Below are 56014 nucleotides of genomic sequence, written 5' to 3'. Positions count from 1 at the left end.
CACCCCGCCCGGCAGGTCGGAGGTGGCCAGCACCTCGGCCAGGGTCACCGCCGCCAGCGGCGCCGCCGGCGAGGCCGCCACCACCACGGTGTTGCCGGTGACGATCGCCGGGGCGATCACGCTGACCAGGCCGAGCAGCGCCGGGGCCTCCGGGGCCACCACGGCCACCACCCCGGTCGGCTCCGGCGCGGAGAGGTTGAAGTACGGCCCGGCGACCGGGTTGGCGCCGCCGTACACCTGGGTCAGCTTGTCGGACCAGCCGGCGTACCAGACCCAGCGGTCGATCGCGGCGTCGACCTCGTCCGCCGGCACGCCGAGGGCGACGAACTGCTCGCGGCGGCCCTCCAGCATCTCGGCGACCCGGTAGAGGATCTGACCCCGGTTGTACGCCGTCGCCCCGGCCCAGCCCTTCACCGCGGCGCGGGCGGCGACCACCGCGTCCCGCGCGTCCTTGCGGGAGGCCAGGGAGACATTCGCGTCCTGCACGAGATACGACCGTCCCGACTCGCTGCGCGGGAACTTCCCGCCGATGAAGAGCTTGTACGTCTTGCGTACCGCGACCCGCTCAGACATTGAGGTAGCCCTCCAGCCCGTGCCGGCCGCCCTCGCGACCGTAGCCCGACTCCTTGTAGCCGCCGAACGGCGAGGTGGGGTCGAACTTGTTGAACGTGTTGGCCCAGACGACGCCGGCGCGCAGCCGGTCGGCCATCCAGAGGATCCGGGATCCCTTGTCGGTCCAGATCCCGGCCGACAACCCGTACGGCGTGTTGTTGGCCTTCTCCACGGCCTCAGCCGGGGTACGGAAGGTGAGCACCGAGAGCACCGGGCCGAAGATCTCCTCGCGGGCGATCCGGTGCGCCTGGGTGACCCCGGTGAAGATGGTCGGCGCGAACCAGAAACCCCGCTCGGGCAGCTCGCACGGCGGCGACCAGCGCTCGGCGCCCTCGGCGGAGCCGGCGTCGGAGAGCTCGCGGATCCGCTCCAGCTGGGCGGCCGAGTTGATCGCGCCGATGTCGGTGTTCTTGTCCAGCGGGTCGCCGACCCGCAGCTGTGCCATCCGGCGCTTGAGCGACTCCAGCACCCGGTCGGCGACGTTCTCCTGGATCAGCAGCCGGGAGCCGGCGCAGCAGACGTGCCCCTGGTTGAAGAAGATGCCGTTGACGATTCCCTCGACGGCCTGGTCGATCGGGGCGTCGTCGAAGACGATGTTGGCGGCCTTGCCGCCCAGCTCCAGGGTGAGCTTCTTGCGGGTGCCGGCGACCGACCGGGCGATGGCCCGGCCCACCTCGGTGGAGCCGGTGAAGGCGACCTTGTCGACGTCCGCGTGCTCGACCAGGGCGCGGCCGGTGTCGCCGGCCCCGGTGACGATGTTGACCACACCGGCGGGCAGGTCGGCCTGCTGGCAGATCTCCGCGAAGAGCAGCGCGGTCAGCGGGGTGGTCTCGGCCGGCTTGAGCACCACCGTGTTGCCCGCGGCGAGCGCCGGGGCGATCTTCCAGGCCAGCATCAGCAGCGGGAAGTTCCACGGGATGACCTGCGCGGCCACCCCGAGCGGGCGGGGGTTGGCACCGAACCCGGCGTGCTCCAGCTTGTCGGCCCAACCCGCGTAGTAGAAGAAGTGCGCGGCGACCAGGGGCAGGTCGACGTCGCGGGACTCCTTGATCGGCTTGCCGTTGTCCAGGGACTCCAGCACGGCCAGCTCGCGGGAGCGCTCCTGGATGATCCGGGCGATCCGGAACAGGTACTTGGCCCGGTCCCGGCCCGGCATCGGACCCCAGACCCGCTCGTACGCCTGGCGGGCGGCGCGGACCGCGCGGTCCACGTCCTGCGCGCCGGCCTCGGCGACCTCCGCGAGGACCTCCTCGGAGGCCGGGTTGATCGACTTGAAGCTGCCACCGTCGGTCGGGTCGACGAACTTTCCGTCGACGAAGAGCCCGTACGAGGGCTTGATGTCCACCACCGAGCGGGACTCGGGGGCGGGTGCGTATTCGAACATCGGCTCTCAGTCCAGGGTGAAGTAGTCGGGACCGGAGTAGGTGCCGGTCGTCAGCTTGGTGCGCTGCATCAGCAGGTCGTTCAGCAGGCTGGACGCGCCGAACCGGAACCAGTCCGGGTCGAGCCAGTCCGCGCCGACGGTCTCGTTGACCATCACCAGGTACTTGATCGCGTCCTTGGTGGTCTTGATGCCGCCGGCCGGCTTCACGCCGACCTGTCGTCCGGTGGCGGCGCGGAAGTCGCGGACCGCCTCCAGCATCACCAGGGTCACCGGGAGCGTGGCCGCCACCGGAACCTTGCCGGTGGAGGTCTTGATGAAGTCACCGCCGGCCAGCATGGCCAGCCAGGAGGCCCGCCGCACGTTGTCGTAGGTGGCCAGCTCGCCGGTCTCCAGGATCACCTTCAGGTGGGCGTCCCCGCAGGCTTCCTTGGTGGCCACGATCTCGTCGTAGACCTCCTTGTATCGCCCGGCCAGGAACGCGCCCCGGTTGATCACCATGTCGATCTCGTCCGCCCCGGCCTCGACGGCGGCCCGGGTGTCGGCGAGCTTGATCTCCAGGGGCGCCTGGCCCGAGGGGAACGCGGTCGCCACGCTGGCCAGGTGCACGCCACTTCCGCGCAGCACCTCGGCCACGTACGGGACCATCGCCGGGTAGACGCAGACCGCGCCGACGTGCGGGCAGGACGGGTCGGCCGGGTCGGGGCGCAGCGCCTTGGCCGCCAGCGCCCGCACCTTGCCGGGGGTGTCCGCCCCTTCGAGGGTGGTCAGGTCGACCATCCGGATGGCCAGGTCGATCGCCTGGGCCTTGGCGGTGGTCTTGATGGAGCGGGTGCCGAGCTGTGCCGCCCGCTGCTCCGCGCCGACCTGGTCCACGCCGGGCAGGCCGTGCAGGAAGGTCCGCAGAGCGGTCTCGGATCGTCCCAGCTCGGAGAGGTCCGACCGGGCCGACGTCGCTGTCGCCGTCATGCCCCGAATACTACGCATCCGGCCCTCCAGTGATCTTGGTCACGGTGACTCCGTCGGGCGGCGTACGTGAGCGGCGTCGCTGGTCGCCCCGCAGCCGCAGTGCGGACTCCGGGCGACCGGTAGGTTGAGCGATCGTGGACGTACACGTCATTGACCACCCGCTCGCCCAGTCGCGGCTGACCGCCATGCGGGACGCCCGGACCGACTCCTCGTCGTTCCGGGCCGCGCTGCACGAACTCACCACCATGCTGGTGTACGAGGCCGCGCGCACCTTCCCGGTCGAGAAGTACCCGGTGGCCACCCCGGTCACCGGTACCGAGGGCACCCGGCTGGCCAACCCGCCGCTGCTGGTGCCGGTGCTGCGGGCCGGTCTGGGCATGGCCGACGCCGCGCTCGGCCTGCTGCCGGAGTCGTCGATGGGCTTCGTCGGCCTGGCCCGCGACGAGCAGACGTACGAGCCGCGCGCGTACATGGAGTCGCTGCCCCGCGACCTGGCCGGGCTGCCGGTGCTGGTGCTCGACCCGATGCTGGCCACCGGCGGCTCGCTGGAGCACTGCTGCCGGCTGCTCGCCGACCGGGGCTGCACCGACATCACCGTGCTCTGCGTCCTGGCCGCGCCGGTCGGCATCGAGCGGCTGGAGCGCTCCGGCCTGCCGCTGCGTCTGGTCACCGCCTCGATCGACGAGGGCCTCAACGACAACAAGTTCATCGTCCCGGGCCTCGGCGACGCCGGCGACCGCCAGTTCGGCGGCATGCCCCGCTTCTAGTCCGTCCCGGTGCGGGCGACCACTCGTGGTGGTCGCCCGTAGTGACGCGTCCGCCGACGGCGGCGACCCGCGCTCGTGCGATCTTGTCCCCCGGTTGCACCACTCATTTCGATCATGCTGGGAGGCGTCGTGTCCGGCGCGCTGTACGAGATTTCCGCACTGGCCGTGGTACCGCCGTTGGCCGTCGTGCTCACCCTCGGAGCGTGGCTGGTGCTCCGGCGTCGCGGCACGCTGTCCGCCCGGCGGCTGCTGGCCTGGTGGGCGATGTGCTGGTACCTGCTGACCGTGGTGGCCGTGACGCTGTTCCCGCTGCAGGTCGCCCTGGGCGTCCACGGCAACAGGAGCCCCTGGTACGAAAAGGCCAACTTCATCCCGGTGCTCACCATCGACCCGACGACGTTCGTGCTCAACATCGTCATGTTCGTCCCGTTGGGCGTGCTGTTTCCCCTGGTCACGCGGATCCGCGACGTCCGGCAGGCCGCCCTCGTGTCGCTCACCGTCAGCGGCGTCGTCGAGCTGGTGCAGTTCCTCAGCAACGTCCTGGTCAGCAGCGGTCGCCTGGCGGATGTCAACGATCTGCTCGCCAACACGCTCGGCGGGGTGCTCGGTTTCCTGGCCTGGCGGGTGCTCGGGGGGCCGAGCGCCGCCGAGCGGTTCATGAACCGTGACCGGGCCCCACAGGCGCCGCAGACCGTGTCCTGAATCGTCGCCGCAGGGGTGGCCGCCGACACCCCGGTCTGCGGATCCGCGCGCCACGGTGCGGGCACCCGCTAGCGTCTGCGGCTATGACTGGTGTTGCGCTCGCCGAAGAGCTGCTGCTGCTGGCGTACGACGACGAGACGGGCCGGGCGACCATGCCCCGGATCAGCCTCGACCTGGGCATGGCCGCGGCCGTCCTGGTGGAGCTGGCGCTCGCCGGCCGGGTCGCGTACGCCGAAGGGTCCCTGGTGGCGACCGACCCCACGCCGGTCGGCGAGCCGATCATCGACGAGGTGCTGGCCCGGATGGCCGCGGACACCCCGCACACCCCGTCGTCCTGGGTGCAGCGGCTGCGGCACGGTCTGCGTGACCGGATCCTCGGCGACCTGGTGGCCCGGGGCGTGGTCCGGGACGTCGAGGAGACCGAGCTGGGCTTCATCGTCGTGCACCGGTACCCGACGGCGGACGCCTCGGTGGAGGCGGAGACCCGGGGCCGGCTCGCCGCGGCGCTGGCCAGCGGTCAGCTGCCCGACGAGCGGACCGCCGCGCTGGCGACCCTGGTGGCGGTGTTGCGGATGGAGCCGGCGCTCGGCCTGACCGGCGACGCGGCGGCCGCCGCCCACCGCCGGCTGGAGGAGATCGCCGGTGGCGCCGGCTTCTCCGGCAACGTCAGCCTGGACGACTCGGTCGTCCGCCCCTCGGTGGGCCTGGTCGTCGCCGCCCTCGGCCAGGCCGTCGACCAGGCCCTCGGCAAGCGCCCCTAGCGGGGCCCGGCGTACCGGACCCGCCGCTGTCCCGCCCGACCCGCTCGCCGCACGGTCTGCTCGGCGCGGGGCCACCCGTGATGCCGCGGGTCGGGCCGGGGTGGTCGCGCGCCGTCCGCCCGTCCAGCGGCGGACACCTCACTCACTCGCACGCTTTGCTCTGCTGCCGCGTACGCGACACTGGAAGCGCTCCCGTGTTGCGTTGGAGGCAGCAGAGCAAAGCGTGCGTGAGCGGGCAGCGGGCAGCGGGCAGAGGCGGCCGAGCTGATCACCCCGCTGGCCGAGGTGCGGTGGTGGCCCGGTCCCGGGACGCCGCTCCCGGCCGGCCGGCGCGACGGGTTCCGGCACCCACCCGTCGACCGGCTGGGTGCCGGCGGTCCCCGGCCGCTGCCGTCAGATGCCGAGCGCGGCGGCGATCTCGGTGCGGAGCGCGGCCACCGCGGCGGTCGCCCGCCCTCGGGCCGCGGCCACGTCGCCGTCCGCGACCGGCTCCACCACCTCCAGGTACGCCTTGAGCTTCGGCTCGGTGCCCGACGGGCGGATCACCACCCGGGCGGCGTCGGTCCGCAGGATCACCACGTCCGCGCCGGGGAGCAGGTCCTGCGCCTCGGTGACCGGGTGGCCGAGCAGCGACGTCGGGGTGGTCGCGCGGATCCGGGCCATCGCGTCGGCGATCACCCGCAGATCGTCCACCCGGACGGAGAGCTGGTCGGTGTGGTGCACGCCGAACTCGGCGGCCAGCTCGTCCAGCCGGTCGGTCAGGGTGCGGCCCTGCGCCTTCAGCCCGGCGGCCAGCTCGGCGACGGTCAGCGCGGCGGTGATGCCGTCCTTGTCCCGGACGTGCTCCGGCGCCACGCAGTAGCCCAGCGCCTCCTCGTAGCCGAAGACCAGCGGTGTCGCACCGCCCCCGGCCCGCACGATCCACTTGAACCCGGTCAGCGTCTCGTCGTACGCCAGGCCCCGCGCGGCGCTCATCGCCCGCAGCAGCGACGACGACACGATGGTGGTGGCGTACAGGCCGGTCACTCCGCGCCGCATCAGGTGGTCGGCGAGCAGCACGCCCACCTCGTCGCCGCGCAGCATCCGCCAGCCGGTCCCGCCGTCCCGGACGACCACCGCGCACCGGTCGGCGTCCGGGTCGTTGGCGATCGCGATGTCCGCTCCGGTGGAGTTGGCGAGCGCGACGAGCCGGTCCACCGCGCCCGGCTCCTCCGGGTTGGGGAAGTTCACCGTCGGGAAGGCGGGGTCCGGCTCGGCCTGGTCGGGCACCACGCCGGGCACCGGGAAACCGGCCCGGGCGAAGGCGGCGGTCAGCACCGCCGCGCCCACCCCGTGCAGCGGCGTGTACGCCACGGACAGGTCCCGCGGGCCGCCCGGCTCGACCACCGCCGCGGCCCGGTCGACGTACGAGACGACCAGGTCGTCGCCGAGCACCTGACCGGGCGGGCCGAGCGGCACCTGCGCCAGCGGGCCGACCGCCCGGATGGCGGCCTCGATGCCGGCGTCGGCCGGCGGCACGATCTGGGCGCCCGCGCCCAGCCCCCCACCCAGCTGCGCGCCGAGGTAGACCTTGTAGCCGTTGTCCTGCGGAGGGTTGTGGCTGGCGGTGACCATCACTCCGGCGACCGCGTCGAGGTGCCGCACCGCGTACGCCAGCACGGGCGTGGGCAGCGGCCGGGGCAGCAGCAGCGCGGGCCGGCCGGCCCCGGTGGCGACCTGGGCGGTGCGCTCGGCGAACTCGCGGGAGCCGTGCCGGGCGTCGTACCCGACCACCAGCGGCCCCTCGCCGCCCTGCGCGGCGAGCCAGCCGACCAGCCCGGCCGCGGCCTGGGTGACCACGGCGAGGTTCATGCCGTTCGGACCGGCGCGCAGCGGGCCGCGCAGCCCGGCGGTGCCGAAGGTCAGCGGCCCGGCGAACCGGTCGGCCAGCTCCGGGGCGCTGTCCGGGAGGCGGTCGAGCACCGCGCGCAGCTCGGCGCGGCTGACCGGGTCGGGGTCGTCGTCGAGCCAGCGCCGAGCCTGGTCGCGAATCTGGTCAAGGTCAGTGGGTTCCGCCGCCATTGCCTATGGATAGCACGGCGGCGGATCACCACGTCCGCTCGGCCCTCGGCTCAGCCCGCCGCGGTGAGCTGGAAGGACTTGACCATCTCCTCGAAGATCGGCTTGCTCTCGGCGAACTTGGCGTCGGTCGAGGAGAGGTAGAACGAGTACATCTTCCCGTCGTTGAGCACGCCGCGCCACACGCCGTGACGCATGCCGTCGCCCTCGCCGCAGGTGTACTCGAACTGCACGCCCGGCTTGCCGGCGACCTCCTGCTCGTCCATGGCCACCTGCTGGTACGGCTTGGTGCAGGTGGTGCTCCGGGTGCGCAGGAAGTTCTGGGCGGTCTCCGCCCACCGGGTGGGCGTGCCACCCCACCTCTCGGCGAGGATGCGGACCTTGCGCCCCTCGTCGTCCGGGTCGACGTAGTCGACGTACGAGCCGCCGGTCGCCTTCTTCCAGCCCTTGGGCACGTTCACCCGCACGCCCCGGGCGTTGTGCTCCTGCATCTCCGGCAGCGCGCCGCCCGCCGCGGGTGCGGTCGGCTGGGTCTGCGGCGACGTGGTCCCCGCCGGGTCGTCGCCGCCGGTCAGCGAGAAGACGCCGACCAGCAGGAGCACCGCCAGGCCGCCGGCCGCCGCGAGCTGGAGCTTGCGCGGCCAGCCCCGGACCGTGGTGACCAGCCGGCCGCCGGCGCCCTTGACGGCGCCGAGCCGGCCACCGTCGGCCCCGGCCGGGGTGGCGCCCGGCGAGGTCCACGACTGGCCGGTGCCGGGCACCGACCACTGCCCACCGCCGTACACCGGCTGGGTGGCGTCGGGGTGGCCGCCGTAGACCGGCTGGGTGGCGTCCGGGTGGCCGCCGTAGACCCGCTGGGTGGCGTCCGGATGGCCGGTGCTGATCCGCTGGGTCGCCTCGGGCGCCCCGGCTCGCCGGTTGGCGTCCGGGTCGATCCGCTGGGTGGCCTCCGGGGCGCCACCGTACGTCGTGCCCGCGCCCCGTCCCGGCGCCGGCATCGCCCCGGTGGGGGTGTGCAGGGGGCCGGCGAGCGCGTCGGCGCTGGTGTCGTCGAGGCCGGCGGCGGGGGCGGCGCCGGCTTTCGTCGGCCGTTCGCCCCGGCGCAGCGCGGCCAGCCGGTCGGTCAGCGACTCGCCGGGGGCCAGCATGGCCCGGCCGCCGATCTGCCCGCTGGGCTTCGGTTCCGGCTCGGCCGCTGCGGGCGGCGGCGTCGAGGGACGCTGCACCGGCACCACCGCGTACGGGTCGGTGACCGAGTTGACCGCGGTCGCGGTGCTGGTCAGCGGGCCGGCGAGCAGCTCGCGGAGCATCGCCCGGGCGGTGTGCACGTCCAGCCGGCGGCCCGGATCCTTTTCCAGCAGCCCCATCAGCACCCGGGTCAGCGGGCCGCTGCGCTGGGGAGTGGCCGGCGGGTCCTCGACCACGGCGTGCATGGTCTCGATCGGGTCGCCCTTGTCGAACGGGGGGCGCCCCTCGACGGCGGTGTAGAGCGTCACGCCGAGCGAGAACAGGTCGCTCGGCGGGCCGAAGTCCTGGCCCATGGCCCGCTCCGGGGAGATGAAGTGCGGCGAGCCGAGCACCATCCCCGGGGTGGTGAGCTGGACGTCGGTGGGCATCCGGGCCACCCCGAAGTCGGTCAGCACGCAGCGGCCGTCGGTGCAGATCAGCACGTTGGCCGGCTTGACGTCGCGGTGCAGCACCCCGTTGGCGTGCGCTACCTCCAGCGCGCCGAGCAGCGCGATGCCGATCTTGGCGACCGCCCGGGGCGCGACCGGCCCGTCCTCGATCACCATGTCGGCCAGGCTGCGCGCGTCGAGCAGCTCCATCACGATCCACGGCCGGCCGCCCTCGGTGACCACGTCGTACACCTGGACCACGGCGGGATGCTGGATCGCGGCGGCGGCGCGGGCCTCGCGGAGGGTGCGTTCGTACATCGCGTCCCGGTCGCTGGGGGCCAGTCCCGGGGGCAGGACGACCTCCTTGACCGCCACGTCGCGTCGGAGCAACGTGTCGTTGGCACGCCAGACCGTGCCCATGCCGCCGTTGCCCACCGCGGAGCGCAGCGAGTAGCGGCCACCGATGGTGGTGCCGGGTGCTGCACGCCCGTTGGGGGGACTGACGGGTCCGCCGCTCCAGGTCGGGATCTGAGTCACAGAAGAGCCACCGGGGGGAGATCGAGGGGGCTGGGACACAACCCCCCTATCTTGCTGGTTCCGACGCCCGATGCGAAACCCGACGCGGCGCCCCATTCTGCTACTCGACGGTACGTGTGCGGACGTTCACCTGCCGTCCGCCCCGCCCGGCACCCGGGTGTGCGGTATCCCTCACCCATCGACGGCGGCTCGCGTCCTACCATCCGGGGATGAGCGAACGGGTTAGCGAGTCGGGTTTCCCGATCAAGGACGTCTACACGGCGGCGGACCTTCCGGAGGACCTGGACTCCCGGCTGGGCGCCCCCGGCGACTACCCGTACACCCGCGGGGTCTACCCCACGATGTACACCTCCCGGCCGTGGACCATGCGGCAGTACGCCGGCTTCGGCACGGCCACCGAGTCCAACGCGCGCTACCACCAGCTGCTGCGGGCCGGCACGATGGGCCTCTCCGTCGCCTTCGACCTGCCCACCCAGATGGGCTACGACTCCGACGACCCGATCGCCCACGGCGAGGTGGGCAAGGTCGGGGTGGCCATCGACTCCATCGAGGACATGCGGCTGCTCTTCGACGGCATCCCGCTGGACAAGGTCTCCACCTCGATGACCATCAACGCGCCCGGCTCGGTGCTGCTGCTGCTCTACCAGCTGGTCGCCGAGGAGAACGGGGTGGCCGGCGGGGCGCTCAACGGCACCATCCAGAACGACATCCTCAAGGAGTACATCGCCCGGGGGACGTACATCTTCCCGCCGAAGCCCTCGCTGCGGCTGGTGGCCGACACCTTCGCCTACTGCCGGGCGGAGGTGCCGAAGTGGAACACCATCTCCATCTCCGGCTACCACATGGCCGAGGCCGGCGCGACGCCCGCGCAGGAGATCGCGTTCACTCTGGCCAACGGCGTGGAGTACGTCCGCGCCGCGCTGGAGGCCGGGCTGGCCGTGGACGACTTCGCGCCCCGGCTGTCGTTCTTCTTCGTCGCCCGGACCACCCTGCTGGAGGAGGTCGCGAAGTTCCGCGCCGCCCGGCGGATCTGGGCCCGGCTGATGCGCGACGACTTCGGCGCGAAGAACCCGAAGTCGATGATGCTGCGCTTCCACACCCAGACCGCGGGCGTGCAGCTGACCGCGCAGCAGCCCGAGGTCAACCTGGTCCGGGTGGCGGTGCAGGGGCTCGGCGCGGTGCTCGGCGGCACCCAGTCGCTGCACACCAACAGCTTCGACGAGGCGATCGCGCTGCCGACGGAGAAGGCGGCCCGGCTGGCGCTGCGCACCCAGCAGGTGCTGGCGTACGAGACGGACCTGACCGCCACCATCGACCCGTTCGCCGGGTCGTACGTGGTGGAGGCGATGACCGCCGAGATCGAGACGGCCGCCAACGAGCTGATGGACCGGGTCTTCGACCACGGCTCGGCGGTGGACGCGATCGAGGCCGGGTTCCAGAAGCGGGAGATCGAGCAGTCCGCGTACCGGATCGCTCAGGAGATCGACTCGGGGGAGCGGGTGGTGGTCGGGCTCAACCGGTTCGCCATCGACTCCGAGGAGCCGTACGAGCCGCTGCGGGTGGACCCGACGATCGAGGCGGCCCAGGCCGAGCGGCTGGCCAAGCTGCGCGCGGACCGGGACGCCGGCGCGGTGGAGCGGGCCCTGGCCGAGCTGCGGGCCGCGGCGGAGGGGACCGGGAACGTGCTCTTCCCGATGAAGGACGCGTTGCGGGCCCGGGCCACGGTGGGCGAGGTCTGCGGGACGCTGCGCCAGGTGTGGGGGACGTACCGACCCAGCGACCGCTTCTGACCGACCCCGCCCCCGCCATGGGCGGCGGGACGAGGGCATCACGGCGGCTCCCGCCGGCGCTGCGGCGCGGCGGGGGCCGCCGTCGTCGTGTCCGGGGGCTCCGCCGCTGGTCATGGGCGACCCGGCGGAGCTACCGTCGGGGGAAGACCCCGGTGCGACGTGTCGGCCGGGCAGCGTGGCCCCTCCGGGCGGGCGGTGTGTGCCCCCGGGGTTCGTGGGTAAATCCGAACCGGTGGACGGAACGGACAGCATGTCCGGCCACGCGCGGGGCAACCGTGTCACCGTCGGGAGTCGCTCGGCTGCCGAGGGTCGTCGGCTATTTGTCGGAGCGGCAGTTAATTGTGGCGACTTTTGCGACAATTCGGAACGACGGCCCCGGATCGACGCCGATTTCGCGACCGCCCAATCGGTTACGCGGTGTAGGAGGTGTGGGGCAGATGACGTCTTTCGACCGCGATCTACCTGCTGTCCCGCAGATATTCGAGCCCTCTCACCAGGGTTTACGTGACGCTACGCGGTCCGATCACTACCGTAACGAGGTTGCGCAGCGTCACCGGCGGAGGTCTAGGCTGTCTGCTGTCCTCCCCGATGATCCATCCATTCCTAGTGATCGAGACTTCGACGTGACGAGTGCGTTGACGCTGCCGAACGGCAGCCATCCGGGGTTGTCCAGGCCAGAGGCGTCGTCCGGATCCCACCCCCTGCCCTTCGAGCTGGACCATCTGCTCGCCCTGCGGGTACCCGGCCTCATCGCCACCCGTCGCCACATCCACTCCCATCCGGAGCTGTCGGGCGAGGAGTTCGAGACGGCGGCGCTGGTCGCGCGGGAGCTCGCCCTCGCCGGCCTGCACCCGCGGCTGCTGCCCAAGGGCAACGGGGTCATCTGCGACATCGACGGGCGCCCCGACGGGCCGGTGATCGCGCTCCGCGCCGACATCGACGCGCTGCCGCTGACCGACCCGAAGGACGTCCCGTACCGGTCCACCGTCGACGGGGTCTGCCACGCCTGCGGGCACGACGTGCACACCACGGTGATGCTCGGCGTCGGCATGCTGCTGGCCCAGCTCCGCGACGCCGGCCAGCTCGACGGGCGGGTCCGGCTGATCTTCCAGCCGGCGGAGGAGATCCTGCCCTGCGGCTCGCTGGAGGTCATCGAGGCCGGCGGCCTGGAGGACGTGGTCCAGATCTTCGCGGTGCACTGCGACCCGAACCTCCCGGTGGGTCAGGTGGGCCTGCGGGTCGGGCCGATCACCGCCGCCGCCGACAACGTCACCGTCCGGCTCACCGGCCCCGGCGGGCACACCGCCCGGCCGCACCTGACCGTCGACCTGGTCGACGCGCTCGGCCGGCTGGTCACCGAGGTGCCGGCCCTGGTCAGCCGCCGGGTGCCGGCCAACAGCGGGTTGCTGCTGGTGTTCGGCCACGCCTCGGCCGGCACCCGGTACAACGTCATCCCGTCCGAGGCGTGCGCCTCCGGCACCCTGCGGGTGATGGACCGCGACACCTGGGAGGAAGCTCCCAAGATCGTCGCTCAGGTCGTCCGGGACGTCATCGCGCCCACCGGCGCCACGGTCGACCTCGAATACCTGCGCGGCCGTCCGCCGGTGAGCAACGACGCCCGGGCCATCCAGGTGTTGACCGCCGCCACCGCGGCGGCGCTCGGACCGGAGGGCATCGCCGAGACCCCGCAGAGCATGGGCGGGGAGGACTTCTCCTGGTACCTGGAGTACGTCCCCGGCGCGCTGGCCCGCCTCGGCGTCGGCCGGTCCGGGCCCAACGTGGACCTGCACCGCGGCTCGTTCGACGTGGACGAGCGGGCCATCCCCGCCGGGATCCGACTCATGGTGCAGACCGCGTTGCGGGCACTGGCGGCGGCGCGGTAGGAGCCGGCGGGTGACCCCCGCCGAACGGCGTCGTGGGCGGCGCCGGTGGCGCGGGACGCCGCCGGCGCCGCCGCAGCACCACCATCAGCACCACCAGGGGTACGCCGAAGGTCAGCAGCCACGGCAGCACCGCCCCCAGCACGGTGAGCAGGACGCTCATCGAAACCAGGAAGACCTTCCAGCCGCCGCGCAGCCCGACCATGAAGCCGGTCTCGGTCTCCTCCTCGGCGGTCGAGGCGTCCCGGCCGACGAACGTCACGGTGATGGTGGAGAGCGCGGTCAGGTCGGACAACTTCCGCTTCTTCGCCTCCAGCGACGCCAGGTCGGCCTCCCGCTTCGCCACCTCGCCCTCCAGCGAGACCAGTTCGGAGACCGAGGTGGCCCGGGCGAGCAGCTTGCGGGCACTGTCCACCCGCGCCCGCTGGGTGGCGATCCGGGCGTCCAGGTCGACCGTCTGCTCGGTGACGTCCTCGGTCCTCACCTCCCGGCGCTGCTGCCTGCCGTAGGTGGCCAGCTCGTCGACGAACGCGGTGAACTTCGCCGCCGGCACCCGCAGCACCAGCTCCGCCTCCGCGTCGGCGGCCACGCTGCGCCGGTTGTCCCCGCCGACGAACCCACCGACCGTGGTCACCGCGGCCACCGCCCGGCGGGCGGCGCCCTCCACGTCGTCCACCTGCACCCGCATCGTCCCGGTGTAGATGATCGACCGCTGCTCGACGCGCAGGTCCGGCGCGCCCGCGCCGGCCTGGTCCTGCTCGCCGGCCGCACCGGCCGGGGCGCCACCGGCGGGCGCCTCCGCCCGGGAACCCGCCGTGTCCGTGGACTCCCCGCCCGCTCCGCAACCGGCCAGCAGCAGCGCCGCCAACCCGACCGCCACCGCGGCCACCCCGCGGTGTCGCGCCATCCGTACGCCCATCCCCGCTCCGTCCTCTGACTGCCCCGGCACCCGGGGCGATAGCTCGGACGCGACGCGGCATCGCGTCGGTTCCGGCAGACTGCGCTGAGGACGTCACGATTCGATAAGCGAGGAGTCACGATGCAGCTCACCAAGTACGCCCACTCGTGTCTCCGGGTGGAGCACGCCGGGGCGGTGCCGGTCATCGCCCCGGGCGTGGGCGAACCGGGCAGCCGGATCGACTGACCCGTGCCCACCGTCCCGTCCGACCTGGTCCAGCGGCTCTACCGCACGCCGCCGGACCGGTTCGTCGCGGCCCGCGACGCCGCCGTCGCCGAGGCCCGCCGGACCGGTGACGCCACCGCGGCCCGTCAGATCGCCCGGCTGAAGCGCCCCACCGTGGCCGCCTGGCTGGTCAACCTGCTCGCCCTGGAACGCCCCGAACTCGTCGCCGACCTGGCCTCGCTCGCGGAGGCGCTGCGCGCCGCGCAACGCGACCTCAAGGGGGCGAAGCTCCGCGAACTCTCCGCCCAGCGGCGGGCGGTGGTCTCCGCCCTCGTCGCCGAGGTGCGCCGGATCGCCGCCGCCACCCCCGACGCCCCGTCGGCCGGGAAGCTGCCGCTGGCCGAGGTGGAGGCCACCCTCAACGCGGCCCTGGCCGACGCCGAGGTGGCCGAGCAGGTCCGTTCCGGACGGTTGCTGAAGGCCGTCCACTACGCCGGGTTCGGTGAGGTGCCCCGGCCGCAGCTGCGGCTGGTCACCGGGGGCGCGGAGGAACCGGCCCGGGCGCCCGACCGGGAGCGGGAGCGGACGCAGGCGCGTCGGGCCCGCGACGAGCGGGCGGCGGAACGGGCCGCCCGGGCCGAGCGCGAGTCCCGCCGCCGGGCGCTGCGCAGGGAGTTGGCGTCGGCGCGTACCGATCAGGAGCGGGCGGAGTCCGAGCTGGACGGCGCGGTGGCGGCCGAGCGGGACGGCACGGCCGCCCTGGACCGGATCGAGACCGAACTGGCCGAGCTGGAGCGCCGCCGGGCCGTCGCCGAGCAGGAGCTGAGCCGGGCCAGGCTGGCCCGACGCGGCGCCGAACGGACCCTGACCGCCGCGCGCCGGCGGGCCGGCGAGGTGGAGGCGGCGGTCGAGGCGCTGGACGCCGAGGAGGAGGATGCCGCGGCGGGCGACGACGAGGCACACTGAGCGCGATGAATGCGTGCAGCGGGCGTCCGGGATGACGCCGGAACAGGTGGCGGCCGCCAGCAAGCCGGCCGTGCTGGAGCTGGGTGAGGTCTTCAGCCGCTGCCCGGGCACGCTGCGCCGGGCCCGGTTGCTCGGCATCTCCGGCTGGGCCTTCTACATCACCGGACGGGCGGGCGCGCTCGGCGATGTCCGCGCCGAGACGGTGGCGGCGGCGCTCGGCTTCATCGCCCCCGAGGCGGTCGCCGACGGCTGGGACGCGGCCGGCCGGGTGGTCCGTCCGGTGGAGGTCGCCTCCGCCAACCTCGCCGAGTGCTGCCGGTGGGGCGCCCAGCACCTCGACGACCTGCCCGGCATGCCCCGGCTCGCCGCGCTGCTGGAGCGGGTGGTGGCCGCCGCCGACGCGACCGGGATGCCGCTCTTCGCCGCCTGGCGGGCCATGCCGGTCCCGGACCACGCCGCTGGTGCCCGGGCCGCCGTGGCGCTGCTCCTGCTCCGCGAACACTTCACCGGGGCGTACCTGCTCGCGGTGCGGGCCGGTGGGATGACCCCGCTGGAGGCGGTGCTCGCCGGACCGGAGGGGGAGGCCGGGGCGGCGGCCTGCGGCTGGCCGCCGCCGTACCCGCCGGTCGGGCCGCTGGTGCGCCGGCGGCTCTGGGCCGAGGCGGTGACCGACCGGCTGGCGTCCACCGCGTTCCGGGCGTTGCGACCCGCCGAGGGCGCCGAGCTGGTGGAGCTGCTCACCGCCGTCCGGGCCCGGCTGCGGGCCCCGGCCGGGTGAAGCCCGGTCGGTGGGCGGGCGCCGGCGCGCCGGATCGGCTTCCCGATCGGTCGGAAAATGGGCAGCGCGGATCGGGGCCCGCTGTCAGGATCTCCGGCGTGACGCTCCCCGCCGGCTGGACCGCCCGCCGACCCACCCTGGACGACGTGCCCGCCATCCTCGCCGTGGTGCACGCCGCCGACACCTTCGCCATCGGCCACCCCGACTTCGACGCCGAGGACGTGCGGGCCTGCCTGACCGCGCCCTTCTTCGACCCGGCCCGGGACTCCTGGCTGGCCGTCGACCCGGACGGCACGGTGGTGGCCTGGGCGACGGTGGACAACCCGAGCGGGGTGGGCCGCGAGTTCGTCGAGGTCTACGTCGACCCGGAGCGCGGGGCGCAGCTGCGCGCCCCGCTGCTCGCCCGGCAGCTCGACCGGGTGGCCGAGCGGGCCGCCGAGCGTGGGGTGCCGGCGCTCACCGTGCGTACCGCCGTCTTCGCGCCGGAGACCCGCTGGGCGGCCGAGCTCGCCGAGGCCGGCTTCACCCGGGTCAAGCGGTACGTCCGGATGCGCCGTGACCTGGCCGACCTGCCCGCCGAGCCGCCGCCACCGCCCGGCGTGACGGTCCGGCCGGTGCGCGCGGACGACGAGTCCGACCTGCGGGAGTTCCACCGGATCTACGACACCGCGTTCCGGGACACCCCGGACTACGAGCCGCTCGACTTCGACCGGTGGCGGGAGCAGATCACCCAGCACGACGTCACCTGGGACGAGTGGTACCTCGCCGAGGTCGACGGGTCGCCGGCGGGCGCGCTCCAGTCCTCCGACCAGGCGGTGGCGCAGGGCGAGGGCTTCGTCCGGAATCTGTCGGTGCTGCCGGCGTCCCGGCGGCGCGGGGTGGGGGCGGCGCTGCTGCGGCGGGCCTTCGCGGTCTACGCGGCGAAGGGCCGCACCGCCGCCGGCCTCGGCGTCGACCTGACCAACCCGACCGCCCCGGTCACCCTCTACCGCTCGGTGGGGCTGGGCGAGGTGCGCTGGACCGACATGTACGAGCGGATCGTCCCGGCCGCCGGTGTGTGATGCACGACCCTCGCCGGGGCCGGCGGCCGTCGCCGCGACTGCCGGGAGCACACTGGAGGGGTGCGATACGCGCTACGCCGACGCGGTGCCGGTGGGGCGGGACCGCAGCTCGGTGACGTAGTCGTCCGGCGCGCCCGCCTTCTCGGCCGCGTTCGCGATCTCCGACAGGTACCACGAGGTCGGCAGGCCGCCCTCGTAGCCGTCGAAGACGTAGATCCAGGCGGTCACGTCCCCGTCCAGGGTCGAGACCCGGACGTGCAGCTTGCGGTACGTGCCGGCGGTGACGCCCTCGATCTCGTCGAGCTGCGCGGCGTCGTACGGGTGGATGTCGTACAGCGCCACGAAGACCCGGTCGCCCGGGGATTCGACCACGGTGCTGACCGAGCCCTCCCAGCCGATCACGTCCTCGCCCGCGAAGGTCAGCCGCCAGCCCTCCAGCCAGCCGATGCCCACCATCGGAGAATGCGGACAGTAGGCGCGCATTCGGGCGGGGTCCAGGTTTGAGCCGTAAGCGGCGTAGTGACGCACGGCGATGACGATAGCCCGGCGGGCGGGTGGGGGAGAATACGACGGTGCGTGTCGAACACGTTCGGGAGAAGAAAGTCACTGTGAGCACTGACGAAGGGCGAGCGTTGTGAGCCGGATCGTGATCATCGGCGGGGGGCCGGCCGGTTACGAGGCGGCGCTGGTCGCCGCTCAGCTGGACGCCGATGTCACCGTCGTGGAGGCGGAGGGGGCCGGCGGTGCCTGCGTGCTCTCCGACTGCGTCCCGTCGAAGACCTTCATCGCCAGCTCGCAGGTGGTGACCGGCTACCGGGACACCGAGGAGTTCGGGGTGCACTCCGACGGGCTGGAGGCGGTGACGGTCGACGCCCGGGCGGTCCACGCGCGGGTGAAGCGACTCGCCCTGGCCCAGTCCGACGACATCCACGCCAAGCTGGTCAAGGCCGGGGTGACCGTCGTCGCCGGGACCGCCCGGCTGGGCGAGGACACGCTCGGTCACACCCACCGGGTGATCGTCACCCCCGCCGACGGCGGCGAGGAGCAGTCGATCGCCGCCTCCACCGTGCTGGTCGCCACCGGCGCCACCCCGCGTCAGCTGCCCACCGCGCTGCCCGACGGCGAGCGCATCCTCACCTGGCGGCAGGTGTACGACCTGCCCGAGCTGCCCGAGCACCTGATCGTGGTGGGCTCCGGCGTGACCGGCGCCGAGTTCGCCAGCGCCTACCTGGCGATGGGGGTCAAGGTGACCCTGGTCTCCAGCCGGGACCGGGTGATGCCGCACGAGGACGCCGACGCGGCGATGGCCATCGAGCGGGTCTTCCGCAACCGGGGCATGAGCATCCTCAACAACTCCCGCGCGGACGCGGTCCGCCGCACCGGCGACGGCGTCGAGGTCGAGCTCTCCGACGGGCGGCTGGTGTCCGGCTCGCACGCGCTGATCGCCGTCGGTTCGATCCCCAACACCGCCGGCCTGGGCCTCGCCGAGTACGGCGTCGAGCTGGCCAGGGGCGGCTACGTCACCGTCGACCGGGTGTCCCGCACCAACGTTCCCGGCATCTACGCGGCCGGCGACTGCACCGGCGTGCTGCCGCTGGCCAGCGTGGCGGCGATGCAGGGCCGGATCGCCATGTGGCACGCGCTCGGCGAGGCGGTCCGCCCGCTGCGGCTGCGGACCGTGGCGGCGAACGTCTTCACCGACCCGGAGCTGGCCACCGTCGGCGTCTCCCAGGACGAGGTGGACGCCGGCAAGGTCCCCGCGCGCCAGGTGATGCTCCCGCTGTCGGGCAACGCCCGGGCGAAGATGGACGACCTGGCCGACGGCTTCGTCAAGCTCTTCTGCCGCCCGGCCAGCGGTCAGGTGGTCGGGGGCGTGGTGGTGGCGCCGAAGGCCAGCGAGCTGATCCTCCCGATCACCATGGCGGTGGAGAACAACCTCACCGTCAACGAGCTGGCCCAGACCATCACCATCTACCCCTCGCTGTCGGGGTCGATCACCGAGGCCGCCCGCCAGCTCATGCTCCACGAACTGGAGTGACCCCGCGCCGCCGCCCGGCCGGCAGGCCGGGCGGCCGGTCAGCGGAGGGCGGCGTCGCCGGGACCATCCGAAGCGGATCCGGGACGCCCACCCACATCGATCCCCGGGACGGCCCCTACGAGCCGTCAGTCGACCGGGACCTCGGCGCGGGTGGTGCGGCCGGCGACCGCGGTCATCGCCCATCCCGCCGCCGCGAATCCGGCCGCCGCGGCCGCCGCGATGATCGCCAGCCGCCAGGCCGAGCCGGTCAGCGCCGTGCCGCCCAGGTGACCCACCAGCCCGCCGTAGGTCGCCCAGCCGACGGCCGCGGCGGCCTCGTAGGAGAGGAACAGCCGGTACGGGTAGCGGCTGCGGCCGGCCGAGAAGCAGGCCGCCATCCGACCCCCCGGCACGAACCGGCAGAGCAGGATGACCAGCGGTCCCGGGGTGCGCAGTCCCCGGGTCACCCGGCCGGCCATCCGGCGGGCGCGGCTCGCCTCGGCGTGCCGGGGCTCGCGCCGGTCGGGGGCGCCCCGCCCCAGCAGGTAGCAGGCGAGGTCACCGGCGAAGACGCCGAGCGCGCCGACGGCGATGGTGACCGGCAGGCTCAGCCCGCCGTACACGGTGAGCGCACCCCCGGTGATCATCACGACCTGGGTGGGGATGACCGGCACGAACGCGTCCGCGATCAGCAGCCCCAGCAGCAGGAGGTAGGCCCACGTCGGCGACGCGACGTCAGTGAGAAGTTCGGGCACGGCTGCCACCTCGCCGGTCAAGGCCGATCGGATGCACCGAGCCTGACGGCATGGCCGCCGTCACCACGGACAGGGCCGGCCGGTGGTGATCACGGACACCACAGGGACACCGGGGTGTAACGAGGCAGATCGCCGCTGGTTACGCCCCCGCCGCCGGCAAACCCGTGCCCGGACGGGTCGGCGGATCGGCGGCCGTCGGCGTACCGTTGTCGGCGCGCGGCCCGGTACCCGTCGGGTCCCCCGTTCCTGACGAGTGGGCCGCCGCGGGCCGCCGGCAGGTCCCGTGCCGGCGGCCCGCACCCCTGATCCGGGCGGGAAATCCGGTCGCGCCACTCACCGCCGCGGCCGTACCGTCGCCACATGCGCAGCGCGGCACCCACCACGACGCCGGGAGATCCCGGCGCGCCGCACTGACGTCAGACGTCGACGAGGCCCCGGGGCGATCCGCTCCCGAGGGCCTCGCGGCGTTCCGGGCCAGGTCGCCTCCGGGTCGTACCCCGATCAAGGAGAGCGACATGATCGACCACCGCAGGCTCGGCCGGGAGCTGGACCTGTTCGTCTCCGACCCCCTGGCGGGCGCGGGCCTGCCGATCTGGCTGCCGGCCGGCGCCGCCGCCCGGCACGCGGTCGAGGAGTACGTCCGGGAGCTGGAACGCCGGGCCGGCTACCGGCACGTCTACTCGCCGCCGCTGGGCAAACGGGAGCTCTTCGAGCTCTCCGGGCACCTGGGCTACTTCGCCGACGACATGTTCCCGCCGCTGCGGCTCAGTCCCGACGACGAGTTCGTGCTCCGTCCGGCGCTCTGCCCGCACCACGCGCTGGTGTACCGGGCCCGTGGCCGCTCCTACCGGGACCTGCCGCTGCGCATCGCCGAGCTGGGTGGGATGTACCGGCCGGAGCGCTCCGGCGTGCTGGGCGGGCTGTCCCGGGTGCGCGCCATCTCGCTGAACGACGCGCACAACTTCTGCGCCCTCGACCAGGTCGACGCCGAGGTCCGGGAGATCCTGCGGCTGATCCGCGAGGCGCACGCGGCGCTCGGCGTCCGCCCGGCCGGGTTCCGGCTGTCGCTGCGCGGACCGGGGGAGAAGTACGCCGGCGACGATGCGCGATGGGCGCGGGCCGAGGAGCTGCTCCGCGCCGCCCTCGACGGGGCGGAGTTCACCGAGGCGCCCGGGGAGGCCGCCTTCTACGGCCCGAAGATCGACGTCCAGATCGTCGACGCCGCCGGTCGGGAGTCGACCATCTCCACCGTCCAGCTGGACTTCGACAAGCCGGAGCGGTTCGACCTGTCGTACGCCGACGCCGACGGGCGGCGACGTCGGCCGGTGATGGTGCACCGCAGCCTGGTGGGCAGCATGGAGCGGCTCTTCGCGTACCTGATCGAGGTGCACCAGGGCGCCTTCCCGGCCTGGTACGCCCCGGTGCAGCTGGTGCTGCTCCCGGTGGACGAGGGGCAGGCCGGTGCGGCGGAGGAGTTGGCCCGCCGGGCGACCGGGGCCGGCCTGCGGGTCGAGGTCGACCGGGCCGGCTCGTTGGGCGCCCGGATCCGGGACGCCGCCCGGCGGCGGGTGCCGTACGTCGGGGTGCTGGGCGCCCGCGAGGTGGCCGACGGGTCGGTGTCGCTGCGCCTGCGCGGCGGCCGGGGGTTGCCCCCGATGCCGGTCGCGGACGCGCTCGGGCTGGTCGGCGCGGTGGTGGCCGCCCGCTCGACCGACCTGCTGCCGGCCGCCGCCTGAGCCGGTCACGAGGAGAGCGCCCCCTGGACCGACGGGGTCCGGGGGCCTCTGGCTCAGGCCCCGAACGTGACTCCGGCCGCCGCCGCGACGAAGACGACCTGGAGCACGGTCCGCGTCGGCAGCGGGGTCACCGGTCGCCCGGCCAGGGTCAGGCCGCGCCGGGCCGCGGAGACGTTGGCCGGGAACATGGCCAGCATCAGCAGGGCCAGTCCGGCCGCGGCCCAGCGGGCGGCCGCCGGGACGAGCAGCGCCGCGGCGCCGAGCAGTTCCAGCACCCCGGTGAGGGTCACCAGCAGGTCCGGCCGGGGCAGCGCCGGAGGCACCATCGCGACGAGGTCGGCGCGGCGCCCGGTGAAGTGCGCGACGCCCGTCAGCGTGAACATCAGGGCCAGCCCCACCCGCAGCGCGGGGTGCCAGCCGTCGAGCGGGGCCACGCCGGCCAGGCCGGCCAGTCGGGCGAGCGCGGTGCCGACCACGAGCGCGATCAGGGGGGCCACGGGTACCTCCTCGAACAGGAACTTGTCACCGACAAGATGCCTCGGAGCGGACCAACTTGTCAATGACAAGATAGGATGACGGCATGACCGGAACGCGCGGCTACCACCACGGCGACCTGCGTCGCGCCCTGCTCGCGGCGGCGGTGGAGGTGATCGAGGAGTCGGGCCCGGGGGCGCTCAGCCTGCGTGACCTGGCCCGACGGGCCGGCGTCTCGCACGCCGCCCCGGCGCACCACTTCGGTGACAAGCCCGGCCTGCTCACCGCGCTCGCCGCCGAGGGCTTCGACCTGCTCGCCGAGGCGCTGTGCGGCGCGGGTGGGGATCTGCACGAAGCCGGCGTCGCGTACGTCAACTTCGCGGTCCGACACCGCGCGCACTTCGACGTGATGTTCCGCCCCGACCTCTACCGGGCCGAAGCGCCGGAGGTGCGGGCCGCCCGGGAGCGCGCGGGCGCGGCCCTGCGGTCGGGGGTGGCGGCGCTGCCGGCCGAGCGGGCGAGCGCCGGCGATCCGCAGGGGGACGCCCTCGCCGCCTGGTCCATCGTGCACGGCTTCGCCACGCTCTGGCTGGCCGGCGCGCTGCCGGAGCGGGTCGGCGACGATCCCCGGGAGGCGGCGAGGGCGGTCATCCGCCGCCTCTTCGCCGCCCGCTGACGGCGGGTCAGCCGGCCGAGCGGGAGGCGGGCGGATCGTCGGGGGCCGTGGCGACGTAGTCGCGCAACACCTCGGCGATCTCACGCAGGAACCCGGCGGTCGCCGCGGCCTGCTCCGGGGTCAGCCGGTCGACCGCGCGGTCGATCCCGACCAGCATCGGACGCAGCGCCGCCAGCACCTCCTCGTGCGCGTGGTCGGTGACCCGCAGCGTCAACCGGCGCCGGTCGTGCGGGTGCGGGGTCCGCTCCACATGGCCGGCGCGCACCAGCCGGTCCACCAGCGTGGTGGCCGAGGCCGAGCGGATGCCGAGGCGGTTGCCCAGCTCCACCGGGCCGAGCGCCTCCGGGCTGGAGACGAGCTGGTCGAGGGCGGCGGCGTCGGTGATCCCGATCCCCAGCCGGCGGGCGAGCGCGCCGCGGGTGTCCCGGGCGACCCGGAGCACGTCGCGCAGTGCGCGGGCGGCCTCGCTGGTCCCGGCCGGTCCGTTGGTCGACGCGAGGCCGGCGTGTCCATCGGCGTTTCCCGGCCTTGCGGTTGACGTGACCCCGTTCACCGGCTGAAGTTAGCACGTCAGGTAGCTAGACAATCTAGCGAATGCGAGGCAGGCATGCGTGAGCAGGGCCGTGGGCGCTGGTGGGGTCTGTTCGCCATCAGCCTCGGCGTCGCGGCGATCATCGTCGACGCGACGATCGTCAACGTCGCGGTGCCCGAGATCATCCGCGACCTCCGGATCACCTCGACCGACGCGCAGTGGGTGCAGGAGGCGTACATCCTCGCCTTCGCGGCGTTGCTGCTGGTCGCGGGCCGCTTCGCCGACCGCTCCGGGCGACGGCGGATGTTCGTCGTCGGGGTCGTGGTGTTCGTGGCGGCCAGCGTGCTGGCCGCGGTGGCCGGCTCCGGCGCGGCGCTGATCGGCGCGCGGGTGCTCCAGGGCGTCGGCGCCGCGATGATCCTGCCCACCTCGCTCTCCCTGCTCAACGCCAACTTCCGTGGTCGGGAGCGGGCCGCCGCGTTCGCGATCTGGGGCTCCACCATCGGCGGCGCCGCCGCCCTCGGCCCGCTGCTCGGCGGCTGGCTGACCACCGAGCACTCGTGGCGGTGGGCGTTCGGCATCAACGTCCCGGTGGGCGCGGTCGTCCTCGCCGGCACCCTCGCCCTGGTCGGCGAGTCGCGCGACGAGCGGACGGAGCGCGGCGTCGACTGGCGCGGCGCGCTGCTCTCGGTGATCGGCCTGGCGGGCGTGGTCTTCGCCCTGATCGAGGGACGCACCTACGGCTGGTGGGAACGGGAGGAGCCGTTCCGCCTCCTCGGCGTCGACTGGACCGGCGGGATCTCCCCGGTGCCGGTCGCCGGGGGCCTGGGACTGCTCGCCCTCGCCGCCTTCGTCGGCCAGCAGGTCCACCGCAACCGGACGGGGCGGCCGGCCCTGCTCGACCTGTCGCTGTTCGGCATCGGCTCGTTCCGCAACGGCGTCGTCGCCGCCGCGATCGTCAGCCTCGGCGAGTTCGGACTGCTCTTCGCGCTGCCGCTGTGGTACCAGAACGTGCTCGGTTACAGCGCCTTCGGCACCGGCCTGGCCCTGCTCCCGCTCGCGCTGGGCAGCTTCCTGGCCAGCGGCGTGGGCGCGGTGCTGACCCGGCGCCGGGGCGCTGTCCGGGTGGTGCAGCTCGGCGTCGCCGCCGAACTGGTCGGCGTGGCCGGGCTCGGCGTCGTCGTGGCGCCCGACACGTCCTGGTGGGCGCCGCTCGGTTTCCTCTTCGTCTACGGGGTGGGCGTCGGCCTGGCCGCCGCGCAGCTCACCGGCGTCTGCCTGCGCGAGGTGCCGGTGCGGCAGAGCGGGCAGGGCTCGGGGGTGCAGAGCACCGCGCGCCAGATCGGCTCGGCGCTCGGCATCGCGGTGCTCGGCACGGTGCTCTTCGCCAGCCTGGGCGGCATCCTCGGCGACCGGCTCGCCGGCCAGCCGGGACTCGACCCGGCCCAGCGCGACCAGGTGGTCACGGCGGTGCGGGAGAGCGCCGGCGCGGCCATCGGCGGCCTGGCCGGCGATCCGCGTACAGCGCCGGTCGCCGAGGAGGCCAAGGTCGCCTTCTCCCAGGCGACCCGGTACGCCGCCTTCGCCGCCGCCGGCTTCCTGCTGATCGGCCTGATCGCCTGCGCCCGCTTGCCGAGGGACCACCCCGAGCCGGCCGCCCCGTCCGCCGCCGTCGGGCCGGCGGCGGCAACGGTCGGCTGAGCCCCCCGCGCCGCCGGCCGGGTCACGCCGCCGGTCGCTTCGGTCACCAGCTGGTGGGCAGGGGCATCCCCTCGGTGTAGCCGGCGGCGCTCTGCACGCCGACCAGGGCCCGCTCGTGGAACTCGTCCAGGTTGCGCGCGCCCGCGTAGGTGAAGGCGCTGCGCACCCCGGAGATGATCTCGTCGATCAGGTCCTCGACGCCGGGGCGGGTCGGGTCCAGGTACATCCGGGCCGAGGAGATGCCCTCCTCGAAGATCGCCTTCCGGGCCCGGTCGAACGCGCTGTCCTCGGCGGTACGCGCGCTGACCGCCCGCGCCGAGGCCATGCCGAAGCTCTCCTTGTAGCGCCGGCCGTCCGGCTCGGTGTAGAGGTCACCGGGGGACTCGTAGGTGCCGGCGAACCAGGAGCCGATCATCACGTTCGACGCCCCGGCCGCCAGCGCCAGCGCCACGTCACGCGGGTGCCGCACGCCGCCGTCGGCCCAGACGTGCCGCCCCAGCTCCCGGGCCGCGGCCGAGCAGTCCAGCACCGCGGAGAACTGCGGCCGCCCGACCCCGGTCATCATCCGGGTGGTGCACATCGCGCCCGGTCCGACTCCGACCTTGACGATGTCCGCGCCCGCCGCCACCAGGTCGCGTACCCCCTCGGCGGTGACCACGTTGCCGGCCGCCACCGGGACGCCCGGGTCGAGCTTGCGGACCGCCCGCAGCGCGGAGATCATCCGCTCCTGGTGGCCGTGCGCGGTGTCCACCACCAGGGTGTCCACCCCGGCGGCCAGCAGCGCCTCGGCCTTGCCGGTCACGTCGCCGTTGATGCCCACGGCGGCGGCGACCCGCAACCGGCCCCGGTCGTCCAGGGCCGGCTTGTAGAGGGTGGCGCGCAGCGCGCCCTGCCTGGTCAGCACCCCGACCAGGCGGCCGTCCGCGTCCACCACCGGGGCCAGCCGGCGGCGGCCCGCGGAGAGCCGGTCGAAACCGGTACGCGGATCCGCGTCCGCCGACACGGTGTGCAGCTCGGTCGACATCACGTGCCGGAGCTGGGCGAACCGGTCCACCCCGACCGTGTCCGCCTCGGTGACCACCCCGACCGGGCGACCCGCGTCGTCGACCACGATCACCGCGCCGTGCGACCGCTTCGGCAGCAGGTGGATCGCGTCGCCGACGGTGTCGGTCGGGCCGAGCGTGATCGGGGTGTCGTGCACCAGGTGCCGCTGCTTGACCCAGGCGACCACGTTGGCCACCACCTCGATCGGGATGTCCTGCGGGATGACCGCGATCGCGCCGCGCCGGGCGACGGTCTCGGCCATCCGCCGGCCGGACACCGCCGTCATGTTGGAGACCACCAGCGGGATGGTGGTGCCCGTACCGTCGCCGGTGGCCAAGTCGACGTCGAGTCGCGAGCCCACCTCGGAGCGGGCCGGCGCCATGAAGACGTCGTTGTAGGTCAGGTCGTGCGCGGGGACCGCGCCATGAAGGAACCGCACCCGGCAATCATTCCTGCTCCCGGCCCACTCCGCCGTCGCTGGTGGCCCAAACCACCCCGCCCCGGCCCGCCGAGCCGTCCGCGGCGGCGTGGACGGGGCGTTCGGTGGGCACCCGGCGAAGGACCTGCCGAAGGGGCAGGAACGGGACTCGGAGGCAGGTCCCTCGTGCTGCCGTCCTCCCCGGCGGGCCGGGGAGGACGGGGCGACCGGGGTCAGGCGATGGTGCAGATCGCCGCGCCGGCGGTGATCACCGCGCCGACCTCGGCGGACAGCCCGCTGACCGTACCGGCCTTGTGGGCGTGCAGCGGCTGCTCCATCTTCATCGCCTCCAGCACCACCACCAGGTCGCCCTCGGCGACGGTGTCCCCGTCGGCGACCGCGATCTTCACGAGGGTGCCCTGCATGGGGGAGGTGAGCGCGTCACCGCTGACCGCCGCGCCGGCCTTGGCGCCGCCACCCCGGCGGCCCGGCTTCTTCGCGGCGGGCGCGGCGGTGGCCGTACCCGCGCCGAGACCGGCCGGCAAGGTCACCTCCAGCCGCTTGCCACCCACCTCGACCACGACGGTCTCGCGCTCCGCCGGCGCCTCGGCGGCGCCGGCGGCGGCGGTGAACGCCGGCACGGTGTTGTCGAACTCGGTCTCGATCCACCGGGTGTGCACGGTGAACGGCTCGGCGGTGAACGCCTCGTCCCGCACCACGAGCCGGTGGAACGGCAGCGCCGTGGCCATGCCCTCGACGACCATCTCGTCCAGCGCGCGGCGGGCCCGCTCGATCGCCTCGGCGCGCGTCTCGCCGGTGATGATCACCTTGGCCAGCAGCGAGTCGAAGTTGCCGCCGATCACGTCGCCGGCCGAGATGCCGGTGTCGACCCGGACGCCCGGGCCGGTGGGCAGCCGCAGCGCGGTGACGGTGCCCGGGGCGGGCAGGAAGTTGCGGCCCGGGTCCTCGCCGTTGATCCGGAACTCGATGGAGTGCCCGCGCGGGGTGGGATCCTCGGCCAGCCGCAGCTTCTCGCCGTCGGCGATCCGGAACTGCTCGCGGACCAGGTCGATGCCGGCGGTCTCCTCGGTGACCGGGTGCTCGACCTGGAGCCGGGTGTTGACCTCCAGGAAGGAGATGGTGCCGTCGACGCCGACCAGGTACTCGACGGTGCCGGCGCCGTGGTAGCCGGCCTCCCGGCAGATCGCCTTGGCGCTGTCGTGGATCTGGGCGCGCTGCGCCTCGGTGAGGAACGGCGCCGGGGCCTCCTCGACCAGCTTCTGGTGCCGGCGCTGGAGCGAGCAGTCCCGGGTGCCGACCACGACCACGTTGCCGTGCTGGTCGGCGAGGACCTGCGCCTCGACGTGGCGGGGCTTGTCCAGGTACCGCTCGACGAAGCACTCGCCCCGGCCGAACGCGGCGACCGCCTCGCGGGTGGCCGACTCGAACAGGTGCGGGATCTCCTCCATGGTGCGGGCCACCTTGAGCCCGCGCCCGCCACCGCCGAAGGCGGCCTTGATGGCGACCGGCAGGCCGTGGTCGACCGCGAACGCGATCACCTCGTCGGGGCTGCCGACCGGGTCGGGGGTGCCGGGGACCAGGGGAGCGCCGGCGCGCTGGGCGATGTGCCGCGCGGTCACCTTGTCGCCCAGGTCGCGGATGGCCTGCGGGGTGGGGCCGATCCAGGTCAGCCCGGCGTCGATGACGGCCTGGGCGAAGTCGGCGTTCTCGGAGAGGAAGCCGTAGCCGGGGTGGACGGCGTCCGCGCCGGCCTTGCCGGCGATGTCGATCAGCTTGTCGATGCGCAGGTAGCTCTCCGCCGCCGTGTCGCCGCCGAGGGCGTACGCCTCGTCGGCGAGGGTGGCGTGCAGGGCGTCCCGGTCCGAGTCCGCGTAGACGGCGACGCTGCCCAGGCCGGCGTCGCGGCAGGCGCGGATGACGCGGACGGCGATCTCTCCGCGGTTGGCGATGAGTACCTTGCGCACCTTGTGGCTCCTCCCGGGGTCGTTGACCGGGAGTGTATCGGCCACTCTGATCGCCCTAACGATCGCTCAGTGTGGGATGTGGCACTGCCGCGCCGACCTTAGTCAAGTTTGGCTATTACGCTTGTCCGGTGTCTGCGACTCGGATGATGATTCTCGGCCTGGTGCGCTGGATGCAGCCGGTGCACGGCTACGACGTGCGCCGCGAGCTGCTCAGCTGGAACGCCGACAGGTGGGCCAACGTGCAGCCCGGCTCGATCTACCACGGGTTGCGCAAGCTGGCCGACGAGGGCCTGCTGCGGGCGGTCGCCACCGAGCAGGTCGGCGCCCGGCCGGCGCGGACCAGCTACGAGGTCACGCCGAAGGGTGAGGACGAGTTCGAGACTCTGCTGCGCGGACACTGGTGGCAGCTGCACGAGACGCCGGACCCCTTCGTGGCGGCCTTCTCCTTCCTGCCCGCCCTGCCCCGCGAGGAGGCGGCGGCCGCCCTGCGCAACCGGGCCAACCTGCTCCGGGCCGGCGTCGAGACGATGCGGGCCTCGGTGGACTCGGACTGGATGCGCGAGACCAAGCCGGTGCACGTGGCCTGGATGTTCGAGCTCTGGGCGGTCCGCGCAGAGGCGGAGATTGGCTGGTGCGAGCGGATCGCTGAGCGAATCGAGTCCGGGGTGTCGTACCTGCCTGCTGGACTGGTCGGGGCGGAGGGTTGGTCGGGCTTTCCGGACGGTAAGCCGGCCAGCCGACCCGACGCGCAATAATCAACGTTGACCATAAGAGCTATATCGCGTTAGCCTGCTCGCGGCACAACGGGGGAGCACGCCGTCCGGCGTCGCCCCAGGGGGCAGACGGCCGGCGCGTCCGGCCCGGACGACCAGGAGTAGAAATGATCGAGACCAGAGGGCTGCGGAAGTCGTTCCGCTCCCGCCAGGGTCGGGAGACGAAGACGGTCGACGCCGTGCGCGGGGTCGACCTCGACGTCGCCGAGGGGGAGATCTTCGGGTTCCTCGGCCCCAACGGCGCCGGCAAGACCACCACCCTGCGGATGCTCGCCACGCTGATCGAGCCGGACGGCGGCGAGGCCAGCATCGCCGGCGCCGACCTGCGCAAGGACCCGGCCGAGGTGCGCCGGCGGATCGGCTACGTACCCCAGGGCGGCAGCACCTGGGACGAGTCCACCGCCCGCGAGGAGCTGGTCCTGCACGCCCGGATGTACGGCATCGGCAAGGCCGACGCCCACCGCCGGGCCGCCCGCGCGCTGGACGCCTTCCAGCTCACCGAGTACGCCGACCGCAAGTGCAAGACGTACTCCGGCGGGCAGCGGCGGCGGGTGGAGATCGCCCTCGGCATCATCCACGAGCCGAAGGTCGTCTTCCTCGACGAGCCGACCACCGGCCTCGACCCGCAGAGCCGCGCGCACATGTGGGACGAGATCCGGCGGCTGCGCACCGAGGGGATGACCGTCTTCATCACCACGCACTACCTGGACGAGGCCGACGCGCTCTGCGACCGGATCGCGATCATGGACAACGGCGAGGTGGTCGCCGAGGGCACCCCGACCGCGCTGAAGCGGGAGATCTCCGGCGACGTCGTGCTGGTCGGCCTGGACCTCGCCGCCACCCCGCAGGCCGCCAAGCTGCTCGACGGCGAGGAGTACGTCAACAAGCTGGAGACCGTCGACGAGGGCGGCCTGCGCCTCTACGTCGACGAGGGCGCCACCGTCATCCCGCAGCTCCTTCGCCGGCTCGACCAGGGCGGCATCGACCTGCGCTCGATCGAGCTGCACCGACCCAGCCTCGACGACGTCTTCCTCACCAAGACCGGCCGCTCGCTGCGCGAGTCCTGAGATTACGGAGAGAACCTCATGAAACTCGCCCGCGACACCTGGCTGATCTTCGAGCGCCAGCTCCAGCTACTGCTGCGCAACCCGGTCTGGGTCTTCGTCGGTGTCTTCCAGCCGGTGATGTACCTGCTGCTCTTCGCCCCGCTGCTCAAGCCGGCCCTGAACGCGCCCACCCAGGCCGCCGCCTACAAGATCTTCGTACCGGGCCTGCTGGTGCTGCTGGCCATCTTCGGTGGGCTGTTCCAGGGCTTCGGCCTGATCGCCGAGCTGCGCGCCGGGGTCATCGAACGGTCCCGGGTCACCCCGGTCAGCCGGCTCGCCCTGCTGCTCGGCCGCTCCCTGCGGGACGTGGTCTCGCTGATCGCCCAGGCCATCATCATCACGCTGCTGGCGCTCCTGTTCGACCTGCGCGTCTTCATCGGCGACCTGCTCCTGGCGTACCTGATGCTCGCCCTGATCGCGCTGATGACCTCGGCCGTCTCGTACGGCGTCGCGCTCAAGGTCAAGAGCGAGGACGCGCTCGCTCCGCTGATGAACACCGTTGCCCAGCCGGTGCTCCTGCTCTCCGGCATCCTGCTGCCGCTCACCTTCGCCCCGGGATGGTTGCAGGGCGTCGCGAACTGGAACCCGTTCTCCTGGGCGGTGGACGGCACCCGGGCCCTCTTCGCCGGTGACCTCGGCGACGACAAGGTCTGGCAGGGCCTCACCATCACCGCGGTGCTCGCCGCCGCCGGCGTGTTCTGGGCCGCCCGCCAGTTCGCCCGCAGCGTCCGGTGAGGAGGGGGCCCCAGCCTGAGCGGGGGGCCCACTGACACAGCCCCGGCGAGAGTTGCCTCTCACCGGAGGCGAGGCACCGGTCCGACGCTTGTAGCGTAAGGCCGGTGCCCCGCCTCACCCATGACAGGATCACCTGGCTGACCTACGCCCAGCTGGGGCTGTGGGGCTTCTTCCTCTACGGGTTCGGCCCGGTCGTACCGCTGCTCCGCGACGAGCAGGGCACCAGCGCCGCCGTCGCCGGCCTGCACAGCACCGCCATCGCCGTCGGCGCCATCCTCGGCGGCGCGCTCTTCGCGCCACTCGCCCGCCTCATCGGCCGCGGCCCGGCGATCTGGGCCGGCCTGGCCGGGGTCGCCGCCGGTGTCACCGCGTTCGGCCTGCTCCGCCCGCTGCCGGCCACCCTCGCCACGGTCGCCGTCATCGCGACCGGCGGCATGATGGTGATCAGTGGCGTGGCCGTCGTCCTCACCGCCCGGCACGGCGCCGCCGCGCCGGCCGCCCTCACCGAGGCCAACGCCGTCGGCGCCGGCATGGGCATCCTCGCCCCGCTGGTGATCGGCGTCAGCGTCGACGCGGGCCTCGGCTGGCGACCGGTGATGGCCGTCGAGGTCGGGCTGATCGCGCTGGTCGCGCTCGCCGCCCGCGTCTTCCGCGTACGCCTGCCGGACGCCGCCGCCCCGGCCGCCGGTCGAATCGAGGTGCCCCTCGCGCCCTCGGCGGAGCCGGGCAGCGTCACCGGGGCGGCGGTCACTCCCGGCCGGGTCGGGCCGACCCCGTCGACCTCGGTCCAGCCCGGCGGCGTGGGCGGACCGGCCGCGGCGGGCCGGTTGCCGCGGGCGTACTGGATCGCCTGGCTGCTGATGGCGATGACCGGTTCGATCGAGGTCTGCCTGTCGCTGTGGACTGCCGACGTGCTGCGCTCGCACGCCGGGATGACCGCCGCCGCCGCGTCGGCCGCGGTCGCCGCCATCGTCTGCGGGATGTTCCTCGGCCGGCTGATCGGCGGCCGGATCGCCCTGCGCTGGCCGCCCGTGCCGCTGCTGCTCGGCGCGCTCGCCCTCTCCCTGGCCGGGTTCTCGATCTTCTGGCTGGCGTCGGTCGGCTGGCTCGCCGTCACCGGGCTGGTGGTGCTGGGACTGGGCAACGCGCTGCACTACCCCCTGGCGATCTCGATCGCGCTGAACGTCGCCGGAGCGGCCGCCGACAAGGCGGCCGGCTGGTCGTCGTACTCGATGGGGGTGGGTTTCGGGATCGCGCCGGTGGCGCTGGGCGCGGTGGCCGACGGGGTCGGACCCCACCTGGCCTTCCTGGCGCTGCCCGGCTTCATCGCGGCGGCCGTGCTGCTCACCGTGCGACTCGGCCGCGCGCTGCGGACGGCACCCGCGCCGGACGACCGCCCGGCTCCCGTCGCCGTCTGACCGGCCCCCGGGGCCCAGGCAGGCCGGCGATCGACGATGGTCGCTCGCGTGTCCGGCCCCTTGTTAATGTCGAAATTGTGGATCATTCCGCGCAGCGGATCGTCGCCGACCTCCGTCAACACGGGCTTTCCCTTCACGAGGTCGGTGCCGGCTGGTTCGCGGTCGATTCGCGTTCCGGGGCGCCCGAGGCGTTTCTCCATCTTGTGGACGACGATGTCGAGCGATATCTCCGCGGAATGAGCGCGGAGGACGTCGACGGGGTCTTCGGGCCCGACGTGACTCTGGCCGAGGGGCGCTACCGCCTGGCTCTGATCCATCTGGAGGCGCACCTGGACAGCTACCACGGTGGTATCCGCTATGTGGTTGTCGACGGCGAGGAGATCCGCGCGTTCGACACGCGTCCTCTGCCCAGCCTGCCGGCGGGCGACTACCACTGGACCGCCTGAACACGACTCATCGCTGGATCGGACGCCGCCGGCATCGGCGCCTCGGGGTGGATCTGGGCGTCAACGCACCCGAGCCAGGGTCACGCCGTCGGCGATCGGCAGCATCACCGCGTCGACACGCACGTCGGCGAGAACCTCGTCGTTGAACGCGGCGATCGCCCGATCGTCGGCGTTCTGCGGGGCGATCACCCGACCACCGCGCAGTGTGTTGTCCACCGCGATCACCGCCCCCGGCCGCATCCGCGGAACCAGCTCGTCCCAGTAGATCGGATAACCGGTCTTGTCGGCGTCGATGAACGCGAAGTCCAGGTGGCGCTCCAGGGGCAGCTCGCGCAGCCCGTCGGCGGCCGGCCCGATGCGCAGGTCGATCCGGTCGGCGACCCCCGCCCGCGCCCAGTACCGCCGGGCGATGCCGGTGTACTCCTCGGAGATGTCGAAGCAGGTCAGGCGTCCCTCGTCGGGCAGCCCACGGGCGATGGCCAGCGCGGAGAGCCCGGTGAAGGTGCCCACCTCCACCGCCTGCCGTACGTTCAGCAGCCGGGTGAGGAAGGTCAGGAACGCGGCCTGCTCCGGTGCCACCTGCATCGTGGCCTGGTCGGGTAGGACCTTCATCGTCTCCTCGGCCAGGTCACGCATGATCTCGTCCGGCGGTGATCCGTGCGCGACCAGATAGGCGTGCAGTTCCGGCGTCAGCGGCGGTGACTTCGGGCTCATGACCGGACGCTAGCCGAGATGCTCGACTTCCTGGCCCCCCGGCGCGACCTTCGTCCACAGATCGGTGATGTTCAGCTCCAACTCGCCCAGCAGACGACGCAGCAACGGCAGGCTCAACCCCACCACCGTCCCCGGGTCACCCTCGATGCCGGTGAGGAACGCCCCGCCCAACCCGTCGATGGTGAACGCGCCCGCCACCGCCAACGGCTCACCCGTGGCCACGTAGGCGGCGATCTCCTCGTCACTGATGTCGGCGAAGTGCACGGTGGTCGAGGCCACCGCCTCCGCCCGGGCCTCGTGAACGACGTCGACCAGGCAGTGCCCGGTGTGCAGCACCCCGCTGCGCCCCCGCATCCGCCGCCAGCGCTCCGTCGCATCGGCGGCGTCCGCCGGCTTGCCCAGGATCTCCCCGTCGAAGGCGAGCACCGAATCGCAGCCGAGGACCAGGGTCCGCTCGTCCGGGGTGGCGCGGAGCCGGTCGAGCACCGCCAGCGCCTTCAACCTCGCCAACTCCAGGCAGAGATCCTCGGCCCGGTCGGCGACCACCTGGGACTCGTCGACGCCGCTCACCAGCACGTCGGGTTCGATACCGGCGGCCTGGAGGAGCTTGCGGCGGGCGGGGCTCTGACTGGCGAGGACGAGGCGCAAGGGCAGGGAGTTCGACACGCCTTCGACGCTACCGGCTGGCGTGCAGGCCGGGCGCACGACCAGCCGACCGGCACGGTCTGGAACGGACGCTACTGCTCGTACAAGGCCGGGGAGCCGCGCGAAGGGGCGCCCAGTACGCCTCGTTGGTTGATGGACCAAGACGAGTCAATCAACGGCTTATCCGTGGCGGGGGATCATTCATCCGTCGACGTCGCCTGACTAGTACGTACGCCCCGCCAGCCACCACAATCACACCGAGCGTCGCGAGACCGCGGGCTGCCGCGCCATCTCCATTGCCCGCAGAGGCCGGCGGTGCGGCCGTAACAGTCGCGTTACCGCCGCCGCCAGGCCCGCTTCCAGGCGCCGATTCAAAGCCGAGCGGGGGTACGTCGGCAGTGAGAGCAGCTACTAGGTCGATGACTCCATAGCCATATTCGTCGTCATGGCCGGGCGGGCCCTTGTCTACAGCGGTGGCGGTGAGCCGGTGTGCGACCTCTTCCACAGGTAGGTAGGGGTAGCTAGCCCGGATCAACGCTGCGGCTCCCGCCACGATGGCGGCTGCGCTGGACGTCCCAGTGCCCTTTGAGTAGCCGCCGTTGTGGTTCGTGCTATAGATCTCAACTGCAGGGGCAACCACATCGATTTCTGATCCAGTTACAGAGACACGGGCATGCTGGCCGCTTGCATCTGTCCCACCGACAGCGATTACGCCTGGCTCTGAGGCGGGATAGCCGACGCGGACGTCATCCGGCCGATTGCCCGCAGCGGCTACGACGATTATTTCTGCGTCAAGCGCCGCTCTTACTGATCGTTGGAGACGAACGCTTGCGCCGGCTACCGCAGAGATGCTGATTACGTCGGCACCCTTCGCTACAGCCCACTCAATACCAGCTGCAAGATCTTCGGTGCTTCCCTCGCCTCCCGTTGGCTTCACGCGGATCGGCAAGATCTTCGCCTTGGGTGCTATGCCAAGTGCCCCTGCTCTCGCTGTCTGGCCATGGGCAGCGATTAGCCCGGCCATCAGTGTGCCATGGCCAGAGTTGTCCTGACATCCGTCTCCCTCGCTGCCCGCTATGGTGCTGGTTCCACTCAGGAGATTACTGGAAAGATCAGGATGTGGCTCGACTCCGGTATCGGGAACCGCAACGGTGATTCCTGCGCCTTGGGTGACTCGGTGAGCCTCGGTCGCCTTGAGGTAGCGCAGGTGCCACTGTGCATCGCGTACCTGGGTGCGCGCGTGAAATTTCGCCGCGCCATGGGCAGGGATCGCCGGTGTCGTACTCGCCGCCGAGATAACCAAAGCGCTGAGGGCGGCGGCGACGAAACGTCTCCTCACCGATTGAAGCCGATGGCTGGCCCGGGATCGATAGGGCCATCGTCGTCTGGCGGCCGAACTACCGGGTTAACGCCCTCCTCAGTCTCCCAGGGATGGTCGGGGTCCCAGCGGCGCGTCTCGCCGTCCTCCAGTTCACGGCGACCAGGTCTGCCGGACGGCCCTATCCCAGGGGCGCCGCCAATCGGTGGCATGCCATGTACTGGGCCAAAATGACCTGCTCTGCCGGTGCCGGGACGGGAACCCGCCGCGCCAGTTGGTGCGGTTCCAGCACTACCACCCCCGATCAGTCCGCCAACAGGATTGACCCGGCGAGGGGAATTGGCGCCAGATCCAGGCTGACCCAGCCCCATGCCAGGCACCCCGCCAATTAGGCCCCCTGGTGGCATCGGGCGAGGTGGCTGAGTGACATGTGACGACCCGCTCGTGCCGCCTCCAAGGCGCCCAAGCTGGTTGGGTGACCCGGGGAGTCTCGCGCTGCCGCCTGAGTTGGTCGATCCCGAGGTCGAGGGAAGGGGCGGTGGAAGGCTGATCCCTGTGCCTGGCGGATTCGGGTGAAGGGGTGGGGTGACACCTGTAATGCCAGGATTGGCCGCTGCCGGCGCCAGCGCGGCTCCCGCACCACCAAGTACCGGCCCGACGGCGGGTGCGGTTGGCGTTGGCACCGGCTTCACTCGACGCGATGGTTCGTTCGATCCCGACGAAGGAGTTGGTGACGCTATCGGCACCGGCACAATCGGAGGGATGGCCGGGCTTGGCGTTGGGCCGCCCGGTGACTCCTGCTGATCGGGCTGTCGACTCGTTGTCGGTTTTGGCGGGGGTTGGCGCAGCATGACCTGTGCCTGTTGTAGCTCTCCGCTGAGCCCGAACATGATCCCCCGGGCCCGTACGTTCAACTGCTCCAGCTCCGCCTCGGTCACCGGCGGTGTCACGACCCGGCTGCCCGCGACCGCCTTCGGGTCGGCGGCCGTCGCCTCGTACCCCTGCTTCTGCTGGAGCTTGGTCGCGTACTCCTCGTACACCCGCTTCAGCTCGGGCCGGGCGCTGTCGATGGCGCGGGTGGCCGCGGAGAGCGCGTCGTAGTTCGCGGCGGCGGCGTCGTGGGTGCGCTGCACCCGGTCGATCAGCTCGTCCAGTTCGCCGACGTAGGCCTGCGCGGCGCTGTTGGTCTGCGGCGGCCAGGCTTCGGCCAGGCCGCGTCGGTACTGCCGGAGCCGGTCCAGGTGGGTCTGGGCGAGGTCGCAGACCTTCTGCCAGCCCTGGACCTGCTTCCAGTGCCCCCTGGTGTCGTGGTCCTGGAGACACGCCCACATGCTGAGGACGTCCATCAGCTGCCAGTCGGTGAGGCCGGACGTGCGGCCGCTGCCCCTCTCGATCACGGCAGCACCACCGGCCCGCCGTCCGGGCCGGTCGGGTCACGGAACACCGGTTGCCGGCCGGGCAGGGCCGCGTACGGGTCGGCGAGGGCCTGGCGTACGTCGGCCACGCGGGCGGACGAGAAGGCGTCGGCGCCCTCGTACCGTTGGGCGATGGTGCCGGCGGCGCTGGCCAGCCGGCCGGTCGCCTGACCCAGCGCGTGGACCATGTCGCTGGTGGCCTGCTGGTTCTCCCAGTGCGCGTGGAGGAACTGCACCAGCTCGACGAAGGCGTCGCACGGGTTCGGGACGGCCGCCGTCATGTCGTCGACGATGTAGCGCAGGTGGGGTGCGTAGTTCCGTTCGACCTCGGCCTGGAGCCGGTCGGCGAACTCCCGCATCTGGCGGATGTCGGCCTCGATGCCGCCGTAGTCGCCCAGCCAGGAAACTGGGCGGTCCTCCTCGGGGATCATCGACCCTCCCTACCGTCACGGCGCCGTTTCCCTGAGTGAGGTTAATGGCTGTGACGCGATCTCGGCAGCCCCGACGATTTATCCCCAGCTCAGCCGGTCCGTACGCCGGGAAGGGTCAGCGGGGGAGGCCGGAGGCGCGCCACGCGCCGGGCCCGGCGGCGGGCGTCGCGGCGGCCGGTCGGGCGCTGCGGGCCCAGGCGGAGGTCCGCACCGACGCGGGCGCGGCGACCGGACGGGACCGGGCGACGATCGCGCCCACCAGCGCGGCCAGTTCATCGGCGGTGGGGACACCTCGGACGACCCGGAACAGCGGCTCTTCGGCAGACATGGCGCCAGCGTACGCGTCGGGAGCTTGACCTTTCCCGCACAGTGGCGTGCCGGCGGTGTGACCATTGTCGGCGCCGGGTACCGTCTCACCGATGTCCAACGCGCTTCCCCAACTCGTCGCTGACCGGTACCGGCTCATCTCGCCGCTCGGTCAGGGCGGCATGGGCCGCGTCTGGAAGGCACGCGACGAGGTGCTGCACCGGGACGTGGCGATCAAGGAGCTGGTCCCGCCCCCCAGTCTCACCGACGACGAGCGTCGGGAGATGCGGGAACGTTCGTTGCGGGAGGCCCGGGCCATCGCCCGGCTCAACCACGTCAACGTGGTCCGCATCTTCGACGTGCTGCGCACCGACGGCGACCCGTGGATCGTCATGGAGTACGTCGCGTCGAAGTCCCTCCAGGACACCCTCGCCGAGGACGGTCCGGTGTCGCCGGCCAAGGCGGTGGAGATCGGGCTGGGTGTGCTCGGCGCGTTGAAGGCGGCGCACAAGGCCGGCGTGATGCACCGCGACATCAAGCCGGGCAACGTGCTGCTCGGCACCGACGGCCGGGTGGTGTTGACCGATTTTGGTCTGGCGACCATCCCCGGCGACCCGAACGTGACCCGCACCGGCATGGTGCTCGGTTCCCCCGCGTACATCGCGCCGGAGCGGGCGAAGGACGGCACCGCGGGCCCGGAGGCCGACCTCTGGTCGCTGGGCGCGACGCTCTACGCGGCGGTGGAGGGCAAGTCCCCGTACGCCCGGCCGTCGGCGATCGCCACGCTGGCCGCGTTGGCCACCGAGCCGTTGCCGCCGCCGAAGAACGCCGGGCCGCTCAAGCCGGTCCTCAACGGACTGCTCCGCAAGGACCCGAAGGACCGGATCACCGCCGAGGTGGCCGAGCGCCTGCTGCGCCGGGCCGGCGGCAAGCGCGCCAAGGGCATTTCGCTGCTCGACGGCGTACGCCGGCCGGGGCCGAACGGTCCGCGCGAGCCGCGACCGCCGGTGGTGCCGGCGCCGCGACCGGCCGAAGAACTCGCCGAGCCGAAGGTGCCGGCGCCGCGCGCCGAGCAGGCCGCGGCGGGGGCCGCCGCCGCTGCGGCCACCGACGACGCGACCGCGAAGGTGCCGGCGAGCGCTGACACCGCACCCCCCGCTGAGGTCGACCCGCCGTCGGCGGACGCCGAGCCGACCAGCAAGGTCGAGCCGCCGAAGCCGAGCAACCCCACGTCCGTCATGCCGGCCCCGGTGAGCCCGCCGGCCGCGCCGGCCGAGCCCGTCACCGGTTCGGTGTACGACGGGACGAAGCGTGACCACAAGCGGCGCAACGTGCTGATCGGCGCCCTGGTGGCGGTGCTGCTGGTCGGCCTGGCGGTGCTCGTGCCGCTGCTGACCAGCGGCGGCGACCCGAAGGACGACGACACCCCGCGGGCCGGCTCGGGCAGCTCCGCGGCGCCCTCGACGGCCGCCCCCACCACGGCGCCGGCCGCGCCGGCACCCGCGCCGAGCAGCGCCGCGCCGCCCACCCCGACGCCCTCGGCGAGCCCGTCCACCAACCCGAACGCCCTGCCGGCCGGCTGGACCCTGCACAGGGGGCCGACCTTCTCCGTGCCGCTGCCGCCGGGCTGGCGCGGTGGGCAGATCAACTCGAACACGGCGGTCTTCCGGCAGGACAACGGGGTCGGCGAGATGCTGATCCAGTGGACCAACAGCCCTCTGCGGGACGCGGTCGCCGACTGGAAGGACAAGGAACCGGATCGCAGGAGCCGGGTCAACAACTACCAGCTGGTGGGCTCCATCAAGAGCTGCGACTGGTACCGGACCTGCGCCGACTGGGAGTGGTTGGAGACCCGGGACAACACCCGGATCCACGTACGCAACCGGGGCTTCGCGACCGCCACCAACCGGGGTTACGCGATCCGGTGGGAGGTGGCGGCGAAGGACTGGCAGGCCAACCTCGCCAACTTCGACCAGGTCGTCAAGGGCTTCCAGCCCGACCGGGTGAACTGACCCACGGGATTCGCGCGGGTGCGAAGTTGATTCGCATGACCTTCCGTCGTAGGGGGTAACTGTCCTTCGACGACGGAAGGAGGCACGACATGGGTTACCGACGCAAGGACGCTCGTCCCCGGCTCGCGCTGTGGATGCTGGTCGCGCTCGGCGACGTCGCTCTGCTGCTGGTCAGTGCCGGGATGCCGGTGCTGGTCGCGCTGCTCACCGTCGTGACGGTCACCGCCGCCGGAGTCGCCGCCTGGCGCCTCGCCCGGCGGGGCGCACTGGCCGGCGAGGACGCCGTGCCGGTGCCCGTGACCGCGCGACGCAGGGCCTGATCCGACGCAGGACGACGGCGGCAGCCGGACCGGTCATCGACCTACGGTGACCGATCCCGCTGCCGCCGACCTCTGTCCGGCGCCGGTCAGGTGTTGTTGGCCAGCGCGATCAGCCGGGTCCGGTCGCCGTTCCAGTAGTTGCGGTCGACGCCGCCGCTGATCCCCGGGACGCTGCCGCTGTCGGTGTACTGCCAGAAGCTCCAGAACGGCGCCCCGGCGGGCAGGGTGCCGGGGCTGCTCGACCAGCGGGCCACCCAGAGCGGGTGGTTGGCCCACGGGCCGGTCCAGCTGCCGGTGCACTGGTTCCAGAAGCTGGTGGTGGTGTAGATGACCGCGTACCGGCCGGTGCGGGACCGGTAGGTGTTCAGGAAGTCCTGCACCCAGTTGCGCATGCCGGTGGTGCTCAGTCCGTAGCAGTAGCCGCCGCTGTACGGGTTCGCCTCCAGGTCCAGCGCGGCGGGGAGGGTACGGCTGTCCGCCGACCACGCGCCGCCGTTCGAGGCGAGGTAGTTGGCCTGGGTGGCGCCGGAGGAGATGTTCGGCCGGGCGAAGTGGTACGCGCCCCGGATCACCCCGGCGTTGTAGGAGTTGACGTAGTTGGCGTTGAAGTTCGGGTCCTTGTAGCTCGTACCCTCGGTGGCCTTGATGAAGGCGAACTGGATGCCGGCGTTGCGGACGCTGGTCCAGTTGATGGTGCCCTGGTAGCGCGACACGTCGATGCCGGGGACGGTGGCCGCGGCCGCCGGTCCGGCGGTGGCGACGAGGGCCGCCGCCGCGGTGGCGACGACGGTGAGGCCGGCGGCGAGCAGCCGGCGCAGCGAGAACCTGGTACGGGTCATGGATGCCTCCACAGGACGCCGATCGATTGACGCCAATCTTTGGAGGTAACTGCCTCAACGCGCAAGAGTCGTAGAGGAAATTTTCATCAGAGGCGATCGATGGCGGTCTGGTCGGCTGGATTGGTCAGCGCAGCGAGGCCGGGTCGAGCTGCCAGCGGAACGGGTCGGTGATGGTCAGCGTCTCGCCGGCCTTCGCCACCTGGTCCTCGACGTAGTGCGCGCCGTCGAGCCGGTACAGCCGCAGCGAGTGGGCTTCCCCGTCCTGCTCCATCAGCAGGTACCACGGGATCCGGGCGATCGCGTAGAGCTGCATCTTGGTCAGGCGGTCGGCAGCGGCGTTGCCCGGCGAGACGATCTCACCGACGAGGACCACCTGCTCGGGCTCCAGCACGGTGCCCTCGTCGTCAGCGTCGGTGATGACGAGGTCCGGAATGACGATCCGGTCAACGCCGAGACGAACGTTGACGGCGTCGAAGACCGAGAGACCATGGCCCTCGGCCGCCGCCTCCGCACTGTTCGCGAGGCGGCGGGACACCCGCTGGTGCCGCCTGCTGGGAGCAGGGCTCGCGATCAGGCTCCCGTCGAGCAACTCGATCCGGTTCGGGGTCTCGCCCATGGCGAAGTAGTCGGCCTCCGTCCAGAGGCCGACGTGAGGCTCCAGGGGTGCCGCACTCACCGGCGTTCACCTCCCGCTCCGATCGCCACCCGGTCAGTCTCACCCGATACGAGATCACGACCTTCGAACGACACGACCGAGGCAGGTAGGCTCCCCGCCCATGGTGTCGATCGACGGCCTCGGTGGCCTCTGGGACAAGCTCCTCAGCGCGCAGCCCGACCCGCCGCCCCTGCTCGTCCTGCTCACCGCCGTCGTCGCGCTGGCGGTGGTCGCCACCCGGCTGCCCTGGCGAATCGCCCGCAACGCGGTGACCATCGCCCACGAGGGCGGGCACGCCCTGGTGGCGCTGCTCACCGGGCGTCGGCTGCACGGCATCCGACTGCACTCGGACACCTCCGGCCTGACCCTCTCCGCCGGCCGCCCCAGCGGCCCGGGCATGATCCTCACCCTGCTCGCCGGCTACGTCGCGCCCTCGCTGGTCGGCCTGGCCGGCGCCTGGCTGCTCGGCGGCAACCGGATCACCCTGCTGCTCTGGGTCGCGGTGGCGCTGCTGCTCGCCATGCTGGTACTGATCCGCAACGTCTTCGGCGTGCTGTCCCTGCTGGTCACCGGCGGCGTGGTGCTCGCCGTCTCCTGGTACGCCTCGCCGCAGGTGCAGGCCGCCTTCGCCTGGACCGGCGTGTGGTTCCTGCTGCTCGGTGGCGTACGCCCGGTCTTCGAGTTGCAGCGGCTGCGCAGCCGGGGCCGGATGCCGGAGTCCGACGCCGACCAGCTCGCCCACCTGACACCCTTCCCGGCGTTCTTCTGGGTGACCGTCTTCGGCCTGGTCAACCTGGCCGCCCTCGTCGTCGGCGCCGCCCTGCTCGCCGGCCCGATCCTCACCGACGCCGGCCTCACCGGCTGACCTCCGAGCGCCCTGCTGACCGGCGTCGGCGGCGCCGCCCCACCCAGTGCCGGCTCGTCCGCCTCGCGGTGTCGGAGTGAACGGGCAGAATGACCGGGTGCACTACGTGATCATCGGGGCGGGCGCGGTCGGCGGCACCATCGGCGTACGGCTGGGCGAGGCCGGCCACGACGTGACGCTGGTGGCCCGCGGCGCGCACCTGGACGCGATCCGGCGGGACGGGTTGACCCTGCGTACCCCGGACGGCACGGTGACCTGGCGCGGCCCGGCCGTCGACGGGCCCGGGGAGCGGCCGTTGCCGGCCGACACCGTGCTGGTGCTCACCGTCAAGTCGCAGGACACCCCGGCCGCCCTGGCCGCCTGGGCGGACGCCCCGGTGGACGGTGGCGGTACGGCCGCCGAACGCCTGCCGCTGTTCACCGCGCAGAACGGGGTGGCCAACGAGCCCGCGGCGCTACGGCTCTTCGACCGGGTGCACCCGGTCTGCGTCTGGCTGCCCGCCACTCACCTGGAGCCGGGCGTGGTCGTCGCCAACGGACACCCGCATCCGGGGATGCTGCACCTGGGTCGCTGTCCGTCCGGATCGGACGACGTGGATCGCGCGGTGGCCGCCGACCTCACCGGCGCCGGCTTCGTCGCCCCGGTCCGGGACGACGTCATGCGGTGGAAGTACGGCAAGCTCCTGGCCAACCTCGGCAACGGCCTTCAGGCCCTGCTCGGCGCGAACGTCCCCGACGAGCTGGCGAAGCGGGTCCGGGCCGAGGGTGAGCACGCGCTCGCCGCCGCCGGGATCGCGCACACCACCCGGGAAGAGGAGGCGACCGAACGGGGCGACCGGGTGGGCACCAGCCCCGTCGACGGACAGCCGCGCAGCGGCAGCTCCACCTGGCAGAGCCTGGCCCGGGGCGCCGGCTCCACCGAGGCCGACCACCTCAACGGCGAGATCGCCCTGCTCGGCCGGCGGTACGGGGTGCCGACGCCGGTCAACTCCGCCGTGCAGCGGGCGGTCCGGCGGGCCGTGCGGGAACGGATCCCGGCCGGCGCGTTCCCGGCGGAGGAGTTGACGAAAATGGTCGGCTGAGCCGGCAACCCGGCGTCCCGCGGCGTGCGTGTCACCTGCGACCACCACGGGGGAGGTAGCGGGTGCCGGACGTCGACGGGTTCGACGATTTCTACCGGGGCAGCCGACAACGGCTGCTCGGCTTCGTCTACGTTTTGACCGGCGACCTCGCCGAGGCGCAGGACGCCGTGCAGGAGGCGTACATCCGGGCCTGGCAGCGCTGGTCGACCGTCGGCGGGTACGACGACCCCGAGGCGTGGGTCCGGGTGGTGGCCGGCCGGATCGCGGTCAGCCGCTGGCGCAGCCTGCGCAGCCGGGCGAAGGCGTACCTGCGGCACGGGGCGGAACCGAGCGTGCCCGGTCCCGGCACCGACACCCTCGAGGTGGTCGCCGCACTGCGCCGGCTGCCCGAGGAGCAGCGCGTCGCGCTCGCCCTGTACTACCTGCTCGGCATGCCGGTGGCGGAGGTGGCCCGGGAGACCGAGGCACCCGTCGGCACCGTCAAGGCCCGACTTTCCCGGGGGCGCACCGCGCTCGCCGGCCTGCTCGCCGTCTCTGACCTGGAGGAGGCCTGATGTCCGAGCACCTGAGCTTCGACCGGCTGCACCGGGAGCTGAGCGGGGTCCGCTGGGCCGAACCGGCCGAGCTGCGCGCCCGCGCCCGCCGGCGCAGTCGGCGTACGGCGGCGCTGGCGGCGGCGGTCGTGCTGGTCGTGGTCTCGGGCTCCACCGCCGTGGCGGCCGGACGGACCGGAAAGCCGGTGGCGGCCGGCGCGCGGCCGGCGGCCAGCCCGAGCCGGGCGGACATACCGCTGGAGGCCCTGGTGTCCGTGGCCGACCTGCCCGAGCGGGCCGACCCGCCGCTCACCGAATCGGGGATCGGTGAACCGGTCCGCGTCGACGACATGCTGATGGTGTGCCTGAAGGAGAAGGGGATCGCCGCCGAGTGGGCGGTCTCCCGGTACTCCCGCTCGCAGACGGTGCTGCGCAGCCGGCAGGTGGGCGACCCGACGGGGGAGCCGCTGCTGCGTCAGGACCTCTACCGCGTGCGGCCGGAGGCGGCCGGTGAGGTCCTCGACGACCTCGACCGGCTCGTGGCCCGCTGCGGGCAGTGGCAGAGCACCGGGCTCGCGAAGTGGGGTGGGCGGGACGAGCTGCTCACGTCGACCCACCGTTGGACGGTGGTGGCGCGGGACTTCGCCGGCGACCAGGCGGTGCTGCTGCGGCACACCGCGTCGCCGTCCCGGGAGGTGATGACCTCGGCGGTGCCGGACGAGCAGGTGACGAAGCCGGTCAACCGGGCCGTCGTCCGCTCCGGCGACCTGGTCACGGTCCTCACGCCCGCCCGTGGTGGCACCGATGCCGAGCTTCGCGACCTCGCCGAGACCGCCGCGCGCCGCATGTGCGCCGCCGCCAACCCGTCCTGCTGACGGCTGCCCCGTCGGCTCGTCGGCACCGGTGCGGCGGACGAGGTGTCGGCAGGGAGCCCCGGTCAGGACCGGGGGCTCCCTGCCGGGTCGCTACAGCGGGATGTTGCCGTGCTTCTTCGGCGGCAGGGTCTCCCGCTTGGTACGCAGCACCCGCAGCGCCCGGACGATCTGGGCCCGGGTCTCGTGCGGCGGGATCACCGAGTCGACGTAGCCCCGCTCGGCGGCGATGTACGGGTTGGCCAGGGTGTCCTCGTACTCGGCGATCTTCTCGGCCCGGACGGCGGCCGGGTCCTCGGCGTTGGCCAGGTCGGAGCGGTAGAGGATGTTCACCGCGCCCTGGGCGCCCATCACCGCGATCTGCGCGGTCGGCCAGGCGAAGTTGAGGTCCGCGCCGAGGTGCTTGGAGCCCATCACGTCGTACGCGCCGCCGTAGGCCTTGCGGGTGATGACGGTGACCTTCGGGACGGTCGCCTCCGCGTACGCGTAGATCAGCTTCGCGCCACGGCGGATGATGCCGTCCCACTCCTGCCCGGTGCCGGGGAGGAAGCCGGGAACGTCCACGAAGGTCAGCACCGGGATGTTGAACGCGTCGCAGGTCCGCACGAAGCGAGCCGCCTTCTCGCTGGCGGCGATGTCCAGGGTGCCGGCGAAGTGCATCGGCTGGTTGGCGACCACACCCACCGGCCGGCCCTCGACCCGGCCGTAGCCGATCAGCAGGTTCTGCGCGTAGAGCGGCTGCACCTCGAGGAACTCGCCGTCGTCGAGGACGTGCTCGATCACCCGGTGCATGTCGTACGGCTGGTTGGCCGAGTCGGGGATCAGCGTGTCCAGCTCCCGGTCCTCCGCGGAGATGTCAAGGTCGGCCGGGGCCTCGTACACGACCGGCTCGTCGAGGTTGTTCGACGGCAGGTACGACAGCAGCGCCTTGACGTACTCGATCGCATCGGACTCGTCGCTGGCGAGGTAGTGCGCGTTGCCGCTGCGCGAGTTGTGGGTGCGGGCGCCGCCCAGCTCCTCCATCGCCACGTCCTCGCCGGTGACCGTCTTGATGACGTCCGGGCCGGTGATGAACATGTGCGAGGTCTGGTCGACCATGACGGTGAAGTCGGTGACCGCCGGGGAGTAGACCGCGCCGCCCGCGCACGGCCCCATGATCAGCGAGATCTGCGGGATGACCCCGCTGGCCCGGACGTTGCGGAAGAAGATCTCGCCGTAGAGGCCGAGCGAGGCGACGCCCTCCTGGATCCGGGCGCCGCCGGAGTCGTTGATGCCGATCACCGGGCAGCCGATCTTCATGGCCAGGTCCATCACCTTGACGATCTTCTCGCCGAAGACCTCGCCGAGGGAGCCGCCGAAGACGGTGAAGTCCTGCGCGAAGACGCACACCTGCCGGCCGTCCACGGTGCCGTAGCCGGTCACCACGCCGTCGCCGTACGGCCGGTTCTTCTCCAGCCCGAAGGCCGTCGACCGGTGCCGGGCCAACTCGTCCAGTTCGACGAAGGAGCCCTCGTCGAGCAGGAGCTCGATCCGCTCCCGGGCGGTCTTCTTGCCCCTCGCGTGCTGCTTCTCCACCGCGCGCGCCGACCCGGCGTGCACGGCCTCGTCGACCCGTCGCTCCAGGTCCGCCAGCTTGCCCGCGGTGCTGTGGATGTTGATCCCGGTCTCGGTAGTCACCCAGGGAATATAACGATGGTTCAGGACGACGCCGCTGTGCAGTACGCCTCAGTACCCTCCGTCGCCGCCCGTAGGCTGGCGGGATGCCGGGCTCGCCGTACACCGATCTGGACCGACCGCCGCTGTCGGCGGCGCGGCTGTCCCGCGCGCTGACCGGGCCGGACGGGCCGTGGCGGCGGCTGGACCTGCGGGTCGAGACCGGTTCGACCAACGCCGACGCCGCCGCCGCGGCCCGCGCCGGTGAGCCGGAGGGCCTGGTGGTGGTCGCCGAACGGCAGACCGCCGGCCGCGGCCGGCGCGGCCGGGTCTGGCAGTCGCCGGCCCGCGCGGGCATCGCGACCAGCGTCCTGCTGCGGCCCGGCGAGGCCGTCGCCGAGCGCCGCTGGCAGCCGGCCCCACCGGCCGGGTACGGCTGGCTGCCGCTGCTCGCCGGGGTCGCGCTGGTGGAGACGGTGACCCGGCTGGCCGAGCTGGACGCCGGGCTGAAATGGCCCAACGACCTGCTGGTCGGCGACGCCAAGTGCGCCGGCATCCTGGCCGAGGCGGTGCCCGGCGCGTCCCCGGCGCAGCCGCCCGCGATCGTCCTCGGCGTCGGCCTCAACGTCACCCTCCGCGCCCACGAACTGCCGGAGAACCCGACCGGCCTGCCCGCCACCAGCCTGCAACTGGCCGGTGCGGCGGCCACCGACCGGGATCCGCTGCTGCGCGCCCTGCTCCGCTCCCTCGCCGACTGGTACGACCGCTGGCGCACCGCCGGCGGCGACGCGGTCGCCAGCGGCCTGCGCGACGCCTACCTGGCCGGCTGCGTCACAGTGGGCCGGCAGGTGCGGGTGCTGCTCCCCGACGGCGGCGAGCTGACCGGCCTCGCCACCGGCGTGGACCCCGACGGCCGCCTGCTGGTCGACACCCCCACCGGCGAGCGCCCCGTCGCCGCCGGCGACATCCTCCACCTGCGCTGACCGCCTCCGCCCCCGCCGACGCGGGGGATCGCCCCGTGCGGCTGATCCGTCCGGGCGCGACGACCGGTTACGGTCTGCGCGTCCGATTCAGGCGATGGAGGTTCCTGTGGCGTTTCCCGAAGACGTGCTCACCGAGGACGAGCACGTCGTCCTGCACCTGCACCCGCACTGGAAGGCGCTGCTGCGGCCGCTCCTGGTCCTGGCCCTCGGCGTCGCCGCGCTGGTGGTGGGCTGGATGCTGCTGCCCGACGGTGACGGCGGCACCATCGCGCTCTACGTGATCGCCGCGCTGGTCCTGGTCCTGGTGCTCTGGCTGGCGCTCTGGCCGTTCCTGGTCTGGCGCAGCACGCACTACCTGTTCACCGACGAGCGGGTGCTGCTCCAGCAGGGTGTGCTCTCCCGGGACCGGCGGGACATCCCGCTGACCCGGATCAACGACCACGCGATGAACCAGCGCTTCATCGAACGGCTGCTCGGCTGCGGCACGCTGACCATCGAGTCGGCCGGTGAGCGCGGTCAGTCCGTGCTGCGTGACGTGCCCGGCGTCGGCACCGTCCAGACCAAGCTGTACGAGCTGGTCGAGGCCCACCACGACAAGCACTCGCTCGGTGACGGCGAGATGCGTGAGATCCTCGCCGACATGCGGGACGGCAAGCCGCTGCGGGATCCGGGCGTCTGAGGCCGGGGCGCGCGCGGGGTCGCAGCCGGCCCCGCGCCCGCCCGTCAGGGGCGGGGCGAGCGCCGGCTGGCGGCGTGGAGCTCGGCGGCCAGTTCCGCGTCGAGTTCGGCGTCGAGGTCGTCGCCGACCGACCGGCTCAGGGCCGCGTCCAGCGGGGCGGGGCGGGACGAGGCCTGCTTGAAGATCGTCTCGCCGGCGCCTCGGCGCTGCTCGGTCCGCTCCTGCGCCTCCTCCAGCTCGCTGACCGACTCGGCCAGCTCGGCCACCGGGTCCAGCTCGGCCATGGTGTCCCACTCGTCCCGCTCGATGGTGTGCCAGGTCTCCTCGGCGTGCTTGGGGACCGGCTGGAAGACGAACGTGCGGTAGGACCAGAAGCGGAAGAGGGTGGCCAGCAGGACACCGCCGGTCTTGGCCACGTTGAGCGCGATCAGACTGTTCACCCCGAGGCCGTACTTGGCCGCGGCGAGCACGCCCAGTTCGATGAGGAGGCCGGCCCCGTTGAACAGGAAGAACAGGGCGTATTCGCGCCGCAACGCTGATTTCGGGCGATCCCGGTACGTCCAGTGCCGATTCATCAGATACGACGTGATCGTCGCGACGATGGTCGCGATGACGGTCGCCTTCAGCTGACCGTTGACAAAAACGGTGAGTGCAAGGAGATTGAACACCGCGTAATTGATGACGGTGTTGACCCCACCGACGATGCCGAATTTGAGCGCCTCGTGGATGAACTTCTGCCAGCGCTCGGGCAGCAGACGGACAAGACGCATGCGGAACACCTTAGGCCAGTGGACGGGGCCGGCTCGATCCGGCAGGACGGGATGGGCGGCAGGTCACGCCCCGGTCGGGCGTTCGGGTGCCGCCTCCGGAACGGGGCGGTTTCCCGCTGCCACGAAGACGAACCGTCGGTACGACCAGAATCGGAACAGCGTCGCCAGGCCCGTGCCTACGAGGTAGCTGGCGATGTTGTCGGCCAGCGCGGTCTGGAACACGTCCGGCCAGACGCTGCCCAGGCCGTACCGGCTGAGCGCCAGGACGGCGACCGTGATCCCCAGGCCCACCGCGTTGAAGAAGAAGAACAGCCCGTACTCCCGCGCCGGGTTGGAGCCCTTGCGGTGCCGCCACGTCCAGAACCGGTTGCCGAGGAAGGCGATGGTCGCCGCGATGACGGTGGAGATCGTCTTGGCGGTCACCTGCTCCACCCCGCGCACGTTGGCGAGGTAGTTGAAGATGGTGAAGTCGACCAGGAAGGCGAAGCCGCCCACGGTCGCGAACTTGCCCAGCTCGCGGACGAGGTGACCGAAACGGTCCAGCAGAGAGTGGACCAGACCCGGGCGGGTCGGCGGGGAGTCCGGTTGACCCCCGGTCATCGTCGCGGCCACCCGCCGAGCGTACCGGTTGGGGGCACGCCGGGCGGGTAGCAATGTCAAGCCGGCCACGTCCCGGGCGCGTCCGGGCGGGCGGGCTGCCAGGGCGCCCGTGGTGAACAGAGCGTAACCCCGTTGTGGAGCGTCGGTCGCCCGGTCGGCGAATCGTCGGCCCGGTGCCAGGCGTCCGGATTCCTCGCTTCGCCGGCCCCCGTTCCGGCGGCCCGGCGACAGTTCCCCACAGGATTTGCGTGAAACTGCGCGTGAAAGCGGGTATCAGCTCGTGATGCCGCAGCCGGGCCGCACCTTGTGCAGTTGTTCACAACCAGTCCCACTGACTCGCGGGTCCGCCCGGTTTACGCTGAGCGCAATCCCAGGTTTCCACGAAGGCGACGCGGCTCGCGCCCGCCAGAACTCGTGCATCCCATAGAACGGTCAGCGTCGACCACAAGGAGATGTGTCATGGTTGCTCCGGCTGCTGTGCGGGGTATCGATCAGGCCCCGACGTCCCACCCCAAGCTGCTCGCCTGGGTCAGAGAAGTCGCGGAACTGACCACCCCGGACCGGGTCGTCTGGGTGGACGGGTCCGATGAGGAGTGGCGGCGCCTCACCGACGAGCTGGTCGAGGCCGGCACCCTGATCCGGCTCAACCCGGAGAAGAAGCCCAACTCGTTCTACGCGCGGACCGACCCGACGGACGTCGCCCGGGTCGAGGAGCGCACCTACATCTGCTCCGTCGACGAGGCGGACGCCGGCCCCACCAACAACTGGATGGCGCCGGCCGAGATGAAGCAGACGATGACGGAGCTCTACCGCGGCTCGATGCGCGGCCGGACGATGTACGTCATCCCCTTCTGCATGGGTCCCGTAGAGGCCGAGAGCCCCATGTTCGGCGTCGAGATCACCGACAGCCCGTACGTGGTCGCCTCGATGCGGATCATGACGCGAATGGGCGCGAAGGTGCTCGAGGCCATGGGCGACGACGCCGACTTCGTGCACGCGCTGCACTCCATCGGCGCCCCGCTCGCCCCCGGCCAGCAGGACGTCGCCTGGCCGTGCAACGAGACCAAGTACATCTCGCACTTCCCGGAGACGCGGGAGATCTGGTCCTTCGGCTCGGGCTACGGCGGCAACTCGCTGCTCGGCAAGAAGTGCTACTCGCTGCGCATCGCCAGCGTGATGGGGCGCGACGAGGGCTGGCTCGCCGAGCACATGCTGATCCTCAAGATCACCTCGCCGGAGGGCAGGGTCTACCACGTCGCCGGCGCCTTCCCGTCCGCCTGCGGCAAGACCAACCTGGCCATGCTGGAGCCCACCATCCCGGGCTGGAAGGTCGAGACCATCGGCGACGACATCGCCTGGATGCGCTTCGGCCCCGACGGTCGCCTCTACGCGGTGAACCCGGAGTACGGCCTCTTCGGCGTGGCGCCGGGCACCGACTGGAAGACCAACGCCAACGCCATGCGGACGCTGGACCGCGGCAACTCCATCTTCACCAACGTGGCCCTCACCGACGACGGCGACATCTGGTGGGAGGGCATGGGCGAGCCGCCGTCGCACCTGATCGACTGGAAGGGCAACGACTGGACGCCGGAGAGCGACAGCCTCTCCTCGCACGCGAACAGCCGGTTCTGCACCCCGATCACCCAGTGCCCGATCCTCGCCGACGACTACTTCGACCCGAACGGCGTGCCGATCGACGCGATCCTCTTCGGTGGCCGCCGCCGGGACACCATCCCGCTGGTCACCGAGGCCCGCGACTGGGTACACGGCGTCTACATGGGCGCCACGCTCTCCTCGGAGACCACCGCCGCCGCCTCCGGTGAGGTCGGCGTCGTCCGTCGCGACCCGATGGCGATGCTGCCGTTCATCGGCTACCACGCCGGCGACTACTTCCGGCACTGGATCGAGATGGGCAAGGGCGCCGACGGCGACGAGGCCAAGCTGCCCAAGATCTACTACGTGAACTGGTTCCGCAAGGACCCCGAGGGCAACTTCCTCTGGCCCGGCTTCGGCGAGAACTCCCGGGTGCTCAAGTGGGTCGTCGAGCGGCTCGAGGGCCGCGCCGACGCCGTCGAGACCCCGATCGGCATGGTCCCGGCCCAGGACGCGCTGGACGTCGAGGGTCTGGACATGACCCCGGAGGACGTCCGGATCGCCCTCAAGGTCGACCCGGAGGAGTGGCGCCAGGAGCTGCCGCTGGTCACCGAGTGGTTCGAGAAGTTCGGCGACAAGCTGCCGGGCGTCCTCTGGGCCGAGCTGGACGCGCTGCGCGCCCGGCTCGACGCGGAGCAGCCGCAGCGGTAGGTGTGACGGTTGCCCGTACCGGGCACCACGGATGCCATGAGGACGGCCGCCGAGACCACCCAGGTCCGGCGGCCGTCCGCCGTCCGGGCCCTGACCGTTCTGCTGGCCACGACGGCGGCGGCCACCGTCGTGGTCGAGCTGCTCAACTGGTGGTACGCCCCGGAGCAGGAGTTCGGTCTGGCCGTGCGGACCGGCTGGGCGATGCTCCGGTCGCTGGGCTTTCTGCTGCTGATCGGGCACGTCAACCGGGGTCGTACGGTCGCCAGACCGCTCGGGCTGATCCTCGCCGTCACCACCGTCTTCGCGGTCGGCCGGCTGGTGGTGCCCCGGCAGGGGGTGCCGCCGCTGCCCGGACTGCTCGGATTCGCCGTGCTCACCGCCCTCTGCGTCGGCGTCGTCGTGCTGCTCTACCGCTCCGACGCCGTCGCCGGCCACCTGGTCCGGCACCGCAAGAGCCTGGTCGTGACGGGTGGCACCATCTCCTGGCGGGAGGTCGCCCCGAAACGGCCCCCGGTCACCGCCTGGCTGCTCACCAGCCGGGTGGCCGCCTTCACGTACAGCCCGTTGATGCTGGTGCCCGCCCTGGTCGCCGGGGGCGCCGTCCTGGACGGGCGGCTGGCCGCCGTGCCGGTGGTGCTCTTCTGGTTCCTAGCCGGGATCGCGGTCAGCTACCTGGTGCTCTTCTGCACCGCCTTCCTGATGCGCGGCCGGTCGTGGGCCCGCCGGCTGCTGGTGTTCGTCACCCTCGGGGTGCTCGCCGTGGACCTACCGCTCTGCTGGTGGCTGCTCGGCGTCGACGGCCTCATCCGCGACGGCGGACCACTGGTCGCCGCCGCCACCCTGACCCTCTACGCCCTCCACCGCGCCACCGCCCCCTCCCCCGAACCCTGACCACCCGACCGGACACTTCCGGTGATCATGAAGTTGACGGCACTCGCGGAGATCGAAGTCGCCGTCAACTTCATGATCACCGAGAGTGGCTGTGGGTGGGCCGGTGCGGCGTCGGGGGGTGGTGGGGTGGGCGGGGGAGGATGAGGATGAGGGGGGAGCGGGCTGCGGGCGGGAGGGGGCGCGGTGAGCGACGAGTTCGACGTGATCGTGGTCGGGGCCGGGCCGGCCGGGTCGGCCGCAGCGCTCGCCGCCTGCCGGGCCGGCGCGCGGGTGCTGCTGGTGGACCGGGCCGACTTCCCGCGCGACAAGGCGTGCGGCGACGGGATCACCCCGCACGCGCTGGACGTCCTCGCCGAACTGGGGGTGGCCGACGCCGTCGCCGGGTACGCCCCGCTGCCCGCGCTGCGCCTGGTCGCTCCGGGCGGGGGCGCGGTGGCCCGGCCGCTGCCCCGGCCGGCGTACACGGTGCCCCGGAAGGTCTTCGACGCCCGGCTGGTGGCGGCGGCGGTGGCGGCCGGCGCGGTGCTGCGCCGGCACACCGTCCGCCGGGTCGAGCCGCGGGACGGCCACGTGGTGCTCGACGGGGAGGTGACCGCGCGGGCGGTGGTCGGGGCGGACGGCGCCGGGTCGCTCGTCCGGCGAACCCTCGGCCACCCGGCCAACCCGGACCGGCACCTGGCCCTGGCCATCCGGGGGTACGCCCCGGCGCTGCCCGGTCCGCCCGAGCAGCTCATCGTCACGTCGGGGGCGCGCTGGCCGGCGTACGCCTGGTCGTTCCCGATCGGCGACGGCCGGGCGAACATCGGGTACGGGGAGGTGCTGCGGGGTGAGCCGCTCAGCCGGGCGCACCTGCTCGACCGGCTCGCCGCGCTGCTGCCGCGGACGGACCCGGCGACGGTCACCGCGCTGCGCGCACACCACCTGCCGCTGTCGACGCACCGTCCCGCGCCCGGCCGGGGCCGAGTGGTGCTGGCCGGCGACGCGCTCTCGCTGATCAACCCGTTCACCGGCGAGGGGATCTTCTACGCCCTGCTCTCCGGGGCGCTGGCCGGGGCCGCCGCCGCGCAGGCGCCGGCCCGGGCGGCCGACCGGTACGCCGCCGACCTGCGCCGGCGGCTCGGCACCCACCTGCGGCACAGCTCGGCCGCGGCCTGGCTGGCCCGGCGCCGCCGGGTGGTCGACGCCGCCGTCCGGGCGGCCCGCCGGGACGACCGCGTCTACACGTCGGTGGTGGAGCTCGGTCTCGGTGACGGCCGGCTCGACGCCCGTACCCTCGCCATGATCGGTATTGGTCTGCCGGCGCGGGATGGGCCACCGAGGCGATGATCCGGCGCTCGGGTCGCTACCCTGCAAGGTGATGACACTGCGGAACCTCCTCTACTCCGTGTATGAGCGCCGGCTGACGGCGTCGCTCGCGGGCAAGCCGGTGCCCCGGCATGTCGGCGTGATGTGTGACGGCAACCGCAGGTGGGCGCGGGAGATGGGCTACGTCGACCCGAACGACGGGCACCGGATGGGCGCCGAGCGGATCAAGGAGCTGCTGCGCTGGTGCGACGCCGCCGGTGTGGGGCACGTCACGCTCTGGCTGCTCTCCACCGACAACCTCTCCCGGCCGGCGGAGGAGCTCGATCCGCTGCTCCAGATCATCGAGGACCTGAGCACCGAGCTGGCCGAGGAGGGCAACCCCTGGCGGCTGCGGATGGTGGGCGCGCTGGACGTGCTGCCGGCGCACCACGCGCAGGCGCTCAAGGCCGCCGAGGAGCGGACCCGGGACCGGGCCGGTGGCGCCCAGGTCAACATCGCCGTCGGGTACGGCGGCCGGCGGGAGATCGCCGACGCGGTCCGCTCGCTGCTGCACGAGCACGCGAAGGCCGGCACCAGCATCGAGGAGCTGGCCGAGGTGCTGGACGTGGACCACATCTCCGAGCACCTCTACACCCGGGGCCTGCCCGACCCGGATCTGATCATCCGGACCAGCGGCGAGCAGCGACTCTCCGGTTTCATGCTCTGGCAGTCGGCGCACTCCGAGTTTTATTTCTGCGAACTCAACTGGCCGGACTTCCGCCGCGTCGACTTCCTCCGCGCGCTGCGCTCCTACGCCACCCGCCAGCGCCGCTTCGGCGCCTGACCCCGCCGGGGCCGCCCCGGTGCGGCGGGCTGTCGCTGCTGGGCGGCCGGGCAGTACGTACCCGGCTCCCGACGGTTACCCGACACTGTCTCCGGTGAGGTGCGGAAGGGCGGCGGTGAGGAAGTCGCCGAGGGCGGCCGGGGAGTCGATGGTGAGGTCCGCGGCCTCCGCGACCTCCTGACCGGTCTCCGGGTTGGCCACCGCCACGCAGACGCCGAGGAAGTCCGGGTCGGCGGCGGCGCGGGTCCGCAGCGCGGCGAAGGCCTTGATGTCGGAGACGTCGTCGCCGAAGTACCAGGCGCCACCGGCGTCCCGGACCACCTCGCCGATGACCAGGCCCTTGTCCCGGTCGACGGGTGGCTTGAGCTCGAGCACCATCCGGCCGGCCTGCACCTTCAGCCCGAGCCGCTCGGCCTGCTCCCGGCCCCACCGCTCCACCTGAGCGCCGAGCTGCGGGGCGGTACGCCAGTGCAGCGCCACGCTCAGCCGCTTGAACTCGACCAGCGTGCCGGCAGGCAGCTCGGCCCGGGCCTGGTCGGCCAGCTCCGCCATCGTCGGCACCCAGGGCAGGGCGGCCGGTTCGGTCACGGTCTCGCCGCCGGAGTGGCTGTGCTCCAGCCCGTAGAGGCCGTAGAGGTCGATGCCGGCGAGGCCGCCGAGGTGGTCGCGGAGGAAGTCGACCGGGCGGGCGGAGACGATGGCCACCCGTTGCACCACCGGGGCGAGCGCCTCCAGCGCGGCCAGCACCTTCGGCGCGGGCTGCACCGCGGTGGGATCGTCGTCGACCGGCGCGAGCGTGCCGTCGAAGTCGAAGAAGAGCACGGTGTCGCCCGCCCGCGCGGCGGTGGCCCGCCAGGCAAGGTCGGCGTCCAACGGGGTTTTCGGCTGCTGGTTGCCCAGATTCAACGGCGACACGGGCGTCAGCGTACCCCGGGGATCGTCACTCATTCGTGGCCGCGATGTGACGGCGGACCCGGTGTCCGGCGCGGGGGCGGCCTGGCGTCGTTTCAGCGTTCGGCGGCTCCCCGTCCTCGGCGCCCGAACGGCACGACGGCGGCTTCCTGACCGTGGTTGAGCAGGTAGCCCTCGACGAAGCCGCTGTTCCGGTCGCCGGCGTGCGCCTCGATCTCGTTGAGCCGCGCCACCAGGAACTCGGTGAGCGCGCTGACCCGGTCGTTGAGCC

54 protein-coding genes (2 of these 54 only partly in view) are annotated in these 56014 nt (G+C 72.8%); 30 read left to right on the top strand and 24 right to left on the bottom strand.

The window, feature by feature from the left end:
* The 3 genes in view from AC5L3Z_RS14765 to deoC are tightly spaced (at most 6 nt apart) and all read right to left on the bottom strand, a layout consistent with a single transcriptional unit that may run on beyond the window.
* A protein-coding gene (locus AC5L3Z_RS14765) for an aldehyde dehydrogenase family protein (protein WP_494842358.1) crosses the window boundary here: on the bottom strand, positions 1–573 show its 5' portion. It extends 252 nt beyond the left edge of the window; the window shows 573 of its 825 coding nt (coding positions 1–573); it begins with the start codon at positions 571–573; its stop codon lies beyond the left edge, outside the window.
* Complete coding sequence (locus AC5L3Z_RS14760) at positions 566–1996, bottom strand: aldehyde dehydrogenase family protein (protein WP_494842356.1); 1431 nt, start codon at positions 1994–1996, stop codon at positions 566–568. Before AC5L3Z_RS14760 ends, AC5L3Z_RS14765 begins: the two co-directional genes overlap by 8 nt.
* Before the next feature lie 6 nt (positions 1997–2002).
* The gene (gene deoC / locus AC5L3Z_RS14755; RefSeq protein WP_494842354.1) at positions 2003–2962 is read right to left on the bottom strand and encodes a deoxyribose-phosphate aldolase; all 960 of its coding nucleotides are present in this window, start codon (positions 2960–2962) and stop codon (positions 2003–2005) included.
* Positions 2963–3096: 134 nt separating this feature from the next.
* Here deoC and upp point away from each other — a divergent pair, with 134 nt between their 5' ends.
* From upp to AC5L3Z_RS14740, 3 genes are all read left to right on the top strand, one after another.
* The gene (gene upp, locus AC5L3Z_RS14750) at positions 3097–3729 is read left to right on the top strand and encodes a uracil phosphoribosyltransferase (protein ID WP_334523407.1); all 633 of its coding nucleotides are present in this window, start codon (positions 3097–3099) and stop codon (positions 3727–3729) included.
* 129 nt (positions 3730–3858) lie between these two features.
* Positions 3859–4431, top strand: coding sequence for a VanZ family protein (locus tag AC5L3Z_RS14745; RefSeq protein ID WP_494842352.1), 573 nt, complete (start codon positions 3859–3861; stop codon positions 4429–4431).
* Positions 4432–4514: 83 nt separating this feature from the next.
* Positions 4515–5192 (top strand): GOLPH3/VPS74 family protein, encoded by a 678-nt coding sequence (locus AC5L3Z_RS14740; protein ID WP_494842350.1) that lies wholly within the window; start codon positions 4515–4517, stop codon positions 5190–5192.
* Between the two features lie 393 nt (positions 5193–5585).
* Here the strand turns inward: AC5L3Z_RS14740 and AC5L3Z_RS14735 are convergent, their stop codons facing one another.
* Both AC5L3Z_RS14735 and AC5L3Z_RS14730 read right to left on the bottom strand, forming a co-directional pair.
* Positions 5586–7253, bottom strand: a complete 1668-nt coding sequence (locus AC5L3Z_RS14735; protein WP_494842348.1) for a phospho-sugar mutase — start codon at positions 7251–7253, stop codon at positions 5586–5588.
* A 50-nt stretch (positions 7254–7303) separates the two neighbouring features.
* Positions 7304–9403, bottom strand: a complete 2100-nt coding sequence (locus AC5L3Z_RS14730) for a serine/threonine-protein kinase (protein ID WP_494842346.1) — start codon at positions 9401–9403, stop codon at positions 7304–7306.
* Positions 9404–9612: 209 nt separating this feature from the next.
* On the opposite strand from AC5L3Z_RS14730, the gene AC5L3Z_RS14725 reads away from it, so the two are divergent.
* Complete coding sequence (locus tag AC5L3Z_RS14725; protein WP_494842344.1) at positions 9613–11193, top strand: acyl-CoA mutase large subunit family protein; 1581 nt, start codon at positions 9613–9615, stop codon at positions 11191–11193.
* Between the two features lie 623 nt (positions 11194–11816).
* A complete protein-coding gene (locus tag AC5L3Z_RS14720) occupies positions 11817–13076 on the top strand; it encodes an amidohydrolase (RefSeq protein ID WP_494842342.1) in 1260 nt (419 codons plus the stop codon).
* Here the strand turns inward: AC5L3Z_RS14720 and AC5L3Z_RS14715 are convergent.
* Positions 13033–13992 (bottom strand): DUF4349 domain-containing protein, encoded by a 960-nt coding sequence (locus AC5L3Z_RS14715; RefSeq protein WP_494842340.1) that lies wholly within the window; start codon positions 13990–13992, stop codon positions 13033–13035. The genes AC5L3Z_RS14720 and AC5L3Z_RS14715 overlap by 44 nt on opposite strands.
* 228 nt (positions 13993–14220) lie before the next feature.
* On the opposite strand from AC5L3Z_RS14715, the gene AC5L3Z_RS14710 reads away from it, so the two are divergent.
* From AC5L3Z_RS14710 to AC5L3Z_RS14700, 3 genes are all read left to right on the top strand, one after another.
* Positions 14221–15162 carry a hypothetical protein gene (locus AC5L3Z_RS14710; protein WP_494842338.1) on the top strand — a complete coding sequence of 314 codons (942 nt, stop codon included), beginning with the start codon at positions 14221–14223 and terminating at the stop codon, positions 15160–15162.
* 31 nt (positions 15163–15193) lie between these two features.
* Positions 15194–15940: an SCO6745 family protein gene (locus AC5L3Z_RS14705; RefSeq protein ID WP_494842336.1), complete on the top strand. Its 747-nt coding sequence runs from the start codon at positions 15194–15196 to the stop codon at positions 15938–15940.
* Between the two features lie 98 nt (positions 15941–16038).
* Positions 16039–17001, top strand: a complete 963-nt coding sequence (locus tag AC5L3Z_RS14700; RefSeq protein ID WP_494842334.1) for a GNAT family N-acetyltransferase — start codon at positions 16039–16041, stop codon at positions 16999–17001.
* A gap of 72 nt (positions 17002–17073) precedes the next feature.
* Here the strand turns inward: AC5L3Z_RS14700 and AC5L3Z_RS14695 are convergent, their stop codons facing one another.
* A complete protein-coding gene (locus AC5L3Z_RS14695) occupies positions 17074–17529 on the bottom strand; it encodes a gamma-glutamylcyclotransferase (protein ID WP_334451523.1) in 456 nt (151 codons plus the stop codon).
* A gap of 106 nt (positions 17530–17635) precedes the next feature.
* Between AC5L3Z_RS14695 and AC5L3Z_RS14690 the strand changes: the two genes are divergently transcribed.
* Positions 17636–19039 (top strand): NAD(P)H-quinone dehydrogenase, encoded by a 1404-nt coding sequence (locus AC5L3Z_RS14690; RefSeq protein WP_334523437.1) that lies wholly within the window; start codon positions 17636–17638, stop codon positions 19037–19039.
* Positions 19040–19164: 125 nt separating this feature from the next.
* Here AC5L3Z_RS14690 and AC5L3Z_RS14685 read toward each other — a convergent pair whose 3' ends face one another.
* Complete coding sequence (locus AC5L3Z_RS14685) at positions 19165–19773, bottom strand: DedA family protein (protein ID WP_334523446.1); 609 nt, start codon at positions 19771–19773, stop codon at positions 19165–19167.
* A 515-nt stretch (positions 19774–20288) separates the two neighbouring features.
* Here AC5L3Z_RS14685 and thrS point away from each other — a divergent pair.
* On the top strand, positions 20289–21509 hold the full coding sequence (thrS, locus tag AC5L3Z_RS14680) for a threonine--tRNA ligase (protein ID WP_494842331.1): 1221 nt from the start codon (positions 20289–20291) through the stop codon (positions 21507–21509).
* Between the two features lie 53 nt (positions 21510–21562).
* On the opposite strand, the gene AC5L3Z_RS14675 is transcribed toward thrS, so the two are convergent.
* On the bottom strand, positions 21563–22006 hold the full coding sequence (locus AC5L3Z_RS14675; RefSeq protein ID WP_494842329.1) for a DoxX-related protein: 444 nt from the start codon (positions 22004–22006) through the stop codon (positions 21563–21565).
* 83 nt (positions 22007–22089) lie between these two features.
* Between AC5L3Z_RS14675 and AC5L3Z_RS14670 the strand changes: the two genes are divergently transcribed.
* Positions 22090–22659 (top strand): TetR/AcrR family transcriptional regulator, encoded by a 570-nt coding sequence (locus AC5L3Z_RS14670; RefSeq protein ID WP_494842327.1) that lies wholly within the window; start codon positions 22090–22092, stop codon positions 22657–22659.
* A 7-nt stretch (positions 22660–22666) separates the two neighbouring features.
* On the opposite strand, the gene AC5L3Z_RS14665 is transcribed toward AC5L3Z_RS14670, so the two are convergent.
* On the bottom strand, positions 22667–23110 hold the full coding sequence (locus AC5L3Z_RS14665) for a MarR family winged helix-turn-helix transcriptional regulator (RefSeq protein ID WP_494842717.1): 444 nt from the start codon (positions 23108–23110) through the stop codon (positions 22667–22669).
* Positions 23111–23266: 156 nt separating this feature from the next.
* On the opposite strand from AC5L3Z_RS14665, the gene AC5L3Z_RS14660 reads away from it, so the two are divergent.
* Positions 23267–24892, top strand: coding sequence for an MFS transporter (locus tag AC5L3Z_RS14660; protein ID WP_494842325.1), 1626 nt, complete (start codon positions 23267–23269; stop codon positions 24890–24892).
* Between the two features lie 43 nt (positions 24893–24935).
* On the opposite strand, the gene AC5L3Z_RS14655 is transcribed toward AC5L3Z_RS14660, so the two are convergent.
* Both AC5L3Z_RS14655 and AC5L3Z_RS14650 read right to left on the bottom strand, forming a co-directional pair.
* Positions 24936–26375 carry a GuaB1 family IMP dehydrogenase-related protein gene (locus tag AC5L3Z_RS14655; RefSeq protein WP_494842323.1) on the bottom strand — a complete coding sequence of 480 codons (1440 nt, stop codon included), beginning with the start codon at positions 26373–26375 and terminating at the stop codon, positions 24936–24938.
* A gap of 212 nt (positions 26376–26587) precedes the next feature.
* On the bottom strand, positions 26588–28339 hold the full coding sequence (locus tag AC5L3Z_RS14650; protein ID WP_494842321.1) for an acetyl/propionyl/methylcrotonyl-CoA carboxylase subunit alpha: 1752 nt from the start codon (positions 28337–28339) through the stop codon (positions 26588–26590).
* 143 nt (positions 28340–28482) lie between these two features.
* Between AC5L3Z_RS14650 and AC5L3Z_RS14645 the strand changes: the two genes are divergently transcribed.
* The 5 genes from AC5L3Z_RS14645 (at position 28483) to AC5L3Z_RS14625 (ending at position 32817) form a co-directional block, all read left to right on the top strand.
* Positions 28483–29094, top strand: coding sequence for a PadR family transcriptional regulator (locus AC5L3Z_RS14645; protein WP_494842715.1), 612 nt, complete (start codon positions 28483–28485; stop codon positions 29092–29094).
* A gap of 125 nt (positions 29095–29219) precedes the next feature.
* Positions 29220–30179 carry an ATP-binding cassette domain-containing protein gene (locus AC5L3Z_RS14640; RefSeq protein WP_334523487.1) on the top strand — a complete coding sequence of 320 codons (960 nt, stop codon included), beginning with the start codon at positions 29220–29222 and terminating at the stop codon, positions 30177–30179.
* An 18-nt stretch (positions 30180–30197) separates the two neighbouring features.
* The gene (locus AC5L3Z_RS14635) at positions 30198–30953 is read left to right on the top strand and encodes an ABC transporter permease (protein WP_494842319.1); all 756 of its coding nucleotides are present in this window, start codon (positions 30198–30200) and stop codon (positions 30951–30953) included.
* Positions 30954–31057: 104 nt separating this feature from the next.
* Positions 31058–32371: an MFS transporter gene (locus AC5L3Z_RS14630; protein ID WP_494842317.1), complete on the top strand. Its 1314-nt coding sequence runs from the start codon at positions 31058–31060 to the stop codon at positions 32369–32371.
* Between the two features lie 77 nt (positions 32372–32448).
* Positions 32449–32817: a hypothetical protein gene (locus AC5L3Z_RS14625; protein WP_494842315.1), complete on the top strand. Its 369-nt coding sequence runs from the start codon at positions 32449–32451 to the stop codon at positions 32815–32817.
* Positions 32818–32877: 60 nt separating this feature from the next.
* On the opposite strand, the gene AC5L3Z_RS14620 is transcribed toward AC5L3Z_RS14625, so the two are convergent.
* The 3 genes from AC5L3Z_RS14620 to AC5L3Z_RS14610 all read right to left on the bottom strand — a co-directional run bounded on the left by AC5L3Z_RS14620 (position 32878) and on the right by AC5L3Z_RS14610 (position 35446).
* The gene (locus AC5L3Z_RS14620) at positions 32878–33531 is read right to left on the bottom strand and encodes an O-methyltransferase (RefSeq protein WP_494842313.1); all 654 of its coding nucleotides are present in this window, start codon (positions 33529–33531) and stop codon (positions 32878–32880) included.
* Between the two features lie 9 nt (positions 33532–33540).
* A complete protein-coding gene (locus tag AC5L3Z_RS14615; RefSeq protein ID WP_494842311.1) occupies positions 33541–34197 on the bottom strand; it encodes a Maf family protein in 657 nt (218 codons plus the stop codon).
* A 151-nt stretch (positions 34198–34348) separates the two neighbouring features.
* Positions 34349–35446: a S8 family serine peptidase gene (locus tag AC5L3Z_RS14610; RefSeq protein WP_494842713.1), complete on the bottom strand. Its 1098-nt coding sequence runs from the start codon at positions 35444–35446 to the stop codon at positions 34349–34351.
* A 936-nt stretch (positions 35447–36382) separates the two neighbouring features.
* Here AC5L3Z_RS14610 and AC5L3Z_RS14605 point away from each other — a divergent pair.
* The gene (locus AC5L3Z_RS14605; protein WP_494842309.1) at positions 36383–36595 is read left to right on the top strand and encodes a hypothetical protein; all 213 of its coding nucleotides are present in this window, start codon (positions 36383–36385) and stop codon (positions 36593–36595) included.
* A gap of 292 nt (positions 36596–36887) precedes the next feature.
* Here the strand turns inward: AC5L3Z_RS14605 and AC5L3Z_RS14600 are convergent, their stop codons facing one another.
* Positions 36888–37340: a hypothetical protein gene (locus AC5L3Z_RS14600; protein WP_494842307.1), complete on the bottom strand. Its 453-nt coding sequence runs from the start codon at positions 37338–37340 to the stop codon at positions 36888–36890.
* A 115-nt stretch (positions 37341–37455) separates the two neighbouring features.
* Positions 37456–37668, bottom strand: a complete 213-nt coding sequence (locus tag AC5L3Z_RS14595) for an acyl-CoA carboxylase subunit epsilon (RefSeq protein ID WP_494842305.1) — start codon at positions 37666–37668, stop codon at positions 37456–37458.
* A 91-nt stretch (positions 37669–37759) separates the two neighbouring features.
* On the opposite strand from AC5L3Z_RS14595, the gene AC5L3Z_RS14590 reads away from it, so the two are divergent.
* Complete coding sequence (locus AC5L3Z_RS14590) at positions 37760–39658, top strand: serine/threonine-protein kinase (protein ID WP_494842303.1); 1899 nt, start codon at positions 37760–37762, stop codon at positions 39656–39658.
* 89 nt (positions 39659–39747) lie between these two features.
* Entirely contained in the window at positions 39748–39978 is a 231-nt protein-coding gene (locus tag AC5L3Z_RS14585) for a hypothetical protein (protein WP_494842301.1), read from the top strand.
* An 86-nt stretch (positions 39979–40064) separates the two neighbouring features.
* Here AC5L3Z_RS14585 and AC5L3Z_RS14580 read toward each other — a convergent pair whose 3' ends face one another.
* Entirely contained in the window at positions 40065–40817 is a 753-nt protein-coding gene (locus AC5L3Z_RS14580; protein ID WP_494842299.1) for a GH25 family lysozyme, read from the bottom strand.
* Between the two features lie 124 nt (positions 40818–40941).
* A complete protein-coding gene (locus AC5L3Z_RS14575) occupies positions 40942–41493 on the bottom strand; it encodes a Uma2 family endonuclease (protein ID WP_494842297.1) in 552 nt (183 codons plus the stop codon).
* Positions 41494–41593: 100 nt separating this feature from the next.
* Between AC5L3Z_RS14575 and AC5L3Z_RS14570 the strand changes: the two genes are divergently transcribed.
* The 4 genes from AC5L3Z_RS14570 to AC5L3Z_RS14555 all read left to right on the top strand — a co-directional run bounded on the left by AC5L3Z_RS14570 (position 41594) and on the right by AC5L3Z_RS14555 (position 44826).
* On the top strand, positions 41594–42337 hold the full coding sequence (locus tag AC5L3Z_RS14570) for a M50 family metallopeptidase (protein WP_494842295.1): 744 nt from the start codon (positions 41594–41596) through the stop codon (positions 42335–42337).
* A 76-nt stretch (positions 42338–42413) separates the two neighbouring features.
* Complete coding sequence (locus AC5L3Z_RS14565) at positions 42414–43418, top strand: ketopantoate reductase family protein (RefSeq protein WP_494842293.1); 1005 nt, start codon at positions 42414–42416, stop codon at positions 43416–43418.
* Between the two features lie 62 nt (positions 43419–43480).
* A complete protein-coding gene (locus AC5L3Z_RS14560; protein WP_494842291.1) occupies positions 43481–43972 on the top strand; it encodes a SigE family RNA polymerase sigma factor in 492 nt (163 codons plus the stop codon).
* Complete coding sequence (locus tag AC5L3Z_RS14555; RefSeq protein ID WP_494842290.1) at positions 43972–44826, top strand: hypothetical protein; 855 nt, start codon at positions 43972–43974, stop codon at positions 44824–44826. The genes AC5L3Z_RS14560 and AC5L3Z_RS14555 overlap by 1 nt, the downstream gene beginning before the upstream one ends.
* 90 nt (positions 44827–44916) lie before the next feature.
* On the opposite strand, the gene AC5L3Z_RS14550 is transcribed toward AC5L3Z_RS14555, so the two are convergent.
* Complete coding sequence (locus AC5L3Z_RS14550; protein WP_494842288.1) at positions 44917–46500, bottom strand: acyl-CoA carboxylase subunit beta; 1584 nt, start codon at positions 46498–46500, stop codon at positions 44917–44919.
* Between the two features lie 83 nt (positions 46501–46583).
* On the opposite strand from AC5L3Z_RS14550, the gene AC5L3Z_RS14545 reads away from it, so the two are divergent.
* Positions 46584–47459 (top strand): biotin--[acetyl-CoA-carboxylase] ligase, encoded by an 876-nt coding sequence (locus AC5L3Z_RS14545; RefSeq protein ID WP_494842287.1) that lies wholly within the window; start codon positions 46584–46586, stop codon positions 47457–47459.
* 106 nt (positions 47460–47565) lie between these two features.
* Positions 47566–48138, top strand: coding sequence for a PH domain-containing protein (locus AC5L3Z_RS14540; protein ID WP_494842286.1), 573 nt, complete (start codon positions 47566–47568; stop codon positions 48136–48138).
* A gap of 44 nt (positions 48139–48182) precedes the next feature.
* Here the strand turns inward: AC5L3Z_RS14540 and AC5L3Z_RS14535 are convergent, their stop codons facing one another.
* Both AC5L3Z_RS14535 and AC5L3Z_RS14530 read right to left on the bottom strand, forming a co-directional pair.
* Positions 48183–48908 carry a GtrA family protein gene (locus tag AC5L3Z_RS14535; protein WP_494842284.1) on the bottom strand — a complete coding sequence of 242 codons (726 nt, stop codon included), beginning with the start codon at positions 48906–48908 and terminating at the stop codon, positions 48183–48185.
* A gap of 63 nt (positions 48909–48971) precedes the next feature.
* Complete coding sequence (locus AC5L3Z_RS14530; RefSeq protein WP_494842711.1) at positions 48972–49508, bottom strand: GtrA family protein; 537 nt, start codon at positions 49506–49508, stop codon at positions 48972–48974.
* Between the two features lie 459 nt (positions 49509–49967).
* On the opposite strand from AC5L3Z_RS14530, the gene AC5L3Z_RS14525 reads away from it, so the two are divergent.
* The 4 genes from AC5L3Z_RS14525 to AC5L3Z_RS14510 all read left to right on the top strand — a co-directional run bounded on the left by AC5L3Z_RS14525 (position 49968) and on the right by AC5L3Z_RS14510 (position 54831).
* Entirely contained in the window at positions 49968–51812 is a 1845-nt protein-coding gene (locus tag AC5L3Z_RS14525) for a phosphoenolpyruvate carboxykinase (GTP) (RefSeq protein WP_494842283.1), read from the top strand.
* A 36-nt stretch (positions 51813–51848) separates the two neighbouring features.
* Positions 51849–52703 (top strand): hypothetical protein, encoded by an 855-nt coding sequence (locus AC5L3Z_RS14520; protein WP_494842282.1) that lies wholly within the window; start codon positions 51849–51851, stop codon positions 52701–52703.
* 162 nt (positions 52704–52865) lie between these two features.
* On the top strand, positions 52866–54029 hold the full coding sequence (locus AC5L3Z_RS14515; protein ID WP_494842709.1) for a geranylgeranyl reductase family protein: 1164 nt from the start codon (positions 52866–52868) through the stop codon (positions 54027–54029).
* 31 nt (positions 54030–54060) lie between these two features.
* Positions 54061–54831 carry an isoprenyl transferase gene (locus AC5L3Z_RS14510; protein WP_334523559.1) on the top strand — a complete coding sequence of 257 codons (771 nt, stop codon included), beginning with the start codon at positions 54061–54063 and terminating at the stop codon, positions 54829–54831.
* Positions 54832–54906: 75 nt separating this feature from the next.
* Here the strand turns inward: AC5L3Z_RS14510 and otsB are convergent, their stop codons facing one another.
* Positions 54907–55746 carry a trehalose-phosphatase gene (gene otsB / locus AC5L3Z_RS14505; RefSeq protein WP_494842281.1) on the bottom strand — a complete coding sequence of 280 codons (840 nt, stop codon included), beginning with the start codon at positions 55744–55746 and terminating at the stop codon, positions 54907–54909.
* Between the two features lie 92 nt (positions 55747–55838).
* Positions 55839–56014 carry the 3' end of a hypothetical protein gene (locus AC5L3Z_RS14500; RefSeq protein ID WP_494842279.1) on the bottom strand. 178 nt of this gene lie beyond the right edge of the window, so the window shows 176 of its 354 coding nt (coding positions 179–354); its start codon lies beyond the right edge, outside the window — the gene reads right to left on this strand; the stop codon is at positions 55839–55841.

It is taken from the genome of Micromonospora sp. LZ37 (assembly GCF_059359015.1).
This window is presented reverse-complemented; position numbering and strand designations above follow the sequence as displayed.

Coding starts and splice junctions, on each gene's coding strand:
- AC5L3Z_RS14760 (WP_494842356.1), bottom strand. CDS start 1,996: ATGTTCGAATACGCACCCGCCCCCGAGTCCCGCTCGGTGGTGGACATC.
- deoC (WP_494842354.1), bottom strand. CDS start 2,962: ATGACGGCGACAGCGACGTCGGCCCGGTCGGACCTCTCCGAGCTGGGA.
- AC5L3Z_RS14740 (WP_494842350.1), top strand. CDS start 4,515: ATGACTGGTGTTGCGCTCGCCGAAGAGCTGCTGCTGCTGGCGTACGAC.
- AC5L3Z_RS14735 (WP_494842348.1), bottom strand. CDS start 7,253: ATGGCGGCGGAACCCACTGACCTTGACCAGATTCGCGACCAGGCTCGG.
- AC5L3Z_RS14725 (WP_494842344.1), top strand. CDS start 9,613: ATGAGCGAACGGGTTAGCGAGTCGGGTTTCCCGATCAAGGACGTCTAC.
- AC5L3Z_RS14715 (WP_494842340.1), bottom strand. CDS start 13,992: ATGGGCGTACGGATGGCGCGACACCGCGGGGTGGCCGCGGTGGCGGTC.
- AC5L3Z_RS14705 (WP_494842336.1), top strand. CDS start 15,194: ATGACGCCGGAACAGGTGGCGGCCGCCAGCAAGCCGGCCGTGCTGGAG.
- thrS (WP_494842331.1), top strand. CDS start 20,289: ATGATCGACCACCGCAGGCTCGGCCGGGAGCTGGACCTGTTCGTCTCC.
- AC5L3Z_RS14670 (WP_494842327.1), top strand. CDS start 22,090: ATGACCGGAACGCGCGGCTACCACCACGGCGACCTGCGTCGCGCCCTG.
- AC5L3Z_RS14660 (WP_494842325.1), top strand. CDS start 23,267: ATGCGTGAGCAGGGCCGTGGGCGCTGGTGGGGTCTGTTCGCCATCAGC.
- AC5L3Z_RS14645 (WP_494842715.1), top strand. CDS start 28,483: ATGATGATTCTCGGCCTGGTGCGCTGGATGCAGCCGGTGCACGGCTAC.
- AC5L3Z_RS14640 (WP_334523487.1), top strand. CDS start 29,220: ATGATCGAGACCAGAGGGCTGCGGAAGTCGTTCCGCTCCCGCCAGGGT.
- AC5L3Z_RS14635 (WP_494842319.1), top strand. CDS start 30,198: ATGAAACTCGCCCGCGACACCTGGCTGATCTTCGAGCGCCAGCTCCAG.
- AC5L3Z_RS14620 (WP_494842313.1), bottom strand. CDS start 33,531: ATGAGCCCGAAGTCACCGCCGCTGACGCCGGAACTGCACGCCTATCTG.
- AC5L3Z_RS14605 (WP_494842309.1), top strand. CDS start 36,383: ATGATCCCCCGGGCCCGTACGTTCAACTGCTCCAGCTCCGCCTCGGTC.
- AC5L3Z_RS14600 (WP_494842307.1), bottom strand. CDS start 37,340: ATGATCCCCGAGGAGGACCGCCCAGTTTCCTGGCTGGGCGACTACGGC.
- AC5L3Z_RS14595 (WP_494842305.1), bottom strand. CDS start 37,668: ATGTCTGCCGAAGAGCCGCTGTTCCGGGTCGTCCGAGGTGTCCCCACC.
- AC5L3Z_RS14590 (WP_494842303.1), top strand. CDS start 37,760: ATGTCCAACGCGCTTCCCCAACTCGTCGCTGACCGGTACCGGCTCATC.
- AC5L3Z_RS14585 (WP_494842301.1), top strand. CDS start 39,748: ATGGGTTACCGACGCAAGGACGCTCGTCCCCGGCTCGCGCTGTGGATG.
- AC5L3Z_RS14580 (WP_494842299.1), bottom strand. CDS start 40,817: ATGACCCGTACCAGGTTCTCGCTGCGCCGGCTGCTCGCCGCCGGCCTC.
- AC5L3Z_RS14570 (WP_494842295.1), top strand. CDS start 41,594: ATGGTGTCGATCGACGGCCTCGGTGGCCTCTGGGACAAGCTCCTCAGC.
- AC5L3Z_RS14555 (WP_494842290.1), top strand. CDS start 43,972: ATGTCCGAGCACCTGAGCTTCGACCGGCTGCACCGGGAGCTGAGCGGG.
- AC5L3Z_RS14545 (WP_494842287.1), top strand. CDS start 46,584: ATGCCGGGCTCGCCGTACACCGATCTGGACCGACCGCCGCTGTCGGCG.
- AC5L3Z_RS14535 (WP_494842284.1), bottom strand. CDS start 48,908: ATGCGTCTTGTCCGTCTGCTGCCCGAGCGCTGGCAGAAGTTCATCCAC.
- AC5L3Z_RS14530 (WP_494842711.1), bottom strand. CDS start 49,508: ATGACCGGGGGTCAACCGGACTCCCCGCCGACCCGCCCGGGTCTGGTC.
- AC5L3Z_RS14525 (WP_494842283.1), top strand. CDS start 49,968: ATGGTTGCTCCGGCTGCTGTGCGGGGTATCGATCAGGCCCCGACGTCC.
- AC5L3Z_RS14520 (WP_494842282.1), top strand. CDS start 51,849: ATGAGGACGGCCGCCGAGACCACCCAGGTCCGGCGGCCGTCCGCCGTC.
- AC5L3Z_RS14510 (WP_334523559.1), top strand. CDS start 54,061: ATGACACTGCGGAACCTCCTCTACTCCGTGTATGAGCGCCGGCTGACG.